Source organism: Micromonospora siamensis, assembly GCF_900090305.1.
GTDB lineage: Bacteria > Actinomycetota > Actinomycetes > Mycobacteriales > Micromonosporaceae > Micromonospora > Micromonospora siamensis.
Map to the genome: position 1 here is coordinate 1130656 of NZ_LT607751.1, position 55876 is coordinate 1186531.

Annotated in this window: 56 protein-coding genes (2 of these 56 running past the window's edge); 35 read left to right on the forward strand and 21 right to left on the reverse strand. The window is 73.0% G+C overall.

The window, feature by feature from the left end; translation table 11 throughout:
- Together ligD and GA0074704_RS05305 are read left to right on the forward strand one after the other, a co-directional pair.
- Window positions 1-472, forward strand: partial view of a non-homologous end-joining DNA ligase gene (gene ligD / locus GA0074704_RS05300; RefSeq protein ID WP_088969457.1) — the 3' portion only. The gene continues 440 nt to the left of window position 1, outside the view; the window shows 472 of its 912 coding nt (coding positions 441-912); its start codon lies beyond the left edge, outside the window; it ends in the stop codon at window positions 470-472.
- Between the two features lie 398 nt (window positions 473-870).
- On the forward strand, window positions 871-1629 hold the full coding sequence (locus GA0074704_RS05305; protein ID WP_231926762.1) for a TIGR03089 family protein: 759 nt from the start codon (window positions 871-873) through the stop codon (window positions 1627-1629).
- Here the strand turns inward: GA0074704_RS05305 and GA0074704_RS05310 are convergent.
- Entirely contained in the window at window positions 1613-2530 is a 918-nt protein-coding gene (locus tag GA0074704_RS05310; protein ID WP_231926763.1) for a helix-turn-helix transcriptional regulator, read from the reverse strand. The genes GA0074704_RS05305 and GA0074704_RS05310 overlap by 17 nt on opposite strands.
- Window positions 2531-2657: 127 nt before the next feature.
- Between GA0074704_RS05310 and GA0074704_RS05315 the strand changes: the two genes are divergently transcribed.
- Together GA0074704_RS05315 and GA0074704_RS05320 are read left to right on the forward strand one after the other, a co-directional pair.
- A complete protein-coding gene (locus GA0074704_RS05315) occupies window positions 2658-3656 on the forward strand; it encodes a zinc-dependent alcohol dehydrogenase family protein (RefSeq protein ID WP_088969458.1) in 999 nt (332 codons plus the stop codon).
- Between the two features lie 166 nt (window positions 3657-3822).
- The gene (locus GA0074704_RS05320; RefSeq protein ID WP_088969459.1) at window positions 3823-4785 is read left to right on the forward strand and encodes a zinc metalloprotease; all 963 of its coding nucleotides are present in this window, start codon (window positions 3823-3825) and stop codon (window positions 4783-4785) included.
- 221 nt (window positions 4786-5006) lie between these two features.
- Here the strand turns inward: GA0074704_RS05320 and GA0074704_RS05325 are convergent, their stop codons facing one another.
- Complete coding sequence (locus GA0074704_RS05325) at window positions 5007-5618, reverse strand: maleylpyruvate isomerase mycothiol-dependent enzyme family protein (protein ID WP_231926764.1); 612 nt, start codon at window positions 5616-5618, stop codon at window positions 5007-5009.
- Between the two features lie 91 nt (window positions 5619-5709).
- On the opposite strand from GA0074704_RS05325, the gene GA0074704_RS05330 reads away from it, so the two are divergent.
- From GA0074704_RS05330 to GA0074704_RS05340, 3 genes are all read left to right on the forward strand, one after another.
- Window positions 5710-5955: a toxin HicA gene (locus GA0074704_RS05330; RefSeq protein WP_231926765.1), complete on the forward strand. Its 246-nt coding sequence runs from the start codon at window positions 5710-5712 to the stop codon at window positions 5953-5955.
- Entirely contained in the window at window positions 5955-6299 is a 345-nt protein-coding gene (locus GA0074704_RS05335) for a type II toxin-antitoxin system HicB family antitoxin (RefSeq protein ID WP_088973466.1), read from the forward strand. Before GA0074704_RS05330 ends, GA0074704_RS05335 begins: the two co-directional genes overlap by 1 nt.
- Window positions 6300-6426: 127 nt before the next feature.
- Window positions 6427-7200, forward strand: coding sequence for a maleylpyruvate isomerase N-terminal domain-containing protein (locus GA0074704_RS05340; protein WP_088969462.1), 774 nt, complete (start codon window positions 6427-6429; stop codon window positions 7198-7200).
- 25 nt (window positions 7201-7225) lie between these two features.
- On the opposite strand, the gene GA0074704_RS05345 is transcribed toward GA0074704_RS05340, so the two are convergent.
- Entirely contained in the window at window positions 7226-7507 is a 282-nt protein-coding gene (locus GA0074704_RS05345) for a hypothetical protein (RefSeq protein ID WP_088969463.1), read from the reverse strand.
- Window positions 7504-7794: a DivIVA domain-containing protein gene (locus tag GA0074704_RS05350; RefSeq protein WP_088969464.1), complete on the reverse strand. Its 291-nt coding sequence runs from the start codon at window positions 7792-7794 to the stop codon at window positions 7504-7506. Before GA0074704_RS05350 ends, GA0074704_RS05345 begins: the two co-directional genes overlap by 4 nt.
- Before the next feature lie 399 nt (window positions 7795-8193).
- Here GA0074704_RS05350 and GA0074704_RS05355 point away from each other — a divergent pair, with 399 nt between their 5' ends.
- Window positions 8194-8403: a winged helix-turn-helix domain-containing protein gene (locus GA0074704_RS05355; RefSeq protein WP_088969465.1), complete on the forward strand. Its 210-nt coding sequence runs from the start codon at window positions 8194-8196 to the stop codon at window positions 8401-8403.
- Window positions 8404-8553: 150 nt separating this feature from the next.
- Here the strand turns inward: GA0074704_RS05355 and GA0074704_RS05360 are convergent.
- A protein-coding gene (locus tag GA0074704_RS05360) for an IS5 family transposase (protein ID WP_231926882.1) occupies window positions 8554-9422 on the reverse strand; the annotation gives its coding sequence in 2 pieces (ribosomal slippage) (window positions 8554-9080 and window positions 9080-9422; 870 coding nt in all).
- A gap of 91 nt (window positions 9423-9513) precedes the next feature.
- Entirely contained in the window at window positions 9514-9783 is a 270-nt protein-coding gene (locus GA0074704_RS05365) for a hypothetical protein (protein ID WP_157743602.1), read from the reverse strand.
- 158 nt (window positions 9784-9941) lie between these two features.
- On the opposite strand from GA0074704_RS05365, the gene GA0074704_RS05370 reads away from it, so the two are divergent.
- Complete coding sequence (locus GA0074704_RS05370) at window positions 9942-10808, forward strand: hypothetical protein (protein ID WP_088969467.1); 867 nt, start codon at window positions 9942-9944, stop codon at window positions 10806-10808.
- Between the two features lie 342 nt (window positions 10809-11150).
- Here GA0074704_RS05370 and GA0074704_RS05375 read toward each other — a convergent pair whose 3' ends face one another.
- On the reverse strand, window positions 11151-11636 hold the full coding sequence (locus GA0074704_RS05375; protein ID WP_088969468.1) for a carboxymuconolactone decarboxylase family protein: 486 nt from the start codon (window positions 11634-11636) through the stop codon (window positions 11151-11153).
- Between the two features lie 163 nt (window positions 11637-11799).
- Here GA0074704_RS05375 and GA0074704_RS05380 point away from each other — a divergent pair, with 163 nt between their 5' ends.
- Both GA0074704_RS05380 and GA0074704_RS05385 read left to right on the forward strand, forming a co-directional pair.
- Window positions 11800-12699 carry an RNA polymerase sigma-70 factor gene (locus GA0074704_RS05380; protein WP_088969469.1) on the forward strand — a complete coding sequence of 300 codons (900 nt, stop codon included), beginning with the start codon at window positions 11800-11802 and terminating at the stop codon, window positions 12697-12699.
- 217 nt (window positions 12700-12916) lie between these two features.
- Complete coding sequence (locus GA0074704_RS05385; protein ID WP_157743603.1) at window positions 12917-14236, forward strand: toll/interleukin-1 receptor domain-containing protein; 1320 nt, start codon at window positions 12917-12919, stop codon at window positions 14234-14236.
- A gap of 17 nt (window positions 14237-14253) precedes the next feature.
- Here GA0074704_RS05385 and GA0074704_RS05390 read toward each other — a convergent pair whose 3' ends face one another.
- A complete protein-coding gene (locus tag GA0074704_RS05390) occupies window positions 14254-15933 on the reverse strand; it encodes a DNA repair helicase XPB (RefSeq protein ID WP_088969471.1) in 1680 nt (559 codons plus the stop codon).
- 216 nt (window positions 15934-16149) lie between these two features.
- Entirely contained in the window at window positions 16150-18615 is a 2466-nt protein-coding gene (locus GA0074704_RS05395; RefSeq protein ID WP_088969472.1) for a helicase-associated domain-containing protein, read from the reverse strand.
- 84 nt (window positions 18616-18699) lie between these two features.
- Between GA0074704_RS05395 and GA0074704_RS05400 the strand changes: the two genes are divergently transcribed.
- Together GA0074704_RS05400 and GA0074704_RS05405 are read left to right on the forward strand one after the other, a co-directional pair.
- Window positions 18700-19323: an HAD family hydrolase gene (locus GA0074704_RS05400; RefSeq protein WP_088969473.1), complete on the forward strand. Its 624-nt coding sequence runs from the start codon at window positions 18700-18702 to the stop codon at window positions 19321-19323.
- 28 nt (window positions 19324-19351) lie between these two features.
- Complete coding sequence (locus GA0074704_RS05405; protein WP_088969474.1) at window positions 19352-19738, forward strand: cold-shock protein; 387 nt, start codon at window positions 19352-19354, stop codon at window positions 19736-19738.
- Here GA0074704_RS05405 and GA0074704_RS05410 read toward each other — a convergent pair.
- Complete coding sequence (locus tag GA0074704_RS05410; protein WP_088969475.1) at window positions 19699-20598, reverse strand: 1,4-dihydroxy-6-naphthoate synthase; 900 nt, start codon at window positions 20596-20598, stop codon at window positions 19699-19701. The genes GA0074704_RS05405 and GA0074704_RS05410 overlap by 40 nt on opposite strands.
- Window positions 20599-21009: 411 nt before the next feature.
- Here GA0074704_RS05410 and GA0074704_RS05415 point away from each other — a divergent pair, with 411 nt between their 5' ends.
- Window positions 21010-21861, forward strand: a complete 852-nt coding sequence (locus tag GA0074704_RS05415) for a GNAT family N-acetyltransferase (RefSeq protein ID WP_088973467.1) — start codon at window positions 21010-21012, stop codon at window positions 21859-21861.
- A gap of 44 nt (window positions 21862-21905) precedes the next feature.
- Here GA0074704_RS05415 and GA0074704_RS05420 read toward each other — a convergent pair whose 3' ends face one another.
- Together GA0074704_RS05420 and GA0074704_RS05425 are read right to left on the reverse strand one after the other, a co-directional pair.
- Window positions 21906-22556 (reverse strand): futalosine hydrolase, encoded by a 651-nt coding sequence (locus tag GA0074704_RS05420; protein WP_088969476.1) that lies wholly within the window; start codon window positions 22554-22556, stop codon window positions 21906-21908.
- Window positions 22553-24256, reverse strand: a complete 1704-nt coding sequence (locus GA0074704_RS05425; RefSeq protein ID WP_088973468.1) for an MFS transporter — start codon at window positions 24254-24256, stop codon at window positions 22553-22555. Before GA0074704_RS05425 ends, GA0074704_RS05420 begins: the two co-directional genes overlap by 4 nt.
- An 87-nt stretch (window positions 24257-24343) precedes the next feature.
- On the opposite strand from GA0074704_RS05425, the gene GA0074704_RS05430 reads away from it, so the two are divergent.
- The gene (locus tag GA0074704_RS05430) at window positions 24344-25180 is read left to right on the forward strand and encodes a DUF3027 domain-containing protein (RefSeq protein WP_088969477.1); all 837 of its coding nucleotides are present in this window, start codon (window positions 24344-24346) and stop codon (window positions 25178-25180) included.
- A 4-nt stretch (window positions 25181-25184) separates the two neighbouring features.
- Here the strand turns inward: GA0074704_RS05430 and GA0074704_RS05435 are convergent, their stop codons facing one another.
- The gene (locus GA0074704_RS05435) at window positions 25185-25442 is read right to left on the reverse strand and encodes a DUF2530 domain-containing protein (protein ID WP_088969478.1); all 258 of its coding nucleotides are present in this window, start codon (window positions 25440-25442) and stop codon (window positions 25185-25187) included.
- Window positions 25443-25531: 89 nt separating this feature from the next.
- On the opposite strand from GA0074704_RS05435, the gene GA0074704_RS05440 reads away from it, so the two are divergent.
- From GA0074704_RS05440 to thpR, 5 genes are all read left to right on the forward strand, one after another.
- Window positions 25532-27013 (forward strand): NCS2 family permease, encoded by a 1482-nt coding sequence (locus tag GA0074704_RS05440; protein WP_088969479.1) that lies wholly within the window; start codon window positions 25532-25534, stop codon window positions 27011-27013.
- Window positions 27014-27128: 115 nt separating this feature from the next.
- Window positions 27129-27578: a MarR family winged helix-turn-helix transcriptional regulator gene (locus tag GA0074704_RS05445; RefSeq protein WP_172880429.1), complete on the forward strand. Its 450-nt coding sequence runs from the start codon at window positions 27129-27131 to the stop codon at window positions 27576-27578.
- A 69-nt stretch (window positions 27579-27647) separates the two neighbouring features.
- On the forward strand, window positions 27648-28934 hold the full coding sequence (locus tag GA0074704_RS05450) for an MFS transporter (protein WP_088969480.1): 1287 nt from the start codon (window positions 27648-27650) through the stop codon (window positions 28932-28934).
- Between the two features lie 106 nt (window positions 28935-29040).
- On the forward strand, window positions 29041-29550 hold the full coding sequence (locus tag GA0074704_RS05455; protein WP_088969481.1) for a hypothetical protein: 510 nt from the start codon (window positions 29041-29043) through the stop codon (window positions 29548-29550).
- A gap of 3 nt (window positions 29551-29553) precedes the next feature.
- A complete protein-coding gene (thpR, locus tag GA0074704_RS05460) occupies window positions 29554-30132 on the forward strand; it encodes an RNA 2',3'-cyclic phosphodiesterase (protein ID WP_088969482.1) in 579 nt (192 codons plus the stop codon).
- 446 nt (window positions 30133-30578) lie between these two features.
- Here thpR and GA0074704_RS05465 read toward each other — a convergent pair whose 3' ends face one another.
- The 4 genes from GA0074704_RS05465 to GA0074704_RS05480 form a co-directional block, all read right to left on the reverse strand.
- Window positions 30579-31565 carry an aldo/keto reductase gene (locus GA0074704_RS05465; RefSeq protein WP_088969483.1) on the reverse strand — a complete coding sequence of 329 codons (987 nt, stop codon included), beginning with the start codon at window positions 31563-31565 and terminating at the stop codon, window positions 30579-30581.
- Window positions 31566-31628: 63 nt separating this feature from the next.
- Window positions 31629-32714, reverse strand: a complete 1086-nt coding sequence (sepH, locus tag GA0074704_RS05470; protein ID WP_088969484.1) for a septation protein SepH — start codon at window positions 32712-32714, stop codon at window positions 31629-31631.
- Between the two features lie 188 nt (window positions 32715-32902).
- Entirely contained in the window at window positions 32903-34030 is a 1128-nt protein-coding gene (gene serC / locus GA0074704_RS05475; RefSeq protein WP_088969485.1) for a phosphoserine transaminase, read from the reverse strand.
- 299 nt (window positions 34031-34329) lie between these two features.
- The gene (locus tag GA0074704_RS05480) at window positions 34330-35436 is read right to left on the reverse strand and encodes a citrate synthase 2 (protein WP_088969486.1); all 1107 of its coding nucleotides are present in this window, start codon (window positions 35434-35436) and stop codon (window positions 34330-34332) included.
- Window positions 35437-35709: 273 nt separating this feature from the next.
- On the opposite strand from GA0074704_RS05480, the gene pdxH reads away from it, so the two are divergent.
- The 7 genes from pdxH (at window position 35710) to GA0074704_RS05515 (ending at window position 41618) form a co-directional block, all read left to right on the forward strand.
- Window positions 35710-36336 carry a pyridoxamine 5'-phosphate oxidase gene (gene pdxH / locus GA0074704_RS05485; protein WP_088969487.1) on the forward strand — a complete coding sequence of 209 codons (627 nt, stop codon included), beginning with the start codon at window positions 35710-35712 and terminating at the stop codon, window positions 36334-36336.
- Entirely contained in the window at window positions 36333-37628 is a 1296-nt protein-coding gene (locus GA0074704_RS05490) for an MFS transporter (RefSeq protein ID WP_088969488.1), read from the forward strand. The genes pdxH and GA0074704_RS05490 overlap by 4 nt, the downstream gene beginning before the upstream one ends.
- Before the next feature lie 25 nt (window positions 37629-37653).
- On the forward strand, window positions 37654-38580 hold the full coding sequence (locus GA0074704_RS05495; RefSeq protein ID WP_088969489.1) for an aldose 1-epimerase family protein: 927 nt from the start codon (window positions 37654-37656) through the stop codon (window positions 38578-38580).
- Between the two features lie 2 nt (window positions 38581-38582).
- On the forward strand, window positions 38583-39185 hold the full coding sequence (locus GA0074704_RS05500; RefSeq protein ID WP_088969490.1) for a nitroreductase family protein: 603 nt from the start codon (window positions 38583-38585) through the stop codon (window positions 39183-39185).
- Between the two features lie 60 nt (window positions 39186-39245).
- Entirely contained in the window at window positions 39246-39551 is a 306-nt protein-coding gene (locus tag GA0074704_RS05505; protein ID WP_088969491.1) for a type II toxin-antitoxin system VapB family antitoxin, read from the forward strand.
- A gap of 32 nt (window positions 39552-39583) precedes the next feature.
- Complete coding sequence (locus tag GA0074704_RS05510; protein ID WP_088969492.1) at window positions 39584-40744, forward strand: acyl-CoA dehydrogenase family protein; 1161 nt, start codon at window positions 39584-39586, stop codon at window positions 40742-40744.
- A gap of 100 nt (window positions 40745-40844) precedes the next feature.
- Complete coding sequence (locus tag GA0074704_RS05515; RefSeq protein ID WP_088969493.1) at window positions 40845-41618, forward strand: DUF4230 domain-containing protein; 774 nt, start codon at window positions 40845-40847, stop codon at window positions 41616-41618.
- A gap of 50 nt (window positions 41619-41668) precedes the next feature.
- Here the strand turns inward: GA0074704_RS05515 and GA0074704_RS05520 are convergent, their stop codons facing one another.
- Window positions 41669-41872, reverse strand: a complete 204-nt coding sequence (locus tag GA0074704_RS05520; RefSeq protein WP_088969494.1) for a PspC domain-containing protein — start codon at window positions 41870-41872, stop codon at window positions 41669-41671.
- 631 nt (window positions 41873-42503) lie between these two features.
- On the opposite strand from GA0074704_RS05520, the gene GA0074704_RS05525 reads away from it, so the two are divergent.
- From GA0074704_RS05525 to GA0074704_RS05550, 6 genes are all read left to right on the forward strand, one after another.
- Complete coding sequence (locus GA0074704_RS05525) at window positions 42504-43874, forward strand: L-serine ammonia-lyase (RefSeq protein WP_088969495.1); 1371 nt, start codon at window positions 42504-42506, stop codon at window positions 43872-43874.
- Window positions 43875-43949: 75 nt separating this feature from the next.
- Window positions 43950-46181, forward strand: coding sequence for a bifunctional glycosyltransferase/CDP-glycerol:glycerophosphate glycerophosphotransferase (locus GA0074704_RS05530; RefSeq protein ID WP_088969496.1), 2232 nt, complete (start codon window positions 43950-43952; stop codon window positions 46179-46181).
- 145 nt (window positions 46182-46326) lie between these two features.
- The gene (locus GA0074704_RS05535; RefSeq protein ID WP_088973470.1) at window positions 46327-47631 is read left to right on the forward strand and encodes an ABC transporter ATP-binding protein; all 1305 of its coding nucleotides are present in this window, start codon (window positions 46327-46329) and stop codon (window positions 47629-47631) included.
- A 47-nt stretch (window positions 47632-47678) separates the two neighbouring features.
- Window positions 47679-48146 (forward strand): DUF4442 domain-containing protein, encoded by a 468-nt coding sequence (locus GA0074704_RS05540; protein WP_088969497.1) that lies wholly within the window; start codon window positions 47679-47681, stop codon window positions 48144-48146.
- Between the two features lie 57 nt (window positions 48147-48203).
- Window positions 48204-48953 carry an HAD family hydrolase gene (locus tag GA0074704_RS05545; RefSeq protein ID WP_088969498.1) on the forward strand — a complete coding sequence of 250 codons (750 nt, stop codon included), beginning with the start codon at window positions 48204-48206 and terminating at the stop codon, window positions 48951-48953.
- Window positions 48950-51322, forward strand: coding sequence for a glycoside hydrolase family 65 protein (locus tag GA0074704_RS05550; protein WP_088969499.1), 2373 nt, complete (start codon window positions 48950-48952; stop codon window positions 51320-51322). The genes GA0074704_RS05545 and GA0074704_RS05550 overlap by 4 nt, the downstream gene beginning before the upstream one ends.
- Window positions 51323-51414: 92 nt before the next feature.
- Here GA0074704_RS05550 and GA0074704_RS05555 read toward each other — a convergent pair whose 3' ends face one another.
- Entirely contained in the window at window positions 51415-51594 is a 180-nt protein-coding gene (locus tag GA0074704_RS05555; protein ID WP_088969500.1) for a hypothetical protein, read from the reverse strand.
- 416 nt (window positions 51595-52010) lie between these two features.
- On the opposite strand from GA0074704_RS05555, the gene GA0074704_RS05560 reads away from it, so the two are divergent.
- Together GA0074704_RS05560 and GA0074704_RS05565 are read left to right on the forward strand one after the other, a co-directional pair.
- Complete coding sequence (locus tag GA0074704_RS05560; RefSeq protein ID WP_088969501.1) at window positions 52011-52607, forward strand: hypothetical protein; 597 nt, start codon at window positions 52011-52013, stop codon at window positions 52605-52607.
- 67 nt (window positions 52608-52674) lie between these two features.
- Window positions 52675-53322: a dienelactone hydrolase family protein gene (locus tag GA0074704_RS05565; RefSeq protein ID WP_088969502.1), complete on the forward strand. Its 648-nt coding sequence runs from the start codon at window positions 52675-52677 to the stop codon at window positions 53320-53322.
- On the opposite strand, the gene GA0074704_RS05570 is transcribed toward GA0074704_RS05565, so the two are convergent.
- Window positions 53311-54456: an AI-2E family transporter gene (locus GA0074704_RS05570; RefSeq protein ID WP_231926766.1), complete on the reverse strand. Its 1146-nt coding sequence runs from the start codon at window positions 54454-54456 to the stop codon at window positions 53311-53313. The two genes, GA0074704_RS05565 and GA0074704_RS05570, sit on opposite strands and share 12 nt — an antisense overlap.
- A gap of 43 nt (window positions 54457-54499) precedes the next feature.
- A protein-coding gene (locus GA0074704_RS05575) for a hypothetical protein (protein ID WP_088969503.1) crosses the window boundary here: on the reverse strand, window positions 54500-55876 show its 3' portion. Its footprint extends 93 nt past the window's final position; 1377 of the gene's 1470 nt are visible here — the last part of the coding sequence; the start codon falls outside the window, past its right edge; the stop codon is at window positions 54500-54502.

Consider the following 55876-nt stretch of genomic DNA (forward strand, 5'->3'; position numbering starts at 1 on the left):
GCAGTGCTGCCAGGTGGCGCTGCTGATGCGTGACCGGCTCGCTCTTGACGGGGTCTCCGCCTTTCCGAAGACGTCGGGCAAGAAGGGCATGCAGCTCTGCTGCCCGATCGCCGGCACGCAGTCCTCCGATCTCGTCTCCGACTACGCGAAGCGGATCGCGCGGGAGTTGGAGCAGGCGCACCCGAAGTTGGTCGTGTCGAAGATGGCGAAGAACCTGCGCCCCGGGAAGGTCTTCATCGACTGGAGCCAGAACAACGCGGCGAAGACGACGGTGGCGCCGTACTCGCTGCGGGCCCAGGCGGTGCCGACGGTGTCGACACCGCTGACCTGGGACGAGGTGGCGGCCGGCGCGGCCGGGAAGCGGCCGGCGACGAAGCCGTACACGGCGGGGGAGGTGCTCGCGCGGGTGGAGAAGTCCGGGGACCTGCTGGCGCCGCTGCTCGACGGTGGCCCGGAGCTGCCCGCCGACTGACGTGCGGCGCGTCCGTCAGGCGCGCGCCGCCTCGGCGTCGGCCGGGCGGACGACGACGGACTCGGTGAAGTTGGGCGTGATCAGGTGGGATTGACGGACATGCTCTCCGTCATGGCCGGTGCAGACCAGGTGTGTCGGTGGGCCGCCTGGCAGGTGGCAGGCACGTCGGCCGCGTCGCTGCGGGCGGCCGATGTCTTTTTCACCGTGATACCTCAGAGGAATAATGATGACTCTCAGGTATCAAGCTCGACAGCGCATTCACTTCCCCCCGCCGGGCCTCGCCGCTTCGGCGGCCCACCGCCCACCGGCTCGTCGCAATCTGTGCCGGTAGCGGTGAGCTGGGCCGCCGGGAGGGCGCGGCGGTCGTTAGGGTGGGGCATCCGGACTGGGAGTGCCCGATGGACCTGATGACCACGCCTTCCGAGCTGCCGAGCGGGCCGCCGGCTGACACCGGGGCACCGCTGCTGACCTGGTGTGACGACGCCACCGGCGAGCGGGTGGAGCTGACCGCGGGCCAGCTCGGCAGCTGGGCGGCCGGCAGCGCCGGGCTGCTGCGGGACGGCTGCGGGCTGCGCGCGGGGGACCGGGCGGCGGTGCTGCTGCCGCCGCACTGGCGTACCGCCGCGGTGTTGTTGGGGGCGTGGGCTACGGGCCTGGCGGTGTCGTTCCGGCCGCGTGCCACCGCCGGGTTGCCGGTGCTGGAGCCGGGCGCGGACCGGCCGTACGACGCGGTGTTCGTGACCCCGGAGCGGCGGGACGACTGGCTGGAGGACGTGCCCGACGGGACGCACCGCTACCTGGTCGGGACCGGGGCGGGGCCGCTGGCCGAGGTGCCGGTGGGCTGGCTGGACTGGTCGGCGGAGGTGCTCCGGCACGGCGACACCCCACCCGACCACCGGGCCGTGCGACCGTCGGACCCGGCCACCCCGGACGGCACCAGCTACGGGGCGTGGGGGCGGCTCGCCGCGGAGCTTGCCCGGCAGCTCGACCTGCGCCCGGGTGACCGGCTGCTGGTCGACGCCGCCGAACACGAACAGCCGCTGAAGTGGCTGCTCGCGCCGCTCTCGGCCGGGGCGTCGATCGTGCTCTGCGCCAACCTGGACCGGACCCGGCTCGACGCCCGGATCGCCGAGGAGGGCGTCACCCTGGTCCTGTGAGCCCGCCCAGCGCCCGGTGGCGGCGGAGCAGGTCGTGCAGGGCGGCGGCGGTCGCGTCGTCGGCGGGGAGGAACGCCTCCATCCGCAGTTCGGCCAGGGCCACGTCGGTGGTCGTACCGAAGTGGGTCAGCGTGGTCATCAACCGCAGCTCGCCGTCGCCGTGCCGCAGCCGCAACGGGACGGCGAAGCCCAGGTAGCCGGGGCCCGGGTCGCGGGGCCGCTCCGGGACCAGCGCGGCCAGCTCGTCGACCAGCGCCGTCAGCCGATCGTGCGGATCACGGGCGGCCTCGGCGCGCAGCCCGTCGAGCACGTGCCAGGCCCACTCGTCGAGGTTGACGATCCTGCCCGCCAGCCCCGCGGGGTGCAGCAGCACCCGGGGGACGCTCACCGGCGGCGTCAGCAGCTCCGGCGTCACCGGCCCGGCCAGCGCCGAAAGGGCCTCGTTGGCCAGCAGCAGGTCGCCGAAGCGGTCCACCACCACGGCGGGGAACGGCAGGTGCCCGTCGAGCACCCGGGTCAGCGCCGCGCGGACCGGCGCCAGCCGGGGATCGTCGAGGTGGCCCTGCGGGTACGCGGGCGCGTAGCCGGCGGCGAGCAGCAGGGTGTTGCGTTCCCGCAGCGGCATCCCCAGCGACTCGGCCAGCCGGATCACCATGGTCCGGCCCGGATGGGAGCGGCCGCTCTCGATGAAGCTCAGGTGCCGCTGGGTGGTGCCGGCGGCCAGGGCCAGTTCCAGTTGGCTGAGCCGCCGCCGGGCCCGCCACTCCCGCAGGGCGGTGCTGAAGCCGGTGGCCGCGGCCCGGCCGGCGGGACCCGGTGCCCCGCTGGCCCGGGTGCCCGGCTCCGACACCTTCCCGCCCCGGGTGCCCGCCTCCGCCGGCAGCCGCTGTTCGACCGTCACCTCTGCGTGTCTACCCCAGTAGTCACACCTCGGCCATTCCCTGCCGGGAATTGTCCGGCCGCGCCGGGCGGCCGCATCGTCGCCGAGGAGGCCGGCGCTGTCCGGCGCGACGAGAGAGGACGCCAGCGTGCGCAGTTTCCACGTCGATTCGGGGGCGGGCATCGCCGGCCTCGCCGTACGCGAGCACGACCGGCCGATCCCCGGGCCGGGCGAGGCGCTGGTGGCGGTACGGGCGGTGTCGCTGAGCTTCCGCGAGCTGATGATCCTGCGCGGGAACTACGTGCTGCCGGTGAAGCCGGACGTGGTGCCGGTCAGCGACGGGGCCGGTCAGGTGGTGGCGGTCGGCCCGGGGGTACGCGGGGTGGCGGTCGGGGACCGGGTGACCGCGGCGGTGTTCCCGTACTGGCGGGACGGGCGGCTGGACCCCGAACTGCTGCCGCAGCTGGGCGGCTCGCTCGACGGCATGCTCACCGAGTACGCGCTCCTGCCGGCCGACGCGTTGGTGCCGATCCCCGCGCACCTGTCGTACGCGGAGGGGGCGACCCTGCCGTGCGCGGCCGTGACGGCCTGGAACGCGCTGACCGGCGTGCGGGCCGGCGACACCGTGCTGACGCTCGGCTCGGGTGGGGTGTCGCTGTTCGCGCTGCAGCTGGCCCGGCTGCGCGGCGCGCGGGTGATCGCCACGACCGGCCGCGCCGACCGGGCGGAGCGGCTGCGGGCGCTCGGCGCCGAGCAGGTCGTGGACCGGGCGGCGCACCCGGACTGGCCGGCCCGGGTCCGCGAGTTGACCGGCGGGCGGGGCGTCGACCGGGTGGTGGACGTGGTCGGTGACGTGGCGGCGGCGTTGCGCTGCGTCGCGTACCAGGGGGAGGTGGCCTGCGTGGGCTTCCTGGCCGGGGTACGGCCGAAGCTCGACACGGGGTCGCTCTTCGCTGCCGGCGCGGCGGTGCGACCGGTGGCGGTCGGCAGCCGGTCCCAGTTCGTGGCGATGAACCGGGCGATCGAGGCGAACGGGTTACGGCCGGTGGTCGATCGGGTCTTTTCGTTCGACGAGGCGGTGGCCGCCTTCCGGTACTACGAGTCGGGGGCGCCGTTCGGCAAGGTGGTGGTCACGATCGGTCGCTGACCTGCTCCCCGGGTGGCGGACCGGGGAGACGTGGGGAAGTGTGGGGTCTGTTCTTAACACCTGTTACGTGGTCTGATACCGGAGACGGCGAGGTGTCATGCCCCCTTCGCGGCGTCCCCCGTCGATCCCGATCTTTCCGTCGACCCCCATGCGTGAAAGGTGCACGATGCGCAGAACGTCGTTCAACCTGGCGGTGCTCACCGCCACCGCGGCCACCTTCCTGACCGGTGGCGGCGCCGCCGGCGCGGTGGCCAACGCGGCCCCCGCCACCACCCCCTCCGCCGGCGCGGCGGCCTGTGCGCCCGGAGCTGAGGCGCCCAGCGTGGCCCGCGTCGCCGCGGGCGCCACCGCCCAGGAGCCGGAGCTCTACTCGAAGAACGAGGCCAACGCCTACGGCGTCATCAAGGACTCGCCGCGGCTGGCCAACGGCAGCGTCACCATCCCCACCGTCTTCCACATGGTCTCCGACCACACCCTCACCGCGGCCGAGACCACCCGGTGGAAGACCCTGATCGCCAACCAGATGCAGGTCCTCAACGACTCGTACTCCGGGAAGACCTCGGCGTCCGCGTCCGACACCCCGTTCCGGTTCGACCTGGTCGACACCACCTGGACCGTGAACAGCGCCTGGTACACCGTCGAGCCCGGCAAGAACGAGCGCGACATGAAGAAGGCCCTCTACACCGGTGACTCGGAGACGCTGAACGTCTACGCGGCGAACATCGGCGGCGGGCTGCTCGGCTGGGCGTACTTCCCGAAGGGCTACAACAACGGCCGCGACTACATCGACGGCGTGGTGATGCTCGACGAGTCGATGCCGGGCGGCACCGCCGGCAAGTACGCCGAGGGTGACACCCTCACGCACGAGGTCGGGCACTGGCTGATGCTGGAGCACACCTTCGCGCACGGCTGCGCCGCCTCCGGCGACTTCGTGGCCGACACCCCGCGTGAGGCGTACCCGCAGTTCAACTGCCCGGTCGGCGCGGACTCCTGCACCGCCCCGGGCCTGGACCCGATCCACAACTTCATGGACTACACGCAGGACTCCTGCATGAACGAGTTCACCCCGGGTCAGGCGGACCGGATGAGCGACGCGTGGGTCGCCTTCCGGGCCGGCGGCGCCGGCTGATCCAGCTCGACCCGTGACGGGGTCGACGGGCTACGGCCCGTCGACCCCGTCTTCCGTAGCGCCCACAAGATCGCGCACGATCGTGGAAGTAGTGGCCACCCAAGCACTCCGAGACCACTGTTTCCTGGATCGGGCGTGATCTTGCGGGGCGGTACGCGACCGTCGCGCCGGGCCGAGCGGGGCGGTGGGCGGTGGCCGTGGATCTGTGGGGCGTCGGGGGGTCAGTCGGGTAGCGGGGCTCCGTGCCAGCGCCACTGCGCCAGGCGGGGACGGCCAGGCAGTTCGATGCGCCCGGTGGCCCAGCGCAGGGCCGCCCACGGTTCCTCCCCGGCCAGCTCCCGCGCCTGCTCGGGATGGAGGCGGGCGAGCACCCGGGCGCACACGTCGCGCGGCGGGTCGAGGGTCAGGCCGAGGCCACGGGCGATGTCGTCACCGTGCACCAGCGCCTCCACGCATCCCATCGCGGCGAAGCCCTCCGGGTCGGCCAGCCCCGCCGGGTGGTAGGCCCGGACCTCCGGCCCGGATGCGCGCACGCTGGCGGCCAGCAGCCGGCCGCCCACCTCGGCGAACTCCAGCACCTCGGCGGGCGAGGCGTCCTGGTTGGCGTTGGCCATGAAGCGGGTGAACCGCTGCTCGGGGCGGGCAATCAGCTGTCCCGCGAACGACAGCAGGCAGTCGCCGACGTGCTCGGCGGTGTGCCAGCAGTCCCACTCCAGGTCGCCGGCCGGCACGGACCAGTTTCGGTTGGTGGCCGGTCGAAGGGCGGTGACGACGCTGGACAGGGCTGCGTCGAGATCATCGGCGGTGACCGGCACGGTTTCCTCCAGGGGCAAGGGAACGATGCCTGCACCCTGCCGGCAGGGTCCGACAGTCCGAGCGAGCGAGGCATTGGTCAAGTGGTACCACTGGTAGTACCATGACCGTGTGCCCTCGATAGCCAAGCTCGTCGAAGCGATGCGACAGCACCAGCAGAACATCGCCTACAACGATCTCTACCGGGTGTGCGAGCACTACTTCGGCAAGCCACGGCAGGTCGGCACCTCGCATGCGGTGTTCAGGATGCCGTGGGCCGGTGACCCGCGCGTCAACATCCAGGACGACAAGGGCAAGGCAAAGGCGTACCAGGTCCGGCAAGTCCTCAAGGCGATCGACAAGAAGGAGGCCATGTGATGCAGCCCGACGCCCGTCCCGAGATCACGCACTACACCTACCGCGTCACCTGGTCGGCTGATGACCAGGAGTTCGTAGCCACCTGTGCCGAGTTCCCGTCGCTCTCCTGGCTGGCGCCCTCGCAGATCGAAGCCCTGAAGGGGCTGGAAGACATGTTGCAGCAGGTGATCGCCGACATGGAGGAGCAGGGCGAACAGGTTCCCCTGCCGTTCGCCGAGCGCAGCTACTCCGGCAAGTTCAACCTGCGAGTCGGGGAGAGCCTGCACCGGGAACTCGCGATGCAGGCCGCCGAGGACGGCATGAGCCTCAACCAGTACGTCCTGCGCAAGCTCCGGGCGGCATGACGCCAGCCGGACCGGCGGCCTACCAAAACCGCATAACCCGGAGAGGGCGGGCGGAGAGCACCGCGCGGCCTCCGGCACCGGTCACAAATCGATGTCCTTCCCGGGAACGTGCTGGTAGACAACGGCGGTGGCAAAGACTCTGGAGTTCCCCGACCGGCTGCGGCTGATCGACGACCGGTCGGCCGCCTTCCGCGCCGCGATCGCCGCCGCGCCCAGCCTCGACTCGCAGGTGCCCACCTGCCCCGAGTGGACGCTGTTCGACCTGGCGCGGCACATCGGCGAGGGCCGTCGCTCCTGGGCCGCCACCGTGGCCGCCGGCCCGACCGCTTCGGGCCGGTCCCCGTTCGAGGGCCCGGCCGCGCCCCGGGAGCGCGAGGCCCTGGTGGCCTGGCTGGCCGAATCGACGCAGCAACTGCTGGTCGCGTTGCGGGAGGCCGGCCCGGATCGGGGCTGCTGGGCTTGGTGGGACGGGTCGCAGTCGCCGCTGACCTGTGGTGCCGTCGCCCGGCACCAGCTCCAGGAGATCGCGGTGCACACCTACGACGCCCAAGCCACCGTGGGCGCCGCGGAGCCGCTGCCGGACGAGGTGGCGCTCGACGGCGTCGAGGACTTCCTGTTCACCTGCTGCGCGACGACGGTCGCCTGGCCCCACGAGCCCGCCGCCGTCGACTACCACGCCACCGAGGGCCGATCCTGGCGCCAGTGGGTCTCCGCCGACGGGTCACGCATCGCCCGCCTGCCGGACCCCGCCGCCGAAGGCGAGGACCCGGACACGTCCCTCCGGGCCACGGCCAGCGAGCTGGTGCTGTCCTTCTACGGCCGAATTCCGACGCAGTCCCTGAAGGTCGACGGCGACGGGCGGATCTTCGAGCTGCTGGAGGCCTGGGACATGGAGGACTAGGACGGGCCACTGCCGCTGCCTCCGGTCACCGCACCCTGAGCCGGTCTGCCAGCCACGGCGCGCGGCGCGCGCACGTCGTGGTGTGGTCCGCCGGCAGCGCACATCGGCCACGGCCGTCGGGCAGTGGCCGGTCGCAGAATACCCAATGGCGTACGCCCTGGTAGTCCTCGGCCGACACGGTGACTCCGCCGGGGTCGACGCGGGCGCTGAGCTGCGCCAACACCCGGGCGGCCGTACGCGCGAAGATCCGGGCGCGGTGCAGGTCCGGCGCGGTGACCGGCAGGTGGATCACCCAGCGCGCGGTCATCGGTAGCGGCGGTTCGCCGACTGGGCGCTCTGCCACGTACGCAGGGCGTTCTTGATGCGTACGTTCTCCTCCTGGACCGCGACCAGGGCGGTCTGCGCGACCGCCAGTTCGTCGGCGACCCGGTGCAGGAAGGCGCGGATCTCGACCGGGTCGAGACCGTGCCGGCGCTGGTTGAAGCAGCGTTCGCGCACCTGCCAGGGGCGCAGCGGACCGCTCCTGATCGTGGGGGTCGGTGCGAGTTGCGGTGTGTCGGGCCGGCGGGTCAGCCGGCGGAGCAGGTTGCGCACGAGGTGACCGCCCTTCGTGAAGGCCGTGAAGTCGTGGTGGAAGGGGCGGCCTCCGCCGGTTGCGGTCGGCGGAGACCGCCCGTCCTGCCGCCTTACGGGGTACGGCGGCAGGGCCGCGCCGGGGGAGCGCGGAGGGGGTTGGTCTCGACGGCGATGCGAGACCTCCACGAGAGGCGCCAACCGACCGCAGCAGCACCGCATCACCGAGAGCGACGCTACCGATGCAGCTTCACTTACGTCAAGTACATCGGCATCGTCTTGTGCCCAACCTTCATCAGTAGCAGCTGTGTCAGCACTGTCACCTCTTTCAGTAGATGCATTGCCTGCGTCGAGGGAGTCGATCGATACTGGGTGGGCCAACCGACTGCAAGGGGCCGCACTGTGCCTATCCCGCCCACCATGGACGAACTGCTCGACGACCTGCGGAGGAAGATCAAGGACGGGACGTACCCACCGGGAAGCCAGCTGCCTGCGGGTCGGGTGCTCGCCGACTCGTACGACGTCTCGCACTCGACCATCCAGCGGGCGATCGCAACGCTGCGAGAGCAGGGGGTGCTGGTGGGCCGGCCGGGTCGCGGTGTCTTCGTCGCAGAGGCCCCACGGCGTTGAACCGGGCTGGCCGACGGTGACGATGCAGGGCCCGGCGTGCGGCGGAACACTTCCACCGGCCGGCTGCCGGCAATGTCGGGTCTCAGGACGTGCGTGACAGATCAGTCTCGGGACGTGGGTGACTCGTCCGGCTAGGGCGTGTCCTGTCGATCAAGGAAGCCAGATGATGGCGGCGATGAGGACGAGGCTGGCCCGGTAGAGGGATGCGCGTTTGGCGTAGCGGGTGGCGAGGTCACGCCACTGCTTGAGCCGGTTGAAGCAGCGTTCAACGACGTTGCGCTTGCGGTAGACCGCTTTGTCGAAGGCCGGTGGCCTTCCGCCGGCGCTGCCCTTGGTGGCCCGGCGGGCGACTTGGTCTGACCGTTCAGGGATGACGTGCCGGATTCCTCGCTGCCGCAGGGCTCGGCGCGTCGAGTCATGCGCGTAGCCCTTGTCGGCGATCAGCACGTCGGGGCGCTTGCGGGGCCGACCGGGTCCGGGTTCGTTGACGCGGATCGCGTCCAGCAGTGCCAGTAGTTGGGGGTTGTCGCCGGCCTGGCCCGGGGTGAGCAGGATCGACAACGGCCGGCCGCGTCCGTCGACAGCCAGGTGGATTTTCGTGCTCAGTCCGCCACGGGATCGGCCGATGGCCTCGCCATCTTGCGTACCAGGTGTCGCCGGACTTGCCGGGGAGCCCCTTTTTTGCGGGTGCCAGCGGCATGCTGGTGTGCCCGCACGATCGACGAGTCGATGCTGATCGTCCACTGCACAGGTGTGCCGTCGTCGTGGACCTGCGCCGCCGCGAGAATCCGATCCCACGTTCCGTCAGCGGTCCACCGGCGCAGCCGTTCGTGGCAGGTCTTCCATGGCCCGAAGCGTTCCGGCAGGTCACGCCACGGCGCACCCGTACGCAGCTTCCACAAGATCCCGTTGATGACCTGGCGGTGATCCCGCCACCGCCCCCGCGCACCGCCCGGCTCGGGAAGCAGCGGGGCGATAACCGCCCACGCCTCGTCGGTCAGCTCACCACGACGTACCACCGGCGCATTGTCAACGACCAACCACTACAAGATCGGCAGGACACGCCCTAGAAGATCTTGTAATTAGTTATGGGCTCTCGGTAAGGGCCGGTCAAGTTGTGTGCTCGTCGCACTCGGCTTCGAACTCTGCGTGGCGTCGTTCCAGGTATCCCGGCCAGTCGGCTCGCGCGGCGATGACGTCGTCGACGGTGAGCTTGATGACGGCGCAGAAGCCGATGGAGCAGGCTCGGGGAGAGCTGGCGTCGATGAGGGAGACGCCGTGGATCTGGTCGCCGTCGTTATAGAGGCAGAGGACGGGGTGGAAGTGGCAGTCCTCGTAGATCTCGCCGGGCTTGATGTCGGCGGCCTGATCCTGGGTCACGGGTGCCATTGTGCAGGTCATGGCCGTGGTGGGTGATCCGAGGACTTGCGGTTGCGTGGGGGGCTCGGGTGTCCGGCCCATAGGGGTCACTTCAGTAAGCGAGTCGACGGTACCGGGCGTGGCACCGATGCGTGGCACTGGTCTCGTACCCTGTCGGCGTGTCATGGCGCCCCTCGTTCACGACCTTGCTGGCCGGGGTGGGCGCTGCGGCGGCCCTCGCCATGGGGTGTCTGCTCGACTGGATCAAGCCCAACTTCGCCGAACAGATGCCGGTGACTGCCAACGTCGTGGCCGGGGCCGTCCTCGTGCCAGCGGAAATCTTCGTCGTGTACGGCATCGTCGACCGGCTGTTGTCCAGACGACGCCAGCAGCGGTGGGCCAGTGTCGCGGCCGAACTCGCGCAAGCCATCGGCAAGAAGTGGTCCGATCTCCGTGAACTGCTTCACTACATGCGTCGACTCGATGATCATCCCGACGGTGTCCCAGATTCAGAAGTTGTGATCACAAGGGCCGAGAGTGTCTGGGAAGCTCTTCGCCTTCAGGACGAGGCGCAGCCGTATGAAGTGCGAGGCACCGCGGACGCTCAATGGGACTTGCCGGACGGTTGCGACGAAGCCTTGGGTGACGTCCTCGGGGTCTGGATACAGATGTGGCCCGCAGGGCTGGACACGGAGCGGAAGGCGTTGCAGCGCCGTTTAGCAAGCGTCCTGCTTCCACGTCTGGCGGTCGATGATCCGGAGTTGACCTCGGCCGCCCGGTTGCTGGTTGACGCGATGAACGATCTCGATGATCTGCTGCAGGGGCTGAACGAGGTCGAGGAGCCATTTCCAATGTCGCCTTACTGGTCCCCGGACGTATCGGAGCTAAGTGATGCCGATCTGGACATGCGGCCGATGATCCCGCACGGCGCACCCGAATGCGCGCTCGGCAGTCTGCGTGAACTCCGTCGCGCGCTGCATGCGATGGATCAACTTATCGAACGGGGTGATCGACTGATCAAGCTACTAACCGATCGGAGGCGGTGATCAGGTGATGACTGGGAGGCTGGTTGGCTAACGGGCCGAACAGCCAAACCAGCAAGCGTCAGCGGACGATCACGGACCAGTCGACGCGCTCGGACCGGCGAGAGTGGCCAGTGAGCTGCATCGAGCGACCAACTCGTAACGCGTGGATCAGTTGGTTTGGTGGTGAACGCCGCTCCGCCGCCAACCTCGACGAGCAGCGCCCGACCGGCTGAGTCGTTTACGTCATCAGGCCGACAGCGCCAGCGACAGACACCCGCGCCGAGCACGCCCGTACGATCGGCGGGCTTGCACGGCGAGCGCCCGGCCCGGATCGAGACGCACCCGAACCGGGCCGGACGCGAGTCAGTCGAGCGCTGCAGCGAACATCCCCGCCTCGTACGACCCGCCGCGCTGGTGCACGATCACCGCCAACCGATTCGCCGCGTTGATCAGCGCCACCAGACACACCAACGCCCCCACCTGCTCCTCGTCGTAGTGCTTCCGCACCAACCCCCACGTCTCGTCGGAGACGCCGGTGAAGGCATCCGCCAGCCGGGTCCCCTCCTCCGCCAACGCCAACGCCGCCTGCTCTGCCTCGCTGAACACCGTCGACTCCCGCCAAGCCGCCACCAGGCTCAGCCGCACCGAAGACTCGCCAGCGGCAAGAGCCTCCTTCACGTGCATGTCGATGCACCACCCGCACCCGTTGATCTGGCTGGCCCGCAGCGACACCAGCTCCTGGACCGACTTCGGCAGCGTCGACTGCTGGACGACCAGTCCGGCGTTGGCGAACCGCTTGGCGAACTTCGTCGCGACCGCGTTCTCGAGGAGGTTGAATCGAGCGTCCATCGTTTCCGTCCTTCGTTCCGGTGAGCTGGGACGAACACGAGATGCCGCGGACGGCGCAGCCGTGACAGCACCACCACCGTGACGGGAGCCACAGCGCAAGCCCGTCACAGAACCACCGACGGCGGCATCACATGCGAAAGGCAGCAACGAAAAGGAGCAACCCATGGCGGCACCCGACCTGGCCACCGAGGCGTTCCTGAGGCACCGCAACCTGCTCTTCACCGTCGCGTACGAAATGCTCGGCTCGGCGGCCGACGCGGAGGACGTACTCCAGGAGACCTGGCTGCGGTGGGCGGGCGTCGACCTGGCGGAGGTCCGCGAGCAGCGCGCCTACCTGGTGCGGATCACCACCCGCCAGGCGCTCAGCCGGTTGCGGACGGTGGGCCGCCGCAGGGAGTCCTACGTCGGGTCGTGGCTGCCCGAGCCGCTGCTCACCGCCCCCGACGTCGCCGAGGACGTCGCGCTGGCCGACAGCGTGTCGATGGCGATGCTGCTGGTGCTGGAAACCCTCGCGCCGACCGAACGCGCCGTGTTCGTGCTCCGCGAGGTCTTCGATCTCGGGTACGACGAGATCGCCGAAGCCGTCGACAAGAGTCCCGCCGCCGTGCGGCAGATCGCCCACCGGGCCCGCGCGCACGTCGCCGCCCGCCGGCCCCGCCAGGCCGTCTCCGCGACCGAGACCCGGTACGCGCTGAGCGCGTTCCAGCGGGCCGTCGAGACCGGCGACCTCCAGGGCCTGCTCGACATCCTCGCCCCCGACGTGGTGCTGCTCGGCGACGGTGGCGGCGTGAAGCAGGCCGTCCCGCGCCCGATCCTCGGCGCTGACAAGGTCGCCCGGCTGCTCGTCGGCGGCTGGGCGAAGGTCGCGGCCAGCACCTCCTGGCAGCCGACCCTGGTCAACGGCCACCCCGCGCTCGTTGTCCACCTCGACGGCGAGCTGGACACCGTCGTCGCGCTGCGGATCGAGGACGGCCGGATCACCGGCCTCTACGCCGTCCGCAACCCCGCGAAGCTGTCGCACATGATGCGGGAGACCGCGCTGAGCCGCACGAGCGGAGCGTGAGTCGTTCACGCTCTCAAGTCCGTAGCGTCCCGAGAGGCACCCACGGCCGGCCACGGCCCACCGGTCGGCGTCGGGAAGCCCGGGAGCCGAGGACGGTCACGCCGCTGAGCCGGCACCGAGAGCGGCCACCCGCAGGGGGGTCGTGAACGCGTCACGGACTCACTACGCTGGGCGGTGACGTTCGTGCAGCATGAGTGTCTGGATCGGACGGTGTGACGTGAGCGCTCCTTGGGCCGGGCAGAGCTACCGGTACTGGGCGTTCATCTCCTACTCGCACACCGACCGACGCTTCGCGCGGGCCCTGCACCGCCGCCTGGAGGGCTACCGGCTTCCGCGCCGCGTACGGCCCTCGCCCTGGAGCGCCGGGCCCTCGCCGGTGCGGCTGCGTCCCGTGTTCCGCGACCACGAGGAGTTGCCGGCGTCCACGGACCTCGGTGGCCACCTGCGGGTGGCGTTGGACCAGTCGCGGAACCTCGTCGTGCTCGCCTCGTCCGGTGCGGCGCGGTCCCGTTGGGTCGACAGCGAGGTCCGGCACTTCCTCGACCGGGGACGCGCCCACGACATCCTGCTCGTCGTGCGCGACGGCAACCCGGGTGACCCGCTGGATCCGGCGGTGCTGCCGCCCGCCCTGCGTGGCCGGGTCGACGAGGCGCTGTGGGTGGACACCCGGGGCACCCGCCGGCCCAGCCGCACCGCGTTCCTGCGCCTCGTCGCCGGCATGGTCGGCGTCGGCTTCGACGCGCTCTGGCGCCGCGACCGGCGGCGTCGGTGGCGTCGGGCGCTGAGCCTGTCGTTGGCGCTGACCCTGCTCTTCGGCATCGGCGGCGGGCTGGTCTGGCGGGCTCAGCGGCAGCGGGCCGACAGCCAGCCGAGCCGGCAGGTGCAGCAGTTCCGGGCCTTCTACCAAGCGAAGATCGAACGGGGGCTGCGGGACGAGGTGGTGGCGCCCGGCGCGTCGCCATCCACCGTCGACTTCCAGATCCTGCGGTCGGAGGATCTCAACGGTGACGACCGGCTCGACTACTTCGTGATCAACCATACGACGTACTACTGCGGTTCCGGCGGCTGCCACACCGAGGTCTACGTCGCCGACGGTGGGGGCAGGTTCCACCAGGTCCTGACCATGTTCGCCGCCAGCACGCCGCGCACCCGCCCGACCGGCTCCGGGGCCTGGAAGGAAATCCTCGCCACCACCTACCAGGTCGCGAACCAGCCGGTGTACGACGTCTATGCCTCCACCGGCGCCGGGTACCAGCTCAGCCGGCTCGAGTTCTGCGGCAAGGTGTTCATCGAGTACTGCCACGACCCGCAGGTGGTCCTGCCGTTGAAGCAGGCTGCGCCGACCGCGCCGCTGGTGCGGCGAGGAGCAGCGGTGCGGACTGCTCCGGACGCTGCCGCTCCAGCGCTGAGCTTGGAGCCGCAGTACGGGAGCCGCCCCCGGGTGGTCGGCCGGGTGCTGGATGCGCCCTGGTTTCTCGTCGAACTGTGGAAGGGCGAATCGGGCTTCGTGTCCGCCGACGACGTGTCGAAGAGCTAGCCGGGCAGGGCCCCGGGTCAGTCGACCGTCGGCAGCTTCGGCCCGAGCACGTCGTCGGCGTCCACGATCGTGTACGCGTACCCCTGCTCGGCGAGGAACCGCTGCCGGTGCGCCGCGTACTCGGTGTCGATGGTGTCCCGGGAGACCACCGAGTAGAAGTGCGCCTGCCGGCCGTCGGCCTTCGGCCGCAACACCCGGCCCAGCCGCTGCGCCTCCTCCTGCCGCGAGCCGAAGGTCCCCGACACCTGGATCGCCACCGCCGCCTCCGGCAGGTCGATCGAGAAGTTCCCCACCTTCGAGATCACCAGGGTGCGCAGCTCGCCGGAACGGAACGCGTCGAACAACCGCTCCCGCTCCTTGTTCGTCGTCGAGCCCTCCACGATCGGCGCGTCCAGGTATTCGCCCAACTGGTGCAGCTGGTCGAGGAACCCGCCGATCACCAGCACCTGCTCCTGCGGGTGCCGCTCCACCAGCGCCTTCACCACCGGCAGCTTCGTCCGGGCGGTCGCCGCCATCCGGTAGCGCTCCTCGGCCTCCGCCGTCGCGTACGCCATCCGCTCCGCGTCGGTCAGCGTCACCCGCACCTCGACACACTCCGCCGGGGCGATCCAACCCTGCTGCTCGATGTCCTTCCACGGCGCGTCGTACCGCTTCGGGCCGATCAGCGAGAAGACGTCACCCTCCCGGCCGTCCTCGCGTACCAGAGTCGCCGTCAACCCCAGCCGGCGGCGGGCCTGGAGGTCCGCGGTGAACCGGAAGATCGGCGCGGGCAGCAGGTGCACCTCGTCGTAGACGACCAGGCCCCAGTCGCGGGCGCCGAACAGGTCCAGGTGGGTGAACGCGCCGCCGCGCCGCGAGGTGAGCACCTGGTACGTCGCGATGGTGACCGGGCGGATCTCCTTGCGCTCACCCGAGTACTCGCCGATCTCCTCCTCGGTCAGCGACGTACGCGCGATCAGCTCCCGCTTCCACTGCCGCCCCGCGACCGTGTTCGTCACCAGGATCAGCGTGGTGGCCTTCGCCTCGGCCATCGCCGCCGCCCCGACCAGCGTCTTGCCCGCGCCGCACGGCAGCACCACCACGCCCGACCCGCCGGCCCAGAACGCCTCCACGGCCTCCCGCTGGTACGACCGCAGCGTCCACGGCTTCGACCCGTCCTTGCCGGCCTCCGCCAGGTCGATCGGGTGCGCCTCGCCGTCCACGTAACCGGCCAGGTCCTCCGCCGGCCAGCCCAACTTCAACAGCGCCTGCTTCAACCGGCCCCGCTCCGACGGGTGCACCTGGATGGTGTCGTCGTCGATCTTGTTGCCGAGCATGCCGGCGAGCTTCTTGCTCTTCGCCACCTCGATCAGGACCATCCGGTCCAGGCCACGCAGCACCAGGCCGTGCGCCGGGTCGTTGGCCAGCTGCAACCGGCCGTACCGGTCCATCGTCTCGGCCACGTCCACCAGCAGGGCGTGCGGCACCGGATAGCGGGAGAACTTGAGCAGCGCGTCCACCACCGCCTCGGCGTCGTGCCCGGCGGCCCGCGCGTTCCACAACCCCAGCGGCGTCAGCCGGTAGGTGTGCACGTGCTCCGGGGAGCGTTCCAGCTCCGCGAACGGGGCGATCGCCATCCGGCAGGCCTGCGCGTCCGGGTGGTCGATCTCCAGGAGCAGCGTCTTGTCCGACTGCACGATCAGTGGTCCACCGCTCACGCCAGCGTCCTCTCCATGGCCGGGGGCGTCCGCCCTGCTCCGGCGGGCTGCACCCACCCCGGGCCGACCATCCAGTGTTGCACGCCGATCGGTGGGCCCGAAAAAGTTCGCCGCCCGGTGCAACTTCCAAAGATTGGTAAACGTCATGCAGAGGGGCGGGTCTGCTGTGCGCGTTCGATGGATCGGGGGCGAGCGCGCTCCTGCCCGCCCCCGTAATCAGTCCTCCAGCACCGCGGCGGTGATCCGGTGCAGGGCGAAGGTGTGCAACATCTCGGTGCGTTCGTCCTCGGCGCGCAGATAGCCGGCACCCATCGACACCGGCCGGACCAGCCGCGACGCGGTCGCCCCGTGCGCGTCGACATAGCCGACCCAGACCAGCGCCTTGTCCCGGACCGCCTGCTGGAGCACCGCCAGCGCCTCCCCGTGACCGGTCACCGGGGCCGGACCACCCGGAGTGCCCCGCACCACGGCGGGGGCCCGCCGGGCCGCCCGCGCCGCCGCGTCACCCCGGCGGATCTGCTCCACCACCCCCAGCAGCCGCGGCATCGCCAGCTTCGGCGTCGCCAGCGGGTCCAGCGCCCGCGTCGCCACCGGCGTCCGCCCCGGCGCCCGCCGGGACTTCGGCCGGGCCAGCACCGCCGCGCCGGAGGCGTCCTCCGGCACCGGCGCGTACCCGGCGTCCCGCAACGCCACCAGCATCCGGTTCACCTGGTACGGCGTGACCAGCACCGTCGGGGCCAGCCGGCGGAACGCCAACGGCTCCAACCGGCGGTCCGCCAGCACCTCGGTCAACAATGCCTCGTCGTCGCTGCGCACGTACGCCCCCGCCGAGCCGACCCGCAGCCCGCCGTGCTTGCGCGCCACGTCGTCCACCAGATAGGTCAACCCCTGCGGGATCGGGGTACGCGACCGACGGCGGAACAGCGCGTGCAGGTCGTCGGCCGTGTAGCCGGCGTCCAGGGCCCGCCGGACGCTCGCCGTGGTGACCCGGTGCACGCTCGCCCCACCCGCCGACTCGTGCTCGGCGATCACGTCCAGCTCACCGGCCAACGCCGGATCGGGCGGGCCGGGCACCACCACGCTCAGGTCGGCCTGCACCAGGAAGTGGTCCACCGGGGCGGGCAGCAGCGCGTCCAGGGCGCGTACCGCCGTCGACGGGTCACCCGACTCCGCCTCGGAGAGCAGCCCCAGCGGGTCGCCGCCCCGCTCGTCGGCGTCCGTCACGTCGGCCAGCAGCAGCCGCCCGTACGAGGTGAGTGCCGCCAGCCCGGTCACGCCCAGCTGGGCGGCCTCGGCCAGCACCTCCCGGTGCGCCACCTCCCGGCCCCGGGCCCGTCGGGGCGACCGCCACTCCAGCAGGGCCAGCACCTCGTCCGGGGTGGGCGCGGTGGCCGGCTCCAGGTCGGCCAGGACCGCCAGCACGGCCCGGCGGGCGGCGGGCGCTCCGGCCCGTTCCGCCTCGGCGGAGAGCACCGAGATCGGCCGGTCCCGGTCGTCGCGCTGCCCCACCAGGCCCACCTGGCGGGTCATCGTCAGCCACGCCCGGGCCAGCTGCTCCCAGCGTTGGGCCAGCGACATGGCCCGCCACACCTCGTACCCGCCGGTGGGCAGCACCTGCTGGTCGCCGCCGTACCGGGTGGTGGCGGTGCCGGTCAGCTCCAGCTCGCCGAGCAGCCCGGCCGCGTACGCCACCTCGAACAGCAGCGCGGTGGTCGGATCGTCCAGCCCCAGCACCCGGGCGAGCCGGCGCAGGTCACGCACCCCGACGCCGCCCGAGCGGAGCACCGGCGCCGGCTCGGCGGCCAGCGCCTCCAGCAGCGCCTCGGTGTGGCGTACCACCTCCATGGCCTGCCCGGCGCCGGCCGAGTCGACGGCCTTCGCCTCGCGCGGCGGCGCGGACACCGGCGGCGGGGTGGTGCTGACCGGTCCGAGCGGGCCGGTGTCCCGGCGCAGCAGCAGCCCCACCTCGCGGGGCAGCTCCACGGTGCCGCTGCCCTTGCTGGCGGAGATCGGGACGAGCAGCCGGTTGTCGACCAGCCAGCGGATCGGCGAGCCGGTCGGCGCGCCCCCGTTGGTGGCGTCCGGGGGAAGGGTGTCCTCCGCCCCGACGGCGGGGGCCTGCAACGCCCCCGGGGGCACGCTGCCGACCGGCGGGCCGGCGGCGAGCCGGTCCAGGATCGCCCGGGCCGACGGCGGGGCGGCGAGCAGCGTACGGCGCAGCTTCGCCGGGTCCGCGCAGAGCGCGGCCGTCCGCACGTCCAGCTCCGCCGCCGGTCGGCCGAGCCCCGCCGGGTACGGCGAGACCTCGTCGACGCCGCCGACGACGAGCAGGACGTGTTCGGGGCCGTACAGCAGGAACAGCGCCCGCAGCCGGTTCACCGCGTCCCGGACCAGGGCGGGGGCCGGCGGGCGGGCGCCGGCGGTGGCCATGGTGAGGATGGCCTCGGTGGAGGTGGCGCCCGAGTCCGGGTCGCGGGTCAGCCGGGCGGCGTCGAGGACCTGGAGGGTGAACTGGTCCAGCCCGTCCAGGGCGCGCGCCACGGAGACCCGGGACTGGGCCCGGATGGCCAGCGCGGAGACGTCGGCGGGCACCGGCACGACGAGGTCCGGCCGCAGCTGGAGCAGCGCGGCGAGGGATTCGTCCGGCAGCGACCGCAGGTGGTCGGCGAGTGAGGTGGTCATCGTCGTTCCACGCTAGCCCGCAGGGACGACGTCCCGCCCCCCGGACGTCCGGCTCGGCCGGGGTTGGGCGGGTACGTTCTCGACATGCCCCCACTGATGGTCGGTTTCGACCTCGACATGACCCTGGTCGACTCCCGCCCCGGTATCGCCGCCGCGTTCCGGGCGTTGACCGCGCGGACCGGCGTGCACGTCGACGCCGAGGCGGCCGTGGCCCGGCTGGGGCCGCCGCTGCGTACCGAGATCGCCCGCTGGTTCCCGCCCGAGCAGGTGGAGGAGGCGGTGCTGACCTACCGGGAGCTCTACCCGGCGTACGCGATCACCCCGACCGTCCCGATGCCCGGCGCGGCGGCGGCGATCACCGCGGTGCACGAGCGCGGCGGCCGGGTCATGGTGGTCACCGCCAAGCTGGGCCGGCTGGCGAAGCTGCACCTGGACCACCTGGGGCTGGCCGTGGACGAGCTGGCCGGGGATCTGTTCGCCGACCAGAAGGCGACCGCCCTGCGGGAGCACGGGGCGACCCTCTACGTCGGCGACCACGTGGCAGACATGGTGGCGGCCCGGGCGGCCGGGATCCCCGGGGTGGCGGTGGCGACCGGCCCCTGTCCGGCCGGTGACCTGCGCGACGCCGGGGCGTACGCGGTCCTCGATGACCTCACCGGATTCCCGGGGGCGCTAGACCGGATCATCCGGCTAGCCTTGGAGCAGTAGTCGGATCGAGCGAAGCAGGGGTTCCACAGTGCCGACGGGTCGAGTGAAGTGGTATGACGCGGCCAAGGGATACGGGTTCGTCACCAGTGACGAGGGTGGCGACGTGTTCCTGCCGAAGGGCGCGCTGCCGGCGGGTGTCACCGACCTCAAGGGTGGCCAGAAGATCGACTTCAGCGTGGTGGACAGCCGCCGCGGCTCCCAGGCGATGGGGGTCCGGCTGCTGGAGGCGCCGCCCTCGGTGGCGGAGCTGCGCCGCCGGCCGGCCGAGGAGCTGCACGGCATGGTCGAGGACATGATCAAGGTGCTGGAGGCGAAGGTCCAGCCGGACCTGGGCCGGGGCCGCTTCCCGGACCGCAAGACCGCGCAGAAGATCGCTCAGCTCGTCCACGCGGTGGCGCGCGAGCTGGAGGTCTGAGGGCTGGAGGTTCGCGGAACGAGCCCGGCGTCGGCGGCCCGGCCCAGCAGCGCCTGCACGGCGGCGAAGCCGGCCTCACCCAGGTCGGCGGTGAACTCGTTGACGTAGAGGCCGATGTGCCGGTCCACCACGTCGGGCTCCATCTCCTGGGCGTGCGCCAACACGTACTCCCGGCTGGCCGCAGGGTCGGCCCACGCCTGCCGGACGGACTCCCGGATCCAGCCGGCGGCCTCGACCGGATCGACGGCGCCCTTGCGGGCCAGGATCGCCCCGAGCGGGATCGGCAGACCGGTGGTCGACTCCCACCACTCGCCGAGGTCGACCAGGGCGGTCAGCCCGTGCCGCGGGTAGGTGAACCGGGCCTCGTGGATCACCAGCCCGGCGTCGTACCGGCCGGCCGCCACCCCGGGCATGATCTCGTGGAACGGCACCACCTCGATCCGGGCCGGCGGTCGCTCCGCCGACCAGAGCCGGAACAGCAGGTACGCCGTCGTCCGGTCGCCCGGCACCGCCACGGTCGCCCCGGACAGGTCGGCCAGGCCGCTCGCGGTCTCGCCGCTCCCGGTCCCGCCGGTCCGGTCGCTCGCGGTCCGGTCGCCGCGGGTGAGCATCAGGGGTCCGCAGCCACGGCCCAGCGCCCCGCCGCACGGCAGCAGGTGGTAGTCGTCCAGCAGCCACGGCAGCGCCGCGTAGCTCACCTTGACCAGGTCGAACGCACCCCGCTCGGCGGCGGTGTTGGTGACGTCCACGTCGGCGTAGGTCACCTCCACCGGCGGCGCGCCGGGCACCCGCCCGTGCACCAGGGCGTCGAAGACGAACGTGTCGTTGGGGCAGGGCGAGATCGCGAGGGAGAGCGCCACACCCCCACCGTATCCCCGCCGCCGGCCCACCTCCGCCGCGGCCGTCCGGCCGGGACCTCCCGGCCTGGCCGGCGGGTGCCTGAGCAGCGGCGGCACCTGTCCTTCGCGACGCTACGGACTTGAGAGCGTGAACGACTCACGGCGGGTCGACGGCCCGTGGGCCGACGCTTCGCGTGCCGTCGGTGCCGGTGGTGTCAAGAGGGCCATCCCGCCGGGGGCCGGTCGGGAGTCCGGCCCCGCAAGAGGAATCCGGTCGAAGGACGGTCGGACGTGGCTGAGTCATCCACGCTCTCAAGTCTGTAGCGTGCAGCGACCACCCTTCATCCCCAGCTCCGGGACTTGTCCACAGGGTTTTCCACAGGGCGTCGGGGCCTGTTGAAGAACTTCGGTCGCGCGGGAAGCATGGAGGACATGACCGGGCCGGAGGAGACGGTCGATCTGGCTGCGACGCTCCGCGCACTACGCCGCCAGGCCGACCTGAGCCAGCGGGAGCTGGCCGAGAAGGCGGGAGTCCCGCAGAGCACCGTCGCCCGGATCGAGGCCGGGCGGGCGACGGACGTGCGGTTCCGCACCGTCGAACAGCTCGTTCGCGCCGCCGCCGGGCGACTCACCATCGCGCTCGCCGGCTCGGCGGGCACCGAGCCGCCGGACACGCGCTCGTTGCCGCTCGTGCCGCACGAGGGGCTGCGGGATGCCGCCGGGCGACAGTGCCCGCCCCACCTGGACGCCCGGGAGGTCCGCGAACCGCGAGACTGGCCGGGAGCCTGGTGGGCCGCGTGGGGCAACCTGCCGCCGCCCCTCTGGCCACTGCCCTTGCCGGCGGCCACCTACCGGCGTGACCGGCGTGAGCGTGACCGGCGGCGGCGCGCCGAGGAGGTTCGGCGTTCGGTCCGGATCAGGCGCTTCACCGGTGGCGACCTACCCGCCACGTCCTGGCGGTTCGTGGCGGAGCTGCCCGACGGCGACCTCGTAGGCGAGTTGCGGGCACACGAGGTCAGCGTCGACCTGCTGCTCGGGTACGACCTGGGCGACCGCCGCGAGGTCGTCCTCGACGGGGTGCTGGTCCGGGCCGAGGCCAGGGGTCTCGGCATCGGGCGTCGCCTGCTGGAAGCGCTGCGGATCGAGCTGCAACGGGTGGGCATCGTCCGGGCACACGCGATCGCGGAGTTCGAGGGCATCGGGTTCCTCATCGCCTGCGGCTACCGGGTGGAGACGGGTCGGCCGGTGGCGTTCAGCCTCGACCTCGAGGCCGAACACCGCTGACCGGTCGACCGGGCCACGGACCCGGTTCGGTATCGGCCGCGGGCTCAGCGCAGGGCGCGGGCGGCCTCGGTGAGGGCGGCGAACGCCTCCCGCATGCGCCAGGTGTCGCGGTCGCGGGGGCCGATCGGGTTGGAGACGGTGCGTAGCTCGACAAAGGGCAGGCCGGCCTGGGCCGCGGCGACGGCCACGCCGTACCCCTCCATGGCCTCGGCGACGGCGTCGGGGTGACGGTCGGCCAGGGCCAGGGTGCTGGCGGCCGTGCCGGTGACCGTGGCGACGGTCAGCACCGCGCCCACGGTCGCCGCCGGGAGCGCGTGGCGGAGGTCGGCGAGCAGCCCCGGGTCGGCTTCCACGGAGGGGCCGCCGCCCAGCCACTCGGGCGGCATGCCCAGCTCGTCGATCGGGATGAAGCCCCCCGGCGACTCGGCGCCCAGGTCGGCGGCGACACTGCGGGTGCCCAGCACCGTGCCGCCGACCGGCGCTCGGCCGGCGAAGCCGCCGCCGATACCGGCGCTCACCACCGCCCGGAACGGGTGGCCGGCCGCCTCCGCCAGGGCGAGCAGGCGGGCCGTGGCCGCGCCCGCCACCGCCGGGCCCACCCCCACCGGGCGGACCGTCACCGTCGGGTCGGTCAGGCCGGCGCGAACCGCCTCCGCCTCCGCCGGCACGGCGGTCACCACCAGCAGACCGGTCACGACACCGGGCCCGGGGAGTTGCGGCGCTGCTCGTCGTCCACGCCACCCGGCCCGGAGACCGCCGAAGAGGGCCGGTAGACGTGGTAGCCCGGCGGCGCCAGCCCGGCCTCGTCGGCCTGACCGGGCACGCCGGCCCCCGGCATGTCGGGGCCGCGTACGGCGGGCTCCGGAACGCCCGACCCGGTCGGCGCCGGCGAGGTCGGTGCGGCCTCGACCGGCTCGTCCCGGTGGTCGGCCCCGGCCTGCGCGCGGCGGGCCGCCTCGGCCTGCTCCGCCTCGGCGCGGCGGTCCTGCTCGGCCAGCTCGGCGTCGTCGAGCGGGCGCCCCACCAGCCGCTCGGCGCGCAGCCGGCCGGCGACCAGGACGCCCCGGGCGGCGGCGAGGACCGCCACGCCGGCGACCACCATGATCCCGATCCGGCCGGTGAACGGCACCAGGCCCAGCGCGCCGCCGGCCACGAAGGCGAGCATCAGCGCGGTCTCCGAGTGCGCGAAGGAACTCGCCCGCAGCCGCTCCGGGATGCGCTCCTGGATGGAGGCGTCCACCGCCAGCTTCGCCAGCCCGCTGAACAGGGCCGTCACCAGGCAGAGCACGGCCACCAGCGGCAGCGAGAACTTCACCGCGGCGAGCACCGCCACCCCGGCCACGATGATCAGTGAGCTGGACTGGATCGCGGTGGGGCGGTGGATGCGCAGCCGGGTACCGACCGCGGTGGCCAGGAAGCCGCCCACCGCCAGCGCGCCGCCGACCAGGCCCAGCGCGGCCTGCGGGCTCAGCTGCCGGCCGAGGAAGTCGGTGGTCAGATCGCCGGACTTGATCGCGAAGGCGAGGAAGAGCAGCAGGAAGCCGTACATGCCGCGCAGGCTGGCGGAGCCGATCAGGGTGGCGATGACCAGCCGGCCCGCCGGACGGCCCCGGCCCAGCGGGCGGTCCCGGTCCTTGCGGCGCAGCGCACGCAGCGGCCGCGGCACCCGCTCGGGTGGCTCCGAGTCCGCCTTCGGCGGCAGCCGCAGCGCGATCACCATGCCGACCAGGAAGATCACCGAGGCGACCCGGAGCGGCCACTGCGGCCCCAACCAGAACGCCGCCAGGCCGAGCGGCGCCACCAGCGCGCCCGCCACCGTCCCGTACACGCTGGCGCGCGCCCCGACCTGGGACAGACCCAGCCCTTCGGGCAGCAGCCGGGGAACGGCGGCCGAGCGGGCCACCCCGTACGCCCGGGAGAGCGCCAGCACCCCGAAGGCCGCCGGATACAGGCCGAAGCTGCCCAGGTAGTCCGAGATCAACCAGGCCAGGAAGGCGCGGCCCAGCATGGTGGTGGCCAGCGCGTACCGACGGCCGTGCCGGAAGTGGTCCAGCAGCGGGCCCACCACCGGCGCCAGCATGGCGAACGGCACCATCGTGACCAGCAGGTAGAGCGCCACCTTGTTGCGCGCCTCGCCGAGCGGCACGTCGAAGAAGATCGTCCCGGCCAGGCCGATCGCGATCAGCGTGTCCCCCGCGCAGGAGACCGCGTGCAGGTCGAAGAGGCGGACCATGCCCACCTCGTTGCCGGCGCTGCGGGCCCGGGCCGAGCCGGCCCGCCGGGTCATCCAGCGGCCACTGCTCACCGAACCGCGCAGCAGCAGCCGGGTGGCCCGGATGCCGGTACCCACGGTCCGCCCCAGGAGAGACCGCTCGGGACGGGAGAACGACGGCATGTGCTCCATCCTCGCCCATTCGCCCCGCGAACGCCGCAGCACCGGCGGAGAAGCTCACCGGGGAGTGCCTGTCGGCCCGCGCCGGGCATGGGGAACAATGGACCGGTGACCAGGCCCGCCACCACCCGCGTCCGCCTCGACCAGGTCTGCGCCGCCGCCGTCGATGTGGCCCGCGCCGCGATCACCGAGGTCGAGCCCTCGGACATCGGCGCCCACCTGCAGGCCGTCGCCGAAGGTGACCGACTCGTCACCCACTACTTCGAATGCCTGATGGCCGGCTACCGGGGCTGGCGCTGGGCGGTCACCGTCACCCGGGTGCCCCGCAGCCGCACCGTCACCATCTGCGAGACGGTCCTGCTCCCGGGCTCCGACGCGCTGCTCGCCCCCGGCTGGCTGCCCTGGCAGGAGCGGCTCAAGCCGGGCGACCTCGGCCCCGGTGACCTGCTTCCCACCCCCGCCGACGACGACCGCCTCGCCCCCGGCTACCTGCTCTCCGACGACCCGGCGGTCGAGGAGACGGCGTGGGAGCTCGGCCTGGGCCGGCCCCGGGTGCTGTCCCGGGAGGGCCGCGCCGAGGCCGCCCAGCGCTGGTACGACGGCGACCACGGCCCCGACGCGCCGATCTCCACCGCGGCGCCCGCCGCCGCCCGCTGCGGCAGCTGCGGCTTCTACCTGCCGCTCGCCGGTGCGCTGCGGCAGTCCTTCGGCGCCTGCGGCAACTTCTACGCCCCCGACGACGGCCGGGTGGTCTCCGCCGACCACGGCTGCGGCGCGCACTCCGAGACGCTGACCGAGACCCCCGAGACGCCCGTCGACGAGCTGCCGACCGTGTACGACGACAGCGCCGTCGAGGCGGTCTCGGTGAGCCGGGCCCCCGGCTCGGTGGAGGCGGCGGAGCCGGCCGAGCCGTACGGGCACTCCTGAGCGGTCAGCTCCGCGCGGCGGCGGCCCGACGGCGACGTCGGTGCGCGTCGTGCCGCATCATCGTGGCCAGACCGGGGAAGCCCCACAGGAAACCGGCCAGGCAGGTCCAGAGCCAGTTCTGGCGGCCGTGTTCGGTGAGCCAGCCGCGGAAGAAGATCAGCAGGACCAGGCCGGCCACCGCCCACACCACCAGCCCGACGAGGGCGAACGGGACCATCGGCGGGTCGAGCGGCTCCGGCCGCGGCGGCTGCTGCTGAGGCACCGGCAAAGCGTACGCGATGCGCCTTCCCTGCCGGCCACTGATCTGCGACGATGCGCGCGACAGTCCGAAGATCACCTGTGAGGGACCCGATGGCCATTGCGCCGCCGCCGGACCACGGCACCGTTCCCGATCCCGCTCACCCCCGCTCCGGATTCGACCGCTTCTTCGAGGTCTCCGCCCGTGGCTCGACGATGAGCCGCGAGGTGCGGGGTGGCCTGGCCACCTTCTTCACGATGGCGTACATCGTGGTGCTCAACCCACTGATCCTGGGCGGTGCCGTCGACGGCGACGGCAACAAGCTCCCGATCCCCGCGCTGGCCGCCGCGACGGCGCTGGTGGCCGGCCTGATGACGATCCTGATGGGCGTGGTCGGACGCTTCCCGATGGCCCTCGCCGCCGGACTGGGCGTCAACGCGCTGGTGGCCTTCGAGATCGCCCCGGAGATGACCTGGGCGGACGCGATGGGTCTGGTGGTGATCGAGGGCGTGGTGATCGCGATCCTCGTGCTCACCGGGCTGCGTACGGCGGTGTTCCGTTCGGTGCCCACCCAGCTGAAGACGGCGATCGGCGTCGGCATCGGGCTCTTCCTGACCATCATCGGCCTGGTCGACGCCGGCTTCGTGCGCCGGGTTCCGGACGCGGCGAACACGACCGTGCCGGTGGGCCTGGGCATCAACGGCAAGATCGTCAGCTGGCCGATGCTGGTCTTCGTGGTAGGCCTGCTGGTGACCATCGTGCTGGTGGTACGCCGGGTGCGCGGCGCGATCCTGATCGGCATCCTCGCCTCCACCGTGCTGGCGATCGTCGTGGAGGCCATCGCCAAGGTCGGCCCGTCGTTCGTCAACGGTCAGCCGAACCCGAAGGGCTGGTCGCTGAACGTGCCGGCGCTGCCGGAGAAGGTGGTGGACGTCCCCGACCTGTCCCTGATCGGCAACTTCAACGTGCTGGACTCGTGGACCCGGGTCGGCTGGCTGGTGCCGCTGATGTTCGTCTTCACGCTGCTGATCACGGACTTCTTCGACACCATGGGCACGATGGTCGCGATCGGCCAGGAGGGGGGCATGCTCGACGAGCGGGGCACCCCGCCCCGGGCGCGGGAGATCCTGCTGGTCGACTCGATCGCCGCGGCGGCGGGCGGCACGGCCAGCGTCTCGAGCAACACGTCGTACATCGAGAGTGCCGCCGGTGTCGCCGAGGGCGCCCGGACCGGCGTGGCCAACCTGGTCACCGGCGCGCTGTTCCTGCTGGCGATGTTCCTGGCGCCGCTGGCGACGGTGGTGCCGTTCGAGGCGGCCTCCACCGCGCTGGTGGTGGTGGGCTTCCTGATGATGACCGCGGTGCGGACCATCGACTGGACCGACTACGAGATCGCCGTTCCGGCGTTCCTCACCATCGTGCTGATGCCGTTCACGTACTCGATCTCGAACGGCATCGGCGCCGGCATCATCACCTACGTCCTGGTGAAGCTCGCCAAGGGCAAGGCGCGGGAGATCCACCCGCTGCTGTACTTCGTGGCGCTGCTGTTCGTGCTGTACTTCCTGCGCGGGCCGATCGAGTCCGCGGTGCTCTGACGCCCCACTCCGGGCCGGGGCCGAATCGGGCACCCGGTCCGGAGCAGGGCAAACCTCCCGTGAGTGTGGTCATATCGCATGTCGTTAGCCATGCTCATTAGATAAGCTAACGACTGTGACGGAGCGGACGGTGACGGCGGAACGCGTGCCACCGGCGCAGCTGGCCCCCCAGCTGCGGGATGCGATCACCCGGCTCAACCGGCGGGTCCGACAGGCCCGCCCGGTCGGTGACCTGACGGTCACCCAGCTCTCCGCGCTGACCAGCCTCAAGCTGGCCGGCGCGCTGACCCCACGGGAGCTGGCCGACATCGAGCGGGTGCAGCCGCCCACGATGACCAAGATCGTCGCGAAGCTGGAGGAGCGCGGCCTCGTGCAGCGCACCCCCCACCCGACCGACGGGCGGCAGGTCATCCTGGCGGCGACCGAGGGGGGCCGGGCCGTGCTCGACCAGTTCGAGCGGGCCCGCAACGAGTGGCTGGCCAGCCGACTGGCCGCCCTCGGCGAGGAGGAACGCGACACGCTGCGGCGGGCCGCGGAGATCCTCCAGCAGCTCGCCCGCGCCTGACCGCGCCTCGCGGTCCGCGCCGTCCGACGTCGATGACGCGTACGCGCGACCCGAGGAGGCGCACCAAGAGTGCAGGCGAAGCTGAGCACGATGTTCCAGTCCCTGAAAGTCCGCAACTACCGGCTCTTCGCCACCGGGCAGCTGATCAAGCTGATCGGCGTCTGGATGATGTTCATCGCCCAGGACTGGCTCGTCCTCGACCTCTCCGGCAACTCGGCCACCGCGCTCGGTGTGGTCACCGCCCTTCAGTTCACCCCGGTGCTGCTGCTCACCCTGATCTCCGGGCGCCTCGCCGACCGGTACGACAAGCGCCTGCTGCTCTTCGTCGCCAACGCCTTCTGGACCGTCCTCGCGCTGGCCATGGCCGCGCTGGTGATCACCGGGCTGGTGCAGCTCTGGCACGTGTTCGCCTTCGCCGCCCTGCTCGGCACCGCGAACGCCGTGGAGACCCCGGTGCGTCAGGCGTTCGTCAGCGAACTGGTCGGCACCGAACTGCTGCCCAACGCACTCTCCCTCAACGCGGCCACCTTCAACTCGGCCCGGATCGTCGGCCCGGCCGTCGCCGGTCTCGCCATCGCCGCCTTCGACGTCGGCCCGGTCTTCCTGGTCACCGCGCTCAGCTCGCTCGCCCCGCTGGTCAACGTGGTCCGGATGCGCCCCGCCGAGCTGCACCGCAAGGAGCTGCCGCCGATCGGCGAGCGGGACCAGGCCAAGGTGATCGACGGCCTACGGTACGTCTGGCGCCGCCCCGACCTGCTGCTGCCGATGGTGATGATCTCGATCATCGCCACGTCGCTGTTCAACTTCCAGCTCACCCTGGCCGCCCTCGCCAAGACCGTCTTCCACACCGGCGCGGCCTCCTTCGGCCTGTTCAGCAGCGCCCTGGCCGTCGGCGCGCTGGCCGGGGCGCTCGCCGGTACCGGCCGCCGCAGCCGACCGTCGGTCTGGGTGGTGCTCGGCGCAGCCGTCGCCTGCTCTGTCTTCGGCACCCTGGTCGGCTTCGCGCCCGCGTACTGGCTGGTGGTGGCGCTGCTGCTGCCCACCGGGTTCTGCATGGTCTTCTTCGCCCAGGCCGCCAACCAGCGCATCCAGCTCGGCGTCGACGCCGCCTTCCGGGGCCGGGTGATGGCGCTGTGGGTGCTGGTCTTCCTCGGCACCAACCCGGTCGGGGCCCCGGTGATCGGCTGGCTCGCCGAGACCTACGGCGCGGGCGCCAGCATCTGGATCGGTGGGCTGATCTCGCTGGTCACCGCCCTGCTCGCGCTCACCTGGCAGCTGCGCCGCGCCGGCGCCCGGCTGCGGTTCCGGGTGCTGCCGATGCCCCGCTTCTACGTGGTCCCCGCCCCGGACTGCTGACCGCTGATCGGATCCGGTCCGGCGTGTCCGGCACCCGGTGCCGGGCGACGTTCCGGATAACGGCAATCCGGTGGCGGCGGCTCTCCGGGAGCCTTAGCGTCGAGTCGTGGGTGACCCTGGTGCGGTGACGCTGACCCTGGCGTTCGTCGCTGTCGCCTGCCTACCGGCGGCCTTCGCCGCCCTCTTCTGCGCGGACGAGATCATCGACCGGCTCGCCTGTCGCTGGGCCGAATGGCGCGAAGGGCGGCGGGAACGGCGCACCATCGCCCAGCTGGACCGGGCCATCGAGGCCGACGCGCTAACCCGGGACATCGACCTCACCGAGTTCGACCGGGACGGCCGCCGCCCGCTGGAACAGGTCGCCGCCGACCTGCGCCGCCTCGGTGGGCACCGGCGCGCGGCGACCGGCAGGTCCGTGGTCTGGCACGGCGCGGTGATCGAGGCGTACGACGAACGGCTGCGGGCCGCCTGTCAGGCCCTCGGCATTCCGGAGCACCTCGGCGAGCTGGACGGTGTCGACCGGGAGATCGAGCGGCTGCGGGTCGAGGGCCTGCTGCACGCCGCCGGCCTCACCCTGCCGGCCGCCCGCCCCGAGCAGCGCCAGCGGCACCGCTGACCGGTGCGACTCTTCGTCGCCGTGTACCCGCCACCCGCGGCGGTCGACGACCTCACCGAGCGGGTGGCCCGGCTGCGGGTCGCCGCCGCCACCGCCGCCGGGATCAACGTACGGCTCGCCGACCCGGCGAACGCCCACCTCACCCTCGCCTTCCTCGGCGAGGTGGCGGAGGACCGGCTGACCGAGGTGACCAGCACCCTCGGGCTCGCCGCCGAGACCTTCCGCGCCGGCCGGGACAGCTCCCCGCGACTGCGCCTCGGCGGCGGTGGCCGCTTCGGGCGCGGCCGGTTCACCGTCCTCTGGGTAGACCTGCGCGGTGACGTCGCCGAACTGTCCACCCTGGCCAGGCTGATCCGCATCGGTCTGCGCCGGGGCCGGCTGCCGCACGACGAGAAGCCGTTCCGGCCGCACCTGACCATCGCCCGCCCCGGCGATCGGCTCGACCCCGCCGACGTGGCGGCCGACCAGGCCGCCCTGGACGGCTACCTCGGCCCCGAGTGGCCGGCGGCGGAGCTGGTCCTCGTCCGCAGCCACCAGGGCCCCCACCCCACGTACGACCGCTTGGCCGCCTGGCCCCTCTGACCCGTCGCCCTGGCCGCCCGGGCTCCGCGCCGTAGGGCCATCGGCCCGGCTCGGCCCACCGACCCGGGCCGGGCCGCGGGTTGCGGTGTGTGGGTGCTTCGGCGGGCTGGGAGGGCGCGGTGTGGTGTGGGGGCGTCGGTTCGGGCGGGGCGTGAGTCGTTGACGCTCTCAAGTCTGTAGGCACCGGAAGGGGATGTCCGGCGTAGGGGTGCGGGGCACGGGTTGCGGCATGTCGGCCTATGGCCTGGGCGGGGGCGAGGGGCGCGGCGTGCGGGTGTTTCGGCGATCCGGGACGGCCCGGCTTGCGGCACGTCGGGCACTGGGCTGGGCGGCACGGCTTGCGGCACGTCGGGCGTCGCCCGGAAGCGGGCGCAGGATGCGGCATGTCGCGGCGTCCGGGCTCCCGGATGCCGCGACATGCCGCCAAGCGGGTGCGCCAAAGAGCGCTACCAGGCCCAGGCCTCCGGGCCGGGGCCGCCGTTGCCGACCGGCGGGAAGAGCTCGTCGAGGCGGGTCAGGGTCGCCTCGTCCAGGTCGACGTCGAGCGCGCCGAGGTTGCGGTCCAACTGGTCCATGGTGCGCGGGCCGACGATCGGGGCGGTCACCCCGGGCCGGGAGAGCAGCCAGGCCAGCGCCACGTCGGCCGGGTCGTGGCCGAGGTCGGCACAGAGCTTCTCGTACGCCTCGATGGTCGGCCGGTGCTCGGCCAGCGCGTCGGCCGAACGGCCGGACGTGCCGCGCGCCGCCCCACCGGAGGCCATCTTGCGGATCACCCCGGAGAGCAGCCCGCCGTGCAGCGGTGACCAGGGGATGATGCCCAGGCCATAGTGCTGGGCGGCCGGGATCACCTCCAGCTCGGCGTGCCGGGTGAGCAGGTTGTAGATCGACTGTTCGGAGACCAGGCCGAGGAAGTTCCGCCTGCCGGCGGCGGCCTGCGCCTGGGCGATGTGCCAGCCGGCGAAGTTCGACGAGCCGACGTAGAGCACCTTGCCCTGCGCGACCAGCGTCTCCATCGCCTGCCAGATCTCCTCCCACGGCGTGGTCCGGGAGACGTGGTGCATCTGGTACAGGTCGATGGTGTCGGTACGCAGCCGGCGCAGCGACTCCTCGCAGGCACGGATGATGTGCCGGGCCGAGAGTCCCTGGTCGTTGGGCCAGTCGCTCATCTTGCCGTACACCTTGGTGGCCAGCACCACCTTGTCCCGCCGGCCGCCGCCCTGGTCGAACCAGCGACCGATGATCTGCTCGGTGACACCCTCGCCGAGCTTCCAGCCGTAGACGTTCGCGGTGTCGAAGAAGTTGATGCCGTGGTCCAGCGCCCGGTCCATGATGGCGAAGCTGTCCGGCTCGCTGGTCTGCGGCCCGAAGTTCATCGTGCCCAGGCAGAGCCGGCTGACCGACAGGCCGGTGCGCCCCAGATTCGTGTACTCCATGACTCCACCCTGGCACGCGGCGACTTCGAGTGCCTCACGTTGCCGCGTGCCGGGGTGGATCGGTCAGGAGGACTCGCGGGCCGCCGGGCCGCTGCCGAAGAGCACGTCGTCCCAGCTGGGCAGGCGCTTGCGCGGCTTGCCCGAGGCGTCCGTCGACTCGCCGCCGGCAGCCGCCGCAGCGGCCGCGCCGGTACGCCGGGGCCGGAGCACCGCCAGCGACGGCACGGCCGGGACCTCCTTGGGCGCGTCCGAGTCGTCGTCGAACGCCGAGCCCTGGCCACCGCCGAGCAGCGCCGCGGCGCCCCCGCCGACGGCCCGTTGCCGGGGCGCGTCGGAGCCGGCCAGCGCGGCCGGGGAACGCGGGTCGAGCCCGCGACCGGAGGTGCCGCCGAGCGGCCGGTCCAGCGAGGCCAGCAGGGCGTCCCGACCGGCCCGGATCGGGTCCCGGCCGGACCTCTGCTCGCCGGCGGCGGCGGGCAGCCCGTGCCCACCCCGGCTCGGCTCGCCGCGCGACGGACCGGGCAGGCCGTGACCGCCCCGCTCCGGCGCCGGCTCCTGGCCGAGGATCGGCGTGGGCCGCTCCGCGCAGAGGTATTGCGCCATGTCGTCGTGCGGAACGACGTTCTGCCGGGTCTTGTCCAGGTCCCAGACCGCCTGCGCGGTGGCCTTGCCCGACGGCCAGGTGGCGATGATCCGCCAGGTGCCGTCGTCCCGGCGGTACGCGTCCCAGGAGATCTTCTCGGTGTCGATGCCGTGCTGGGCCAGCCGGCCGTTGACCACCTCGGCCAGCGGGGTGGGCTTCTCGGCGCCCTTGAGCCGGGTGCGGCGGGCGTGCTGGGCGAGCATGGCCCGCTCCTGGAGCACCGGGCCGGCGTAACGCAGCACCCGGTCGACCGGCACGCCGGCGACCCGGGCGACGTCCTCGGCGGACTCACCCGAACGGATCTTGGCCTGGATGTCCCGCGGCGAGAGTGACGGCAACGGGTCGGCGGCGGTCGACACCACCGCGAGCGGCGGTGCCCCGGGCTCGGCGTGCAGCGCCGAGGCGATGCGTTCGTCGATCGGGAGGGCGAGCAGGCGCCCGACCTCGTCGGCGAGCACCAGAGCCTGGCCGTCCTCGGAGAGGGCGACGAAGCGTACTGGGCGCATGGCGTAGCCTCCGTCCCGCTTCGCTGGCCGTCACGCCACGAGCCGGCCACCCGGGCGTCTCGGACCACCGTACGCTCATCTGCCCACAGGTGGGGGATCCGACACCCGCATGTCGCGACTGAGCTGCGACGATGATCACGGTGGGTGGTCGTCGGCGGTCCGGCGACCACCCACCGTCACGCGAGAGGTCAGAGCCGCTCGACGACGTGGTCGATGGCGGCGGTCAGCGCCTCCACATCGGCCGGCTCGACCGCCGGGAAGAGCGCCACCCGCAGCTGGTTGCGGCCCAGCTTCCGGTACGGCTCGGTGTCCACGATGCCGTTCGCGCGCAGCACCTTCGCGATCGCCGAGGCGTCCACCCCGTCGGCGAAGTCGATGGTGGCGACCACGTTGGACCGCAGCGCCGGGTCCGCCACGAACGGGGTGGCGTACGACGAGCGCTCCGCCCAGCCGTAGACGATGCCGGCGCTCTCGGCGGTGCGCTTCGCCGCCCAGGACAGGCCGCCCTGCGAGTTCATCCAGTCGGTCTGCTCGGCGGCCAGGAAGATGGTGGCCAGCGCCGGGGTGTTGTAGGTCTGCTCCAGCCGCGAGTTGTCGATCGCGGTGACCAGGTCGAGGAAGGCCGGAATGTAGCGCCCCGAACCCTTGATCTCGCCCGCCCGCTCCAGCGCCGCCGGCGACATCAGGGCCAGCCAGAGGCCACCGTCGGAGCCGAAGCACTTCTGCGGGGCGAAGTAGTAGACGTCGGTCTCGCCGACGTTGACGTCCAGCCCGCCGGCGCCGGAGGTGGCGTCGACCAGCAGCAGCGAACCCTGGTCGGCGCCCGCCACCCGGGAGATCGGCACGGCCACACCGGTCGAGGTCTCGTTGTGCGGGGTGGCGTAGACGTCCACGCCCGCCTCGGCCTGCAGCGACGGCGCGGTGCCCGGCTCCGACTTGCGTACCGTCGGCTCGCCCAGGAACGGCGCGTCCTTGACCGACTTGGCGAACTTCGCGCCGAACTCGCCGAAGCTGGCGAACTGGGCCCGGTCGCGGACCAGCCCGAAGGTGGCCACCTCCCAGAAGGCGGTGGTGCCGCCGTTGCCGAGCACCACCTCGTACCCCTCGGGCAGCGAGAAGAACTCGGCGAGCCCTCGACGCAGCCGGGCCACCTGGTCGCGGACCGTCTTCTGCCGGTGCGAGGTGCCCAGGTAGCTGGTGGCGACGTCGGCGAGCGCGGAGACCGCCGCCGGGCGGACCTTGGACGGGCCGCAGCCGAAACGGCCGTCGGCGGGCAGGAGCTCGTCGGGAATCCGGATGGTCGGTGCGTCAGCCACGGTTGTCTCGATCCTTCCGCATGGGCGAGGGCGGGCCCTTCACGCGGGCACGGATCGGCGGCGGACGCGCGCGCCGGGCGCACGGCGGCCGGGATCCGGGCCCGGTCCGGCGACTCTGCCGGCCTTCATCCTCGCACCCGGGCCGGCCCACCCGGCGGCTGGTCCCACCCCGACCGCTGAGGCATGCGCCACACCGGCACCTTTCTCCGGGTACGCGGAAGGCCCCCGACCGGGACGGTCGGGGGCCTTCCGCGGTCGTCGGCCGGCCCCCGGTGCCGGAGGCGGTGACGAGGGGCAGCTCAGACGCCGTGCGGGATGGCGGCCCAACCCTCGACGTCCTGCGGCTTGCGGGTGCCCGGGCCGACGTAGCGCGCCGACGGCCGGACCAGCCGGTTGAGTCGCTTCTGCTCCAGGATGTGCGCGGACCAGCCGCCCATCCGGGCGCAGGTGAACATCGAGGTGAACATGTGCGCCGGCACCTCGGCGAAGTCCAGCACCACGGCCGACCAGAACTCGACGTTGGTGGCGAGCACCCGGTCCGGGCGGCGGGCCTGGAGCTCGGCCAGGGCGGCCTTCTCCAGCGCCTCGGCGATCTCGAAGCGGGGCGCGCCCAGCTCCTTGGCCGTACGCCGGAGCACGCGGGCGCGCGGGTCCTCGGCCCGGTAGACCCGGTGGCCGAAGCCCATCAGCCGCTCGCCGCGGTCGAGGACGCCCTTGACGTACCCCTCGGCGTCGCCGCTGCGCTCGACGGCCTCGAGCATGGTCAGCACCCGGGAGGGGGCGCCGCCGTGCAGCGGGCCGGAGAGCGCGCCGATGCCCGAGGAGATGCAGGCCGCGGCGTCCGCGCCGGTGGAGGCGACGATCCGGGCGGTGAAGGTGGAGGCGTTCAGGCCGTGCTCGGCGGCCGAGATGAAGTACGCGTCAACGGCCTTGACGTGCCGCGGGTCGGGCTCGCCGCGCCAGCGCTTCATGAACCGCTCGACGATGGTGGACGCCTTGTCGATCTCCTTCTGCGGCACGGCCGGCAGGCCGAGGCCGCGGGCCGACTGGGCGACGAAGGAGAGCGCGGTGACCGACACCCGGGCCAGGTCCTCGCGGGCCTGCTCGTCGGAGATGTCCAGCAGCTGGCTGAGCCCCCAGTACGGGGCGAGCATGGCGACGGCGGACTGCACGTCGACCCGGATGTCACCGGAGTGCACCGGCACCGGGAACGGCTCGGCCGGCGGCAGGCCCGGGCCGAACCGGCCGTCGACCAGCAGGGCCCAGACGTTGCCGAAGGAGACCTGGCCGATCAGGTCCTCGATGTCGACGCCGCGGTAGCGCAGCGCACCGCCCTCCCGGTCGGGCTCGGCGATCTCGGTCTCGAAGGCGACGACGCCCTCCAGGCCCGGTTTGAAGTCGGCCATGTCGCTTCTCCTGGCTTCTGGCTGCTCGGTACGCCCGCGGCGGCTCGCCCCACCCGGCACCTTAGGCGACCCTCAGGGATGTGTTCGTGACATCTTGCCTGCTGAGTAACCGAGCGCGCGACCCACCGCGACTGTGCCGCACACGACATCCCCCGGGGTGCCCGGCCGTAACACGTCGGCAAGACTGGACGGTACGGGCTGGCCAGCGTCTCCGACGGCGCGGACGGCCGCACGAGGGGGAGACGAGCTGTGACAGGCAACACACCGGCGGACATGCGGCACGAGTACGCCGCCGACCTGGGGTTGACCGAGGCGGACCTGGCCGGGGACTGGCACACCCAGTTCGACCGCTGGTTCGCCGACGCGGTCGCCGCCGGGCTGCCCGAACCGAACGCCATGGTGGTCGGCACCGCCGACGTCCAGGGCCGGCCCAGCGGCCGGACCGTGCTGCTCAAGGGGTACGACCCGGAGGGCTTCGTCTTCTACACCAACTACGGGTCGCGCAAGGGCGCCGAGGCGCTCGCCAACCCGTACGCCAGCCTGGTCTTCCCCTGGTTCCCGATGCAGCGGCAGGTGGTGGTCGCCGGCCGGGTGGAGCCGGTCGGCCGGGCCGAGACGCAGGCGTACTTCGCCAGCCGCCCGCGCGGCTCCCAGCTCGGGGCGTGGGCCAGCACCCAGTCGCGGCCGGTGACCGGCCGGGCGGAGCTGGACGAGGCGTACCGGGCGGCGGCGCAGCGGTTCGCCGACGTCGAGGAGATCCCCGCGCCGCCGCACTGGGGTGGGCTGCGGGTCCGGCCCGAGTCGGTGGAGTTCTGGCAGGGCCGGGCCAGCCGGCTGCACGACCGGCTGGTGTTCCGCCGGGCCGGCGACGACTGGGTGGTCGAGCGGCTGGCCCCGTGACCGGGGTCAAGGAGGCCCGGCCGCGCGGGGCGCGCCGCTGGGCGATCGACCTGCGCCCGCTGCGGGTGCCCGCGTTCCGCCGGATCTGGCTCGGCGGCGGCGTCGCCATGCTGGGTTTCCAGTTCACCGCCGTGGCAGTGCCGGTGGAGATGTACGACCTGACCCGCGACTCGTTGTGGGTGGGCCTGCTCGGGGTGGCCGGGTTCGTGCCGCTGCTGGTCTTCGGGCTCTGGGGCGGGGCCGTCGCCGACGCCCGGGACCGACGCTCGGTTCTGCTGGCCAGCCAGGCGGTCCTCTGGCTGTCGATGCTGGCCCTGCTGGCCCAGTCCCTGCTGCGGGTGGGGAACCCGACGTTGTTGCTGGTGCTGGTGGCCCTCCAGTCGGTCGGGTTCGCGGTCAGCGGGGCGGCCCGCACGGCCAGCCTGCCGCGCCTGGTCCCGCCGGAGCTGGTGCCGGCGGCGAGCACGCTGAACTACACCACCTTCACCGCCGCGTCGGTGGTGGGCCCGCTGCTGGCTGGCCTGATCTTCGCCGGCTGGCGGACCGAGGTCGCGCTGCCCATCGCGTACGGCCTGGACGCGCTCTTCTTCACCGCGGCGGTGTGGGCGACCGTGCGGATGCCGGCGCTCCCGCCGGACCCGGACCCGGACGGCGACGGCACCCCCCGCCGGGCCGGCCTGGCCAGCGTCGTCGACGGGCTGCGGTACCTCGGCGCCACCCCGGTGCTGCTCTCGTCGTTCGCCATCGACCTGATCGCGATGATCCTGGCCATGCCCCGGGCGCTCTTCCCGGAGATCGCCGAGAGCCGGTTCGGTGGTGGCGCGGCGGTGGGCTGGCTCTACAGCGCCATCGCGATCGGCGCGATGGCGGGCGGCCTGACGTCGGGCTGGATCGGTCGGATCCGCCGGCAGGGGCGGGCCCTGGTGCTCGCCGTGGTCGGCTGGGGCCTGGCGATCGCGGCGGCCGGGCTGGCCCGCCAGCTCTGGCTGATGGTGCTGCTGCTCGCGGTGGCCGGCGCGGCCGACCTGGTCAGCGCGGTGCTGCGCCAGTCGATGCTGCTGGTGTACGCGCCGGACCGGATGCGCGGCCGGCTCCAGGGGGTCAACACCGTCGTGGTGGCCGGCGGTCCGCGACTCGGCGACCTGCGGGCCGGTGCGATGGCCGCCGGGTTCGGGACGAGCGTGGCCATGGTCGGCGGTGGCCTGGCCGCAGCGGCCCTCGCCGTGGTGCTGGTGGTGGCCTTCCCGGTGCTGCTGCGTTACCGCGCGGTCACCACGGCCGACCGCGACTGAGCGGCGGAACGACTAGGGTCGCGGCATGGACAATTCGCCGCGACCCCCCTCCGGGGCACAGTGGACCATTTCCGCCGCCGGGCACGAGGCCGTCATCGTGGAGGTCGGCGGTGGGGTACGCAGCTACCGGTACGACGGCGTCGACCTCCTCGACGGCTACGACGCCGACGAGATCTGCCCCGGCGGCGCCGGCCAGGTGCTGGCGCCGTGGCCGAACCGGATCCGGGACGGCGCGTACACCTTCGGTGAGCGGTCCCTGCAGCTGGACCTGACCGAGCCGGCCACGCACAACGCGATCCACGGCCTGGTCAGATGGGCGTCCTGGCGACTGGTCGAGGAGGTCGCCGACGCGGTGACGGTGGAGCACGACCTGCCCCCGACGCCCGGCTACCCGTGGGCGCTGCGGCTGCGGACCCGGTGGAGCGTGGGCGCGGACGGGCTGCGTGCCGAGCACGAGGTCACCGACCTGTCGGCGGAGGCGGCGCCGTTCGGCTTCTCCGTGCACCCCTACCTCTTCGTGCCGGGGGTGGCGGTGGACGACATCACGATGCGGGTGCCGGGGCGTACCCGGTTGCAGTTGGACTCCCGGCTGCTGCCGGTCGGCGCGACCCCGGTGGCCGGCACCGAGTACGACTTCACCGCGCCCCGGCGGATCGGCGACGCCGTGCTGGACATCGCGTTCGGCCAGGTGGAGCGGGACGCCGACGGTGGTTCCGCGGTGACCCTGACCGGCGCGGACGGCGCCGGGGTGGCGATCTGGGCGGACGCCGAGTTCGGCTGGTGGCAGGTGTTCACCGGCGACACCCTGGACGGGGAACGGCACCGCCGCTCGGTGGCGGTGGAGCCGATGACCTGCCCGCCGGACGCGTTCCGCTCCGGCCGGGACCTGATCACCCTGGACCCGGGCGGCAGCTGGCGGGGCGTCTGGGGCGTCCGGCCGACGGCGGCCTGACCGTGGAGTTCGCCGAGGTCGTCCGGCGGCGCCGGATGGTCCGCAACTACGACCCGGACCGCCCGGTCCCGCCGGAGGTGGTGGACCGGCTGCTGGACCACGCCGTCCGGGCGCCGTCGGCCGGCTTCGCCCAGGGCTGGGGCTTCCTGGTGTTGGAGGAGCCGGCGGACCGGGAGCGGTTCTGGGCGACGGCCACCCCCGAGGGCGGCGGCCGGGAACGCTGGCTGTCCGGGATGCGCCGGGCGCCGCTGATCGTGATCCCGCACGCCAACCGCTCCGCCTACCTGGAGCGGTACGCCGAGGCGGACAAGGGCTGGGCGGACCGGTCGACGGAGCGCTGGCCGGTGCCCTACTGGTACGTCGACACCGGCTTCGCGGCCCTGCTGATGCTGCTCACCGCCGTGGACGAGGGGCTGGGGGCGTGCTTCTTCGGGATCCCGCCGCAGCGGACCGAGGCGTACCGGGAGGCGTTCGGGGTGCCGACGGAATACCAGCCGATCGGCGCGGTCACGATGGGTTACCGGGCACCGGACCACCGCTCGCCGTCGCTGCGCCGGGGACGCCGTCCGGTGAGCGAGGTGGTCCGCCGCGGGCGGTGGAACTGAACGCGGTGGGACGGCGACGGTTAGGCTGGCACGATCCGACACGGGGGAGGGGAGCGTGCCGTGATTTTCAGAGCGGTCCGGGACGGGCGTCCCTACCCGGAGCACAACTACACGCTCAAGCAGTGGGCGGAGATCCCGCCGCGCCCACTGCGGCTGGACCAGTTGATCACCACGAAGCGGGAGCTGGCGTTGGACAAGCTCCTCGCCGAGGACTCGACCTTCTACGGCGACCTCTTCCCGCACGTGGTGCAGTGGAACGGCGGCCTCTATCTGGAGGACGGCCTGCACCGGGCGTTGCGGGCGGCGTTGCAGCAGCGCAACCAGATCCACGCCCGGGTGCTGGTGCTCGGCGCCCCGGTGGAGTGACGCGCTCCTGAGTCTTCGTTAAGGTGGGCCGCATGACCGCACTCGACCTGCTGGACATCGACGCGTCGCTGGGCGAGGAGGAGCGGGAGATCCGCTCCGTCGTGCGCCGGCTCGTCGATGACCGGGTCCGCCCGCACGTCGCCGGCTGGTACGAGGACGGCCAGGTGCCGGCCCGCGAACTGGCCCGGGAGTTCGGCAAGCTCGGCCTGCTCGGCATGCACCTGACCGGGTACGGCTGCGCCGGCTCGTCGGCCGTCGCGTACGGGCTGGCCTGCCTGGAGCTGGAGGCCGGCGACTCCGGCGTCCGCTCGCTGGTCTCGGTGCAGGGCTCGCTGGCCATGTACGCCATCTGGCGCTTCGGCAGCGAGGAGCAGAAGCAGCGCTGGCTGCCCGCCATGGCGGCCGGCGAGGCGATCGGCTGCTTCGGGCTGACCGAGCCGGACCACGGCTCCGACCCGGCGTCGATGGCCACCCGGGCCCGCCGCGACGGCGACGACTGGATCCTCGACGGCGCCAAGATGTGGATCACCAACGCGCCGATCGCCGACGTCGCGGTGATCTGGGCGCGCACCGACGAGGGCGTGCGGGGTTTTGTCGTACCCATGGACACGCCCGGGGTCACCGCCCGGGAGATCCGGCGCAAGATGTCGCTGCGGGCGTCGCTGACCGGCGAGGTCGTCCTCGACGGCGTCCGTCTCCCGGCGGACGCCCGACTGCCCGAGGCGGTCGGCCTGAAGGCGCCGTTGAGCTGCCTGACCGAGGCGCGGCACGGCATCGTCTGGGGCGCGCTCGGCGCGGCCCGCGACTGCCTGGAGACCACCCTCGAGTACGCGACCACCCGCACCCAGTTCGGCCGGCCGCTGGCCGGCTTCCAGCTCACCCAGGCCAAGCTCGCCGACATGGCCGTCGAGTGGAACAAGGGGCTGCTGCTGGCGCTGCACCTGGGCCGGCTCGCCGACGCGGGGAAGCTGCGTCCGGCGCAGGTCAGCGTGGGCAAGCTCAACAACGTGCGGGAGGCCCTCGCCATCGCCCGGCAGTGCCGGACGATCCTCGGCGCGAACGGCGTCTCCGGTGAATACCCGATCATGCGGCATGCCAACAACCTGGAGAGCGTGCTCACCTACGAGGGCACCTCGGAGATCCACCAGCTGGTCATCGGGCAGACCTTGACCGGCGTCTCCGCGTTCGCCTGACCTGCGGCTTCACCCGTTCGGGTCGCTCGCCGCGCGGGTGTCGCACGGTGCCCGTACCGTCATCACCAGTCGATGTACTGCCACGAGGACGGTGAGGGTGATGGCCCGCGACGGTGACATCAACGAGCCCACCAGGGAATTCCCGGACTATCGGACCGGGACGGACCTGGAGCGACGGTTGGACGACCCCGCCGGCCCCGGCGAGCCGCCACCAGCCGCTCCCCGGGGGCCTGGCGCCCCGACCCGCGGCCTGCTCTGGGTGCTGGGCGCGGCGGCGCTGGTGCTGGTGGCGCTGCTCGCCACCCAGGCCACCGGCATCTTCCCGCACTTCCGTAACCCGTTCGCCGAGCAGCAGACCGACCGCAGCCAGCCGCCGCTGCTGAAGTCGATCCAGGACCTCAGCCGCTACGTCGCCGCGGAGGGCAACTTCCAGGTCGTGGTGGACACCCAGAAGGACCGGGCGAACGTGCCGGACTTCCTGCTCAACGAGCGCACCCTCTTCGTCGGGGCGGGCAGCGTCGAGGCGTACGTGGACTTCTCCACGATCTCCGAGGGGGCGATCGTGGAGTCCGCCGACGGGAAGTCCGTGGAGATCAAGCTGCCCGCGCCGCAGCTCGGCAAGACCAACCTCGACCTGGAGAAGAGCTACGTCTTCGCCGAGCAGCGCGGCCTGCTCAACCGCCTCGGCGACCTGGTCGGCAACGACCCGAACCGGCAGCAGCAGGTCTACAAGCTGGCCGAGGATCGGATCACCGGCGCGGCGCGGGACAGCGGTCTGAGCCAGCGCGCCGAGGAGAACACCCGCAAGATGCTTGAGGGGCTGCTCCGGTCGCTGGGCTACGAGAAGGTGACCGTCACCTACACCGCTCCCTGACAGCGCGGGAGGCCGCGAGGGTGATCCCTCGCGGCCTCCCGGCGGGTCGGTCAGTAGCGGGCGGCGTACTTGTCCTCGTTCGGCATCAGAACCCAGAGCACCAGGTAGACGATGACCTGCGTACCGGGGAGCAGCAGGGAGAGCAGGAACAGCAGCCGGATCAGTCCGGCGGAGGTGTTGAAGCGACGGGCCAGGCCGGCGCAGACACCGGCGAGCATGCGGCCCTCGCGGGGGCGGACCAGTTTGCGGTTCATCGTCGTACTCCCACTCTGCGGCAATCCGCCGCGCTGCATTCAACGGTAGAAACCGGCGGCCACTTCGCCCTCCGTCTCCGGGTGGATCCGGTGACCGCGTACCCGTAGGGAGTTACCCGGGTCGCCCCCCTCCGACGCCTGCCCCCTCCGACGCCTGCCCCCTCCGACGCCTGCCCCGCTCCGGCGCATGTCGGCGCGACGGCACCTGCCGTCCGGGCCCGGCGACCTTGTGCTCGGTGACTACAGACTTGAGAGCACAGACGACTCAGGGGGGCCGGGCGGTGCCGTGCCAGCTCGTTCTCGACGGCGCCTGGGCCGGAGGGGTCGGGCGCGGCGGGTTGAGTCATCTGCGCTCTCAAGTCTGTAGCGGGCTCAGGACATAGTCCCTGACCCCGGCTCCGGACAGTGCCCACCCTCGGCGGGGATGCGGGCACGGTGGCAGCCGGGTGCGGCGCTCGGCGCGTCACGCAGCCGCGGGCGCGGGCGGCGGGGGCGGGTACCTGACGGGGGGAGGTAGGCTCGCCGGTCGGGCCGGCCACACCCCGGACGGCTCCGAGCGCCGCCCTGACCAGGGCGGTAACCACCCGGGCCGGGCTCCGCACGACGGGGACGGCGGCGAGGAAGTGCAGCCATGATCAGTGTCTTCGACCTCTTCAGCGTCGGCATCGGCCCGTCGAGTTCGCACACCGTGGGTCCGATGCGAGCCGCGCGTACCTTCGTGACCGGGCTCAAGGCCGACGGCCTGCTCAGCGACACCGTGCGGGTCCGCGCGGAGCTGTTCGGCTCGCTGGGCGCCACCGGTCACGGGCACGGCAGCGACCGGGCGGTGCTGCTCGGGCTGGAGGGGGAGGCGCCGGAGAGGGTCGACACCGACTCGGTCGGCCCCCGGGTCGCGCGGATCCGCGCCGAGCGGCGGATCGCCCTGCACGGCGCGCACGAGATCGACTTCGACCCGGACCGCGACCTGGTGCTGCACCGGCGTCGCTCGCTGCCGTACCACCCGAACGGGATGAGCTTCGCCGCGTACGACGCGAGCGGCGCGGAGCTGCGGGCCAGGACGTACTACTCGGTCGGCGGCGGTTTCGTGGTCGACGAGGAGGCGGCCGGGGCGGACCGGATCAAGCCGGACACCACCGCCGTCCGGTACCCGTTCTACACCGGCGCGGAACTGCTCGAGGTGACCTCCGCCACCGGGCTGTCGATCAGCGAGGTGATGCTCGCCAACGAGCGGTCCTGGCGCAGCGAGGCGGAGATCCGCGACGGCCTGCTGGAGATCTGGCGGGTGATGCGGGAGTGCGTCGAGTCCGGCTGCGAGCGGGACGGGGTGCTGCCCGGCGGGCTGAAGGTCCGCCGTCGCGCCGCCGAGCTGCGCCGCAGCCTGGCCGAGGAGGCGGACTCCACCGACCCGCTGCGGGCGATGGACTGGGTGACGCTCTTCGCCCTGGCCGTGAACGAGGAGAACGCCGCCGGCGGCCGGGTGGTCACCGCCCCCACCAACGGCGCGGCCGGGATCATCCCGGCGGTGCTGCACTACTACACCCGGTTCGTGCCGGGGGCCTCCGACGAGGGGGTGGTGCGGTTCCTGCTCGCCGCCGGCGCGATCGGCGTGCTGTTCAAGGAGAACGCGTCGATCTCCGGCGCCGAGGTGGGCTGCCAGGGCGAGGTCGGTTCGGCCTGCTCGATGGCCGCCGGTGGGCTGGCCGAGGCGCTCGGCGGCACCCCGGAGCAGGTGGAGAACGCGGCCGAGATCGGGATGGAGCACAACCTCGGGCTCACCTGCGACCCGGTCGGCGGTCTGGTGCAGATCCCCTGCATCGAGCGGAACGCCGTGGCCAGCATCAAGGCGATCACCGCCGCCCGGCTGGCGCTGCGCGGCGACGGGGTGCACCACGTCTCGCTGGACAAGGTCATCAAGACCATGCGGGAGACCGGCGCCGACATGAAGGTCAAGTACAAGGAGACCGCGCGCGGCGGCCTCGCGGTCAACGTGATCGAGTGCTGAGCTTGGGCAATTAGCCGCTCTTGACCCCTTCCGGGGTTATTAGAGTGGGGTTGTTCCCGGACGGAGGGACGGCCGATGACCCTGCTCAGCATCGTCGTACCGGCCCACCGGGTGCAGGGCTGGCTGCGCGAGTGCCTGGACTCGATCCTCGGGCAGCCGTTCGACGACCTCCAGGTGGTCGCCGTCGACGACGCCTCACCGGACGCCTGCGGTGCCATCATCGACGAGTACGCCGCCCGCGACCCGCGGGTGCTCGCCGTACACCTGGAAACCAACGCCGGCCTCGGCTCGGCGCGCAACGTCGGCCTCGACCGGGCCGACGGCACGTACGTCTGGTTCCTCGACGGGGACGACTGGCTCGAACCCGGGTGCCTGCCCGCGGTGGCCGACCGGCTGCGCGGCACCCGCCCCGACGTGCTCCTGGTCGACCACGTCCGGCGGCGCTGGGACGACCGGCCGATCCCCAGCGTGCTCGCCGAGGTCTTCCCCGACCCGCCCGGCGCGGAGACCTTCCCGCTGCGCGAGCGCCCGGAGGCGCTGCGCCTGCTGCACACCGCCTGGAACCGGATCGTCCGCCGTGACTTCCTGGTCGACCTCGGGCTGCGCTTCCCCACCGGCTGGTACGAGGACGTGCCGTTCAGCTACCCGGTGCTGCTCGCCGCCGAGCGGATCGGCCTGCTGGACCGGGTCTGCGTCGACTACCGGCAACGGCGGCTCGGGGCGATCACCCGGACCCGGGGCGACCGGCACCTGGAGGTCCTCGACCAGTGGGAACGGGTGTTCCGCTGGCTGGACGAGCGGGGGCCGGCGCTGGACCCGCTGCGGGCGGCGGTCTTCGAACGGATGGTCTGGCACTGCCTCTGCGTGCTCGGCAACGGCGAACGCATCGCCCCCGAACTGCGGCCGGTCTTCTTCGCCCGGCTCGTCACGGCGTACCACCGGTGGCTGCCGGTGGGCGGCTACCCGGTGCCGACGGGACCGCAGCGGCTGCGGCACCGGCTGGTGGCGGCCGGGCGGTGGCCGGCGTACCGGACGCTGCTCGCCGCCGACCGGGCGCGCGTTGCGGCCGGGACGGCCCGGCGGCGGGTGGTCCCGGTGGTCCGGCGGGCCGCCCGGCTCGGCCGGGACGCCCTGCGCTACGAGTACTACCTGGCCGAGCTGCGCCGGCCGATCGACCCGACGCTGGCGCTGTACGCCGCCTACTGGTACCGCGGCTACGCCTGCAACCCGGCGGCGATCTACGCCGCCGCCCGGCGGCTCGCCCCGCACGTGCGCGGCGTGTGGATCGTCCGCCCGGACCGGGTGGCCACCCTGCCGCCGGGGGTGGAGTACGTGGTGGCCGGCTCGCTGGCCTACTACCGGGCGCTGGCCCGGGCCCGCTGGCTGGTCAACAACGTGAACTTCCCCGACTTCGTCCACAAGCGACTCGGCTCGACGCACGTGCAGACCCACCACGGCACCCCGGTCAAGGTGATGGGACTCGACCAGCAGCGCTACCCGCTCGGCGCGCTCGGGATGGACTTCGCCAAGTTGCTGCGCCGGATCGACCGGTGGGACGTCAGCGTCAGCGCGAACAGCTTCTCCACCCAGATGTGGGAGCGGGCCTACCCGGCCGCGTACACCACGCTGGAGGTGGGCTATCCGCGCAACGACCGGCTGGTCACCGCCACCGCCGAGCAGGTACGCGCCGCCCGGGCCCGGCTCGGCATCGACCCGGACGACCGGGTGGTGCTCTACGCCCCGACCCACCGGGAGCACCTGCCCGACTACCGGCCCCCGTTCGACCCGGAGCGGCTGCGCGACGCGCTCGGCCCGACCGGGCGGGTGCTGATGCGCAGCCACTACTTCCACGACCGGCGGCGGGCGGAGCCCGGCCGGGCGGTGGCCCGGGTCGCCGACGTCAGCGGGCACGACCCGGTGGAGGAGCTGTACCTGGCGGCGGACGTGCTGGTCAGCGACTACTCGTCGGCGATGTTCGACTACGCCGTCCTGGACCGCCCGATCGTGGTGTACGCCCCGGACCACGAGGCGTACCGGCTGGCCCGGGGGGTCTACTTCGACGTGACCGCCGAGCCGCCCGGTGCGGTGGCAGGCGACTTCGCCGCTCTGCTGGACGTGTTCCGCTCCGGCGCGGTCACCGGGGCGGAGGCCACCGCGGCCAGGCGGCGGTTCCGGGAGCGGTTCTGCGCGTTGGAGGACGGGCACGCGGCGGAACGGGTGGTCCGTCGCGTCTTTCTGGACGAACCGGCGACACCGGTCACCGAACGTGCCGATCCCGGTCCGGCATCCGGTACGGGCTGCGTCTGACCAGCAGGCATGCCGTACGCTCTCGCCGCGCGTCGGTAACAGGGCAGTCACGAGCCGAACATGGAACGTTTACCCGATGTGCTGATCGGATGATCCTGGTCACAGTCAATCGCGGGTTCGGCCAGACGACGTGGGGGAGGAGACGGTGACCACCGTCGCGCTCAAGGATGTCACCAAGGTGTTCCAGGACGGCACACTCGCGGTCGACGCCGTCAATCTCGACGTCAACGACGGCGAGTTCATGGTGCTGCTCGGCCCGTCGGGCTGCGGCAAGTCGACGGTGCTGCGCATGGTCGCCGGCCTGGAGGATCCGACCTCCGGCGCGGTGATGCTCGACGGGGAGGTCGCCAACGACCTGCCGCCCCGCGAGCGGCGGATCGCCATGGTCTTCCAGGACTTCGCCCTCTATCCGCACATGACCGTCGGGGACAACATCGGCTTCCCGCTGCGGCTGGCCGGCGTCGAGCCGAACCCGCGCGGCGAGCGGATCCAGGACGTGGCCAGCGCGCTGGGCATCGGCGACGTGCTGGGCCGCAAGCCCAGCCAGCTCTCCGGCGGCCAACGCCAGCGGGTGGCGATGGGGCGGGCGATAGTGCGCCGGCCCGGCCTGTTCCTGATGGACGAGCCCCTTTCCAACCTGGACAGCGGGCTCCGCGCCGAGCTGCGCGCGGAGATCTCCGGCCTGACCCGGGAACTCGGCGTCACCACCATCTACGTCACCCACGACCAGGCCGAGGCGCTGACCATGGCCGACCGGGTCGCCATCATGCGCAAGGGGGTGCTCCAGGACGTCGGCACCCCCACCCAGGTGTACGGCCGCCCGGCCACCCTCTACGTCGCCGCCTTCCTGGGCAGCCCGCGGATGAACTTGCTGGAGGCGTCGGTCTACGTCCATCTCGACCGGTACGTCACCCTCACCCTCGGCGACCAGGCGCTCTATCTGCCCTGGGACGACATCCGCAGCCGCGCCGTCGCGCACTACCACGGCGAGCGGATCGTGGTCGGCATGCGCGCCGAGGCGCTCACCCCGGTCGCCCCGGACACCCCGGGTGACGTGCTCCAGGGCCGGATCCGCTACCTGGAGCACCACGGGCACGAGTCGCTGGCCTTCCTCGACATCGGCGCCACCGCAGTGGTGGTCGACGAGATGGGTGGTGCGGTGGACGACGCCGCGCCGGGGCAGCGCGGCCTGCGCCGGTTCGGCCAGGTGATGCAGCGGCTGAAGGGCCGGGCCGTCGAGCAGCAGCCGGAGCCGGTGTCCGGGTCCGGCAACCGGACGAGTGTGCTGCCCGACCCGGGCCGGCACCACCGCCGGCCGGCCGAGCTGGCGGTGCGGCTGGCGCCGTACCCGGCGGTGTCGGCGGGGGCGCCGCTGGCCGTGCAGGTCCGGATGGACGCGCTGCACTTCTTCGACGAGCGCGGCGACCGGATCGACGTCGGCTGGCGGTGAGCGCGGGCCCCCTTGCCGGGAAAGTTACTGGCGAGTAGCGTTCGGGCATGTCCATCGACTCTCGCCAGGTGGAGGCCGGTCTGCTGGAGGCCGTCCCGTTCGCCCGTACGCTCGGAATCGAATTCGTCGAGGTGGCCCCCGAGGCCGAGGGCGCGGTACGCGCCGTCGTCCGCCTCCCCGACACCGCCGAGCACCACAACCACGTCGGCGGCCCGCACGCCGGCGCCATGTTCACCCTCGGCGAGACCGCCTCCGGCGCGGTCGTGCTGGCCGCGTTCGGGCCGGTGCTCGACCGGGCGGTGCCGCTGGCCGTCAAGGCGGAGATCGCGTACAAGAAGGTGGCCCTGGGGCCGGTGCTGGCCACCGCGCGGCTCGGCCGGCCGGTCGCCGACGTCCTCGCCGAGCTGGACGCCGGCAAGCGGCCGGAGTTCCCGGTCGAGGTCGAGATCGGCACCGAGGACGGCACCGTCACCTCGCTACTGACCGTGATCTGGACGCTACGCCCGAACCGCTGATCCGCCGCGCCGGGCGAATCGGGTTTGCCCGGTGCGTCCGGTGGATAGATTCGCACCATGTTGGGCCTACCCGCACACGTCACCGCGTGTCTCTTCGATCTGGACGGTGTGCTGACGCAGACCGCGAAGGTGCACAACGCCGCCTGGGCGGAGACCTTCGACGCGTACCTGCGGCACCGCTCCGAGACCACCGGCGAGCCGTTCCGGCCGTTCGACCCCGGCCCGGACTACAACCGGTACGTCGACGGCCGCCCCCGCGCCGACGGGGTCCGCACCTTCCTCGCCTCCCGGGGCGTCACGCTGCCCGAGGGGGACCCCGACGACCCGCCGGAGGCGGACACCGTCAACGGGCTGGGCAACCGCAAGAACGTGCTGCTGCTCAAGCGGATCCACACCGACGGCGTCGACGCGTACGAGGGCTCGGTGCGCTACCTGAAGGCCGCCGCCGACGCCGGACTGCGCCGGGCGGTCGTGTCGGCCAGCGCCAACTGCCGGGACGTGGTGGCCGCCGCCGGGCTGGAACCGCTGCTGGAGGCCCGCGTCGACGGGGTGGTCGCCCGCTCGGAGGGGCTGCGCGGCAAGCCCCACCCGGACACCTTCCTGGCCGGGGCGAAACTGCTCGGCGTCGACCCCGCCAACGCGGCTGTCTTCGAGGACGCGCTGGCCGGCGTCGAGGCCGGCCGCGCCGGCAACTTCGGGTACGTGATCGGCGTGGACCGGGTCGGCCAGGCTGACGCGCTGCGCGAGCACGGCGCCGACGTGGTCGTCACCGACCTCGCCCAACTGCTGGACGGGGTCGCCCGGTGATCCGGGAACGGGCGTACCCGGTCGAGCCGTGGCACGTCCGGGAGACCCGGCTCGACATGGACGTGCTGGCCCAGTCCGAGTCGGTCTTCGCCCTCTCCAACGGGCACGTCGGGCTGCGCGGCAACCTCGACGAGGGCGAGCCGCACGGCCTGCCCGGCACGTACCTCAACTCCTTCTACGAGCTGCGTCCCCTGCCGTACGCGGAGGCGGGTTTCGGGTTTCCCGAGTCCGGCCAGACGATCGTCAACGTCACCAACGGCAAGCTGATCCGACTGCTGGTCGACGACGAGCCGCTCGACGTCCGGTACGGCGAACTCCTCTCCCACGAGCGGGTGCTCGACCTGCGGGCCGGTACTTTGCACCGGGAGCTGCACTGGCGCTCGCCGGCCGGCCGGGAGGTCAAGGTCCGCAGCACCCGGCTGGTGTCGTTCACCCAGCGGTCGGTGGCCGCCATCCACTACGAGGTGGAGGCCGTCGACGGTCCGCTGCGGCTGATCCTCCAGTCCGAGCTGGTCGCCAACGAGACGCTGCCGGCGCAGAGCCGCGACCCGCGGGTGGCCGCCGTGCTGGAGTCGCCGTTGCAGGCCGAGGAGGAGCTGACCACCGACGACGGTGGCCTGCTCATCCACCGCACCAAGGTCAGCGGGCTGCGGGTCGCCAGCGCGATGGCCCACGACGTGCACGGCCCGGAACGCACCACCGTCGAGTCCGAGGGGTACGAGGACTGGGTCCGCACCACCGTCGGCTGTGTGCTCAAGCCCGGCCAGACGCTGCGTGTGGTCAAGTACCTGGCGTACGGCTGGTCGAGCCGCCGGTCGTTGCCGGCGCTGCGTGACCAGGTCGGCGCGGCGCTGGCCGCAGCCCGCCTCGACGGCTGGGACGGGCTGCGCCGCGAGCAGCGCGAATACCTGGACGAGTTCTGGGACGCCGCCGACGTGCGGGTCGAGGGCGACCCGGAGGTGCAGCAGGCGGTCCGGTTCGGGCTCTACCACGTGCTCCAGGCCGGCGCCCGGGCCGAACGCCGGCCGATCTCCGCCAAGGGTCTCACCGGCCCCGGGTACGACGGGCACGCCTTCTGGGACACCGAGATGTTCGTCCTGCCGGTGCTCACCTACACCCAGCCGACGGCCGCCCGGGACGCGCTGTACTGGCGGTATTCCACCCTCGACCAGGCGCACGAGCGGGCCCGGACGTTGAACCTGCGGGGGGCCGCCTTCCCGTGGCGCACCATCGAGGGGCCGGAGTCGTCGGCGTACTGGCCGGCCGGCACGGCAGCCTTCCACGTCGCCGCCGACGTCGCCGACGCGATGCGCCGCTACGTGCTGGCCACCGGCGACGAGGGGCTGGAACGGGAGATCGGCCTGGAGCTGCTGGTGGAGACCGCCCGGCTGTGGCGCTCCCTGGGCCACCACGACCGACACGGCCGGTTCCACATCGACGGGGTGACCGGCCCCGACGAGTACACGGCCGTCAAGAACGACAACGTCTACACCAACCTGATGGCCCAGCGGAACCTGCTCACCGCCGCCGACTGCGCGATGCGCTACCGGGACCAGGCCATCGACCTGGGGGTGAGCGAGGAGGAAGCCGCGCAGTGGCGGGACGCCGCGCACGCCATGCACATCCCGTACGACGAGGGCCTCGACGTGCACGAGCAGGTGGAGGGCTTCACCCGGTTGCAGGAGTGGGACTTCGAGCACACGCCGGCCGAGAAGTACCCGCTGCTGCTGCACTACCCGTACTTCGACCTGTACCGCAAGCAGGTGGTGAAGCAGGCCGACCTGGTGCTCGCCATGCACTGGCGGGGCGACGCGTTCACCCCCGAGCAGAAGGTCCGCAACTTCCTCTACTACGAGCGGCGTACCGTCCGGGACTCGTCGCTGTCGGCGTGCACCCAGGCGGTGATGGCCGCCGAGGTCGGGCACCCCGAACTGGCCCACCGGTACATGCGCGAGGCCGCGCTGATGGACCTGCACGACCTGAACGAGAACACCCGCGACGGCGTACACATGGCGTCGCTCGCGGGCGCGTGGATCGCCCTGGTCGCCGGCTTCGGCGGGCTGCGCGACCACGACGGGACGCTCTCCTTCGCGCCCCGGCTCTCCAGCCGGTTGAGCCGGCTGGAGTTCTCGCTCCAGTGGCGGGGGATGCGGCTGCGGGTCGACGTGCGACCGCACCAGACGACGTACTCCCTGCGCAACGGCGGGTCCGCCTCGGAGCTGGAGCTGCGGCACCACGACGAGACGATCCGGGTCACCACCACCCAGCCGGTCACCGTGCCGGTGCCGCCCGCCGAGGCGTCCGGCCCGCCTCCCGAGCAGCCGCCAGGGCGGGAGCCGCTGCTGCGGCTGCCGGAGAACGCGGTCTGACCCCGGCCGCACGGTCCGTCGGTCCCGCGCGGCCGGGCAGACCCGCGACGGAGCCGCGCGCGACCGTTGGGTCCGCGCGGCTCCGTCGCGGGTCAGAACTGGCGACCGTTGGACGGGCGGCCCGCGGCGTCGCGCGGGGCCGTCGTCCGGGGATCGTCGGCGGTACGCGCCTGCGCCGCCTCGTCCGCCCAGTCCCGACCGCGCTCGGCGTCCTGTTCGCGGCGGTCCCGCTCGGCGGTCTGCTGCCGGGACTTGTTCTGCTGCTGGGCCATGGCGATCCTCGCGATCCGTCGGGGCGCGGCTGCGCCGGGTCGGTCCCCGCTCGCCTTCCCGATCGCCCCGCACGCAAACGACACCCGCGCCACCCGCCCCTGGGACGCGCCGTGACGCCTGTGGTCGGCGTTGCGAGGAGCCCGGTTGGCGTGTGTGGCCGGCGTCGCGAGGGCCGGTGGACGAGCGCCGGTGACGCGGCGGGAGGTAAGAAGCCGATTGAGCGTGATACCTCAGAGTCATTTTGATGACTCTGAGGTATCAGGCTCGCGCGCACCTTACGGCCGCAGCGGCCGTCGCTCGACGCGGAGGAGACCAGCCCGGGCCAGCGCGTGCCTGGCGGCCGGTCGTGCGGGGCCGGTCGTGCGGGGCGGAGCGTGACCCCGGCTGTGGCGGGCGTCCGGCATACCCTGGCGGGATGGCCGCCGACGACGTGATCATCGAGCTGGGTACGCGCCCGCCGGACGGGACCGAGTCCGAGGCTGCCCGGCGTGCCCCCGACCGCCAGGCGCGGGGCCGGCTGATCCGACTGGGCGCGGCGTTCCTGGCCGGCCTGCTGCTCGGCGGCGCGGGTATCTGGGTGTCCCGGGACGCGCGGGAGCGGCGGGCGGACGCCGCGACGGTCCGACTGGTGGCGTTCGCGGCGGAGGCGTCCGGCGGCGGCATGGACGCGACCGGCGTGGTCCGGTTGGACGGCCAGTTGGAGCTGGTCAACACCGGTCCGGCACCGGTCGAGGTGCGGTCGGCCGAGGCCCGGCGGCCGGGGGTGCTGATCCGCGACGTGGGCCGGTCGCGGCTGCTGCGCCCCGGTGGGGCCGGACGGCTCGACGTGGAGGTGCTGATCCGGTGCACCGCGCCGTCCGACGCGGAGCCGCTGTCGATGCGGTTCTCGGTGGTGGCGGCCGACGGCCGGGCCCGGGAGGTCCGGTATCCGGTGGCGCTGAGGGGCGGCGTCTGGGACCGGGCGGCCACCCAGATGTGCGAACTCCTGCCGGGGCGTACCCGGAGCAGGTGAGTGGCGCGGACCCCGGGGTATGCGGGGCGCGCCGGGCGGTCCGCGCCCGGGGTTGCGGAGGTCGGAGATGGAGACGCGCGAGGCGCTGATCCCGGTGGCCGGGGACGGGCTCCCCGCCGATCTGGTGATCCCGGACGACCCGGTGGGGATGGTGCTCTTCGCGCACGGCAGCGGCAGCTCGCGGAAGAGCCCGCGGAACACGGCGGTGGCCCGGGTGCTGCACGAGCGGGCCCTGGCCACGGTGCTGGTCGACCTGCTGACCGAGGCGGAGGACCGGGTGGACGCCCGAACCGCCGAGCTGCGCTTCGACATCGGGATGCTGGCCGACCGGCTGGCCGCGATCGTGGACTGGATGGCCGGTCAGCCGGAGGTGGGTCCGCTGCCGACCGGCCTCTTCGGGGCCAGTACGGGCGCCGCGGCGGCCCTGGTCGCGGCGGCGGCCCGCCCGGACCGGGTGGGCGCGGTGGTCTCCCGGGGCGGCCGCCCGGACCTGGCCTGCGCCGCCCTGCAGCGGGTGCAGGCCCCGACGTTGCTGCTGGTGGGTGGGCTCGACGAGCAGGTGATCACGCTCAACGAGGAGGCCCTGGTGAAGCTGGGTGAGGTGGCCGAACTGCGGGTCGTCCCCGGCGCCACCCACCTGTTCGAGGAGCCCGGCACGCTGGAGCAGGTCGCCGACCAGGCCGCCACCTGGTTCGAACTGCACCTACCCCGCTGAGCGGGGAGTGGGAGCGGCGAGGCGTTCGCGGTGGCGTTGGACGGTGTCGACCACGCGGTAGGCGACGGCGGCGATCGGGACCGAGACGAAGGCGCCGGAGATGCCCGCGATCAGCGTGCCGGCGGTGACCACCACCAGGATGACCGCCGGGTGCAGCTGCACCTGACGCTTCATGATCAGCGGTTCGAGCAGGTTGCCCTCGATCTGCTGGACGGCGATCACCGCGGCCAGCACCAGCAGCGCGGTGGTCGGCCCCTTCGCGGCCAACGCCACCAGCACCGCCACGGCACCGGCCACCGTCGCCCCGATGATCGGGACGAAGCCGCCCAGGAAGGTGATCAAGGCCAGCGGCAGGGCCAGCGGCACACCCAGCAGCACCAGGGCCAGGCCGATGCCGATCGCGTCGATCGCCGCGATGATCATCGTGCCCCGGCTGTACGCGCCGAGGGTCCGCCAGCCGGCCCGGCCGGCCTCGGCGGTCACGTCCCGGTTCGGGCCGGTCAGCCGGCGCAGCACCCAGCGCCACATCGACCGGCCGTCCTTGAGCAGGAAGAAGAGCAGCACCAGGGCGAGCAGCGTCGAGCCGGCCACCTCGGCCGCCGTCCGCGCCCCGCCGACCGGGTCGAAGCCACCGCCGAAACCGGACCGGACCTGGTCGATCAGCTTGTCCAGCTGGGCGTCGGACACCGGCAGGGTGGTGGTGACGAAGTCCCGGCTGCGTTGCAGACCCGCGCCGAGCTGCTCGCTCAGCTCACCGAACTGGGCGGCGGTCAGCCGCCACACCAGCACGCCCACCCCGACCAGGACGCCGAGCAGCAGCAGGATGGTCAGCAGGGCCGCCGGCGCCCCGGGCACCCGCAGCCGCCGCAGGAGCAGCAGCACGGGGTCGAGCAGCGCGGTCAGGAAGAGGGTCACCGCCAAGGCGATGGCCAGCGGCGCGAGCAGCACCGCCACCTTGCCGACCAGGTAGAACCCGACGATCACCACGATCAGGCAGGCGCTCCACGCGACCACCGTCCGGACCAGCCACGGCAGCGCCGCCCAGGCCTGTCGCGGCCCGGGCCGCGCGCCCGCCGCCGTCACCTCGGGCGTACGCCCGCCGTCGTCCCCGCCCACACCGGTCTCTTCGATCACGGCGGATCGATACCCGATCGGCGCTGTCGCGACACCCGCCCGCTCAGCGTAGGCCGGGCCAGGCCGCCAGGTAGCCCCCGCTCGCCGCGCTCCGCCTACCCGGGCCGCGGTGGAAGGGGCCGCGGTCCACCCGGGCCGCCACCGCCGCGATGCCCGACCCGGCGGCGACCGCGCGGACCGTGCCGGCGCCACCGTCGGTGAACACCACCCAGGTGGTACGCCGCCGCAGGTCGGCCGAGAGCACCAGCACCCAGGCGTCGCCCCCGGCGTACGGGGCGAGCCGCCGCCCGTTCAGGGTGATCCGGTCCCGGTCGGCGATCTGGTACGCGGACACGCCGCCCGCGTACAGCCGGCCCTTCTCGTCGGCGGTGATCGCGGACGGGGTGATCGTGTTGCCCCGGTCGCCCTTGCTGGCGAGCCGGGCCAGCAGGAACGTGCCGGCGAGCTGCCGCCCCGACGCCGGGTCGAACCGGGCCAGGTAGGTCTGCTGGGCGTTGCCGGTGTTGAACGGTTGGGCGTACCTGTCGGTGCCGACGTTGGGGGCCTCCCGACCGAGGTCCGCGGCGGAGCGGCCGAAGACGCTGTTCCCGCCGTCGGTCAGCCCGGCCAGGTAGAGCCTGCCGTCCCGGCCCAGCGCCACCCGCTCCACCCGACTGTCGGCGCACCGGTCACCGAGCTGCCCGGCCGCATGGTCGTACGCCCTCCAGCGCAGCCGGCCGCTCCGGTCGTACCCGTGCAGCCAGGGGATCTGCACGGTCCCGCAGGGTGGGGCGTTCGCCTGGCGGTAGCCGCCCACCAGGACCAGGCCGTGCCGGTCGTCGACGGCCACGTCGTGCACCGTCCGCCCGTCGGGCCGCAGGGTGGCCCTGGGCGTGCCGCTCCGGTCGTACACCTTGACCTGCCCGCCCACGACGGCGGCGACGGTGCCGGCGCTGCCCACGGCGATCCGCTCGGCGGCGCCGGGACGCTGCCAGCGCACGACACGGGCCGTCGGGTCGAGCAGCGCGACGCCCCGGTCGGTGCCGACGGCGATCTCCCCGCCCGGCCGGCGGACCTCCAGGTCCGCGACCGTCCCGGCCAGTCGGGTGACGCCGAGCAGCCGGCGTCCGGTGGCGTCCAGGCGCAGCACCGCCCCGGGGCCCCGGCCGAGCGTGGTGGTGACCCCGCCACGCACGTCGGTGAACCGTCCACCCACGACGATCTCGCAGCGCGGCGTCACGTCCACCGCGTTGGCGCTGTCCTCGCCGGAGCCGCCCAGGTAGCCGGCGCTGCTCGGGTCGAGTTCGCGGGCGGTGTCCGGGGCCTGCCGCGGCTCGGGGCAGGCGACCGGCGCGGCCGACGGTGACGGCGAGGCGGTGGGGGAGCGGGTCGGGGCGGGCGGTCGGGCCGGTGTGGACGCCCCGGCGGCGGCCGGATCGGC

Bases quoted from the DNA above. Each gene is read 5' to 3' on its own strand.
- GA0074704_RS05305 (WP_231926762.1), top strand. From the start codon at position 871: ATGGACCTGATGACCACGCCTTCCGAGCTGCCGAGCGGGCCGCCGGCT.
- GA0074704_RS05320 (WP_088969459.1), top strand. From the start codon at position 3,823: ATGCGCAGAACGTCGTTCAACCTGGCGGTGCTCACCGCCACCGCGGCC.
- GA0074704_RS05335 (WP_088973466.1), top strand. From the start codon at position 5,955: ATGCAGCCCGACGCCCGTCCCGAGATCACGCACTACACCTACCGCGTC.
- GA0074704_RS05345 (WP_088969463.1), bottom strand. From the start codon at position 7,507: ATGACCGCGCGCTGGGTGATCCACCTGCCGGTCACCGCGCCGGACCTG.
- GA0074704_RS05355 (WP_088969465.1), top strand. From the start codon at position 8,194: ATGGACGAACTGCTCGACGACCTGCGGAGGAAGATCAAGGACGGGACG.
- GA0074704_RS05375 (WP_088969468.1), bottom strand. From the start codon at position 11,636: ATGGACGCTCGATTCAACCTCCTCGAGAACGCGGTCGCGACGAAGTTC.
- GA0074704_RS05380 (WP_088969469.1), top strand. From the start codon at position 11,800: ATGGCGGCACCCGACCTGGCCACCGAGGCGTTCCTGAGGCACCGCAAC.
- GA0074704_RS05395 (WP_088969472.1), bottom strand. From the start codon at position 18,615: ATGACCACCTCACTCGCCGACCACCTGCGGTCGCTGCCGGACGAATCC.
- GA0074704_RS05400 (WP_088969473.1), top strand. From the start codon at position 18,700: ATGCCCCCACTGATGGTCGGTTTCGACCTCGACATGACCCTGGTCGAC.
- GA0074704_RS05415 (WP_088973467.1), top strand. From the start codon at position 21,010: ATGACCGGGCCGGAGGAGACGGTCGATCTGGCTGCGACGCTCCGCGCA.
- GA0074704_RS05425 (WP_088973468.1), bottom strand. From the start codon at position 24,256: ATGCCGTCGTTCTCCCGTCCCGAGCGGTCTCTCCTGGGGCGGACCGTG.
- GA0074704_RS05430 (WP_088969477.1), top strand. From the start codon at position 24,344: ATGGGGAACAATGGACCGGTGACCAGGCCCGCCACCACCCGCGTCCGC.
- GA0074704_RS05440 (WP_088969479.1), top strand. From the start codon at position 25,532: ATGGCCATTGCGCCGCCGCCGGACCACGGCACCGTTCCCGATCCCGCT.
- GA0074704_RS05465 (WP_088969483.1), bottom strand. From the start codon at position 31,565: ATGGAGTACACGAATCTGGGGCGCACCGGCCTGTCGGTCAGCCGGCTC.
- sepH (WP_088969484.1), bottom strand. From the start codon at position 32,714: ATGCGCCCAGTACGCTTCGTCGCCCTCTCCGAGGACGGCCAGGCTCTG.
- GA0074704_RS05480 (WP_088969486.1), bottom strand. From the start codon at position 35,436: ATGGCCGACTTCAAACCGGGCCTGGAGGGCGTCGTCGCCTTCGAGACC.
- pdxH (WP_088969487.1), top strand. From the start codon at position 35,710: ATGCGGCACGAGTACGCCGCCGACCTGGGGTTGACCGAGGCGGACCTG.
- GA0074704_RS05495 (WP_088969489.1), top strand. From the start codon at position 37,654: ATGGACAATTCGCCGCGACCCCCCTCCGGGGCACAGTGGACCATTTCC.
- GA0074704_RS05510 (WP_088969492.1), top strand. From the start codon at position 39,584: ATGACCGCACTCGACCTGCTGGACATCGACGCGTCGCTGGGCGAGGAG.
- GA0074704_RS05515 (WP_088969493.1), top strand. From the start codon at position 40,845: ATGGCCCGCGACGGTGACATCAACGAGCCCACCAGGGAATTCCCGGAC.
- GA0074704_RS05520 (WP_088969494.1), bottom strand. From the start codon at position 41,872: ATGAACCGCAAACTGGTCCGCCCCCGCGAGGGCCGCATGCTCGCCGGT.
- GA0074704_RS05525 (WP_088969495.1), top strand. From the start codon at position 42,504: ATGATCAGTGTCTTCGACCTCTTCAGCGTCGGCATCGGCCCGTCGAGT.
- GA0074704_RS05530 (WP_088969496.1), top strand. From the start codon at position 43,950: ATGACCCTGCTCAGCATCGTCGTACCGGCCCACCGGGTGCAGGGCTGG.
- GA0074704_RS05540 (WP_088969497.1), top strand. From the start codon at position 47,679: ATGTCCATCGACTCTCGCCAGGTGGAGGCCGGTCTGCTGGAGGCCGTC.
- GA0074704_RS05545 (WP_088969498.1), top strand. From the start codon at position 48,204: ATGTTGGGCCTACCCGCACACGTCACCGCGTGTCTCTTCGATCTGGAC.
- GA0074704_RS05555 (WP_088969500.1), bottom strand. From the start codon at position 51,594: ATGGCCCAGCAGCAGAACAAGTCCCGGCAGCAGACCGCCGAGCGGGAC.
- GA0074704_RS05560 (WP_088969501.1), top strand. From the start codon at position 52,011: ATGGCCGCCGACGACGTGATCATCGAGCTGGGTACGCGCCCGCCGGAC.
- GA0074704_RS05565 (WP_088969502.1), top strand. From the start codon at position 52,675: ATGGAGACGCGCGAGGCGCTGATCCCGGTGGCCGGGGACGGGCTCCCC.